44 protein-coding genes are annotated in these 51,838 nt (G+C 48.8%); 19 read left to right on the top strand and 25 right to left on the bottom strand.

The genetic code is table 11. The features are described from left to right. The coding region (locus tag AAGC78_RS01085; RefSeq protein ID WP_435782173.1) for an NAD-binding protein at positions 1 to 898 on the top strand (898 nt) is incomplete at its 5' end. A 75-nt stretch (positions 899 to 973) separates the two neighbouring features. Here AAGC78_RS01085 and motB read toward each other — a convergent pair. Beyond that, positions 974 to 1,975: a flagellar motor protein MotB gene (gene motB / locus AAGC78_RS01080; RefSeq protein ID WP_435782172.1), complete on the bottom strand. Its 1,002-nt coding sequence runs from the start codon at positions 1,973 to 1,975 to the stop codon at positions 974 to 976. A 12-nt stretch (positions 1,976 to 1,987) separates the two neighbouring features. Further along, entirely contained in the window at positions 1,988 to 2,845 is an 858-nt protein-coding gene (gene motA, locus AAGC78_RS01075; RefSeq protein WP_435782171.1) for a flagellar motor stator protein MotA, read from the bottom strand. Between the two features lie 245 nt (positions 2,846 to 3,090). Between motA and AAGC78_RS01070 the strand changes: the two genes are divergently transcribed. Continuing rightward, positions 3,091 to 3,399 (top strand): DUF1244 domain-containing protein, encoded by a 309-nt coding sequence (locus AAGC78_RS01070; RefSeq protein WP_435782170.1) that lies wholly within the window; start codon positions 3,091 to 3,093, stop codon positions 3,397 to 3,399. A 77-nt stretch (positions 3,400 to 3,476) separates the two neighbouring features. On the opposite strand, the gene AAGC78_RS01065 is transcribed toward AAGC78_RS01070, so the two are convergent. Further along, the gene (locus AAGC78_RS01065; RefSeq protein WP_435782169.1) at positions 3,477 to 4,316 is read right to left on the bottom strand and encodes a GTP-binding protein; all 840 of its coding nucleotides are present in this window, start codon (positions 4,314 to 4,316) and stop codon (positions 3,477 to 3,479) included. A gap of 294 nt (positions 4,317 to 4,610) precedes the next feature. On the opposite strand from AAGC78_RS01065, the gene AAGC78_RS01060 reads away from it, so the two are divergent. Continuing rightward, entirely contained in the window at positions 4,611 to 5,663 is a 1,053-nt protein-coding gene (locus tag AAGC78_RS01060) for a LacI family DNA-binding transcriptional regulator (RefSeq protein ID WP_435782168.1), read from the top strand. A 119-nt stretch (positions 5,664 to 5,782) separates the two neighbouring features. Here AAGC78_RS01060 and AAGC78_RS01055 read toward each other — a convergent pair whose 3' ends face one another. From AAGC78_RS01055 to AAGC78_RS01025, 7 genes are all read right to left on the bottom strand, one after another. Next, positions 5,783 to 7,990, bottom strand: coding sequence for a TonB-dependent siderophore receptor (locus tag AAGC78_RS01055; protein WP_435782167.1), 2,208 nt, complete (start codon positions 7,988 to 7,990; stop codon positions 5,783 to 5,785). Between the two features lie 278 nt (positions 7,991 to 8,268). After that, positions 8,269 to 12,486, bottom strand: coding sequence for a YhdP family phospholipid transporter (locus tag AAGC78_RS01050; protein WP_435782166.1), 4,218 nt, complete (start codon positions 12,484 to 12,486; stop codon positions 8,269 to 8,271). 40 nt (positions 12,487 to 12,526) lie between these two features. Then, positions 12,527 to 13,996 (bottom strand): ribonuclease G, encoded by a 1,470-nt coding sequence (gene rng, locus AAGC78_RS01045; RefSeq protein ID WP_435782165.1) that lies wholly within the window; start codon positions 13,994 to 13,996, stop codon positions 12,527 to 12,529. Beyond that, entirely contained in the window at positions 13,993 to 14,610 is a 618-nt protein-coding gene (locus tag AAGC78_RS01040; RefSeq protein WP_435782164.1) for a Maf family protein, read from the bottom strand. The genes rng and AAGC78_RS01040 overlap by 4 nt, the downstream gene beginning before the upstream one ends. Positions 14,611 to 14,658: 48 nt before the next feature. Further along, positions 14,659 to 15,144: a rod shape-determining protein MreD gene (gene mreD, locus AAGC78_RS01035; RefSeq protein ID WP_435782163.1), complete on the bottom strand. Its 486-nt coding sequence runs from the start codon at positions 15,142 to 15,144 to the stop codon at positions 14,659 to 14,661. After that, positions 15,145 to 16,068, bottom strand: coding sequence for a rod shape-determining protein MreC (mreC, locus tag AAGC78_RS01030; protein WP_435782175.1), 924 nt, complete (start codon positions 16,066 to 16,068; stop codon positions 15,145 to 15,147). Between the two features lie 52 nt (positions 16,069 to 16,120). After that, positions 16,121 to 17,155 carry a rod shape-determining protein gene (locus tag AAGC78_RS01025; protein ID WP_062066743.1) on the bottom strand — a complete coding sequence of 345 codons (1,035 nt, stop codon included), beginning with the start codon at positions 17,153 to 17,155 and terminating at the stop codon, positions 16,121 to 16,123. Between the two features lie 513 nt (positions 17,156 to 17,668). Here AAGC78_RS01025 and gatC point away from each other — a divergent pair. From gatC to cysZ, 7 genes are all read left to right on the top strand, one after another. Further along, positions 17,669 to 17,956 carry an Asp-tRNA(Asn)/Glu-tRNA(Gln) amidotransferase subunit GatC gene (gatC, locus tag AAGC78_RS01020; RefSeq protein WP_435782162.1) on the top strand — a complete coding sequence of 96 codons (288 nt, stop codon included), beginning with the start codon at positions 17,669 to 17,671 and terminating at the stop codon, positions 17,954 to 17,956. A 114-nt stretch (positions 17,957 to 18,070) separates the two neighbouring features. Continuing rightward, positions 18,071 to 19,525: an Asp-tRNA(Asn)/Glu-tRNA(Gln) amidotransferase subunit GatA gene (gene gatA, locus AAGC78_RS01015; protein ID WP_435782161.1), complete on the top strand. Its 1,455-nt coding sequence runs from the start codon at positions 18,071 to 18,073 to the stop codon at positions 19,523 to 19,525. Positions 19,526 to 19,537: 12 nt separating this feature from the next. After that, positions 19,538 to 20,983, top strand: a complete 1,446-nt coding sequence (gene gatB / locus AAGC78_RS01010) for an Asp-tRNA(Asn)/Glu-tRNA(Gln) amidotransferase subunit GatB (protein WP_435782160.1) — start codon at positions 19,538 to 19,540, stop codon at positions 20,981 to 20,983. Between the two features lie 12 nt (positions 20,984 to 20,995). Then, positions 20,996 to 21,292 carry a PA4642 family protein gene (locus tag AAGC78_RS01005; protein WP_435782159.1) on the top strand — a complete coding sequence of 99 codons (297 nt, stop codon included), beginning with the start codon at positions 20,996 to 20,998 and terminating at the stop codon, positions 21,290 to 21,292. A 305-nt stretch (positions 21,293 to 21,597) separates the two neighbouring features. Next, entirely contained in the window at positions 21,598 to 22,554 is a 957-nt protein-coding gene (locus AAGC78_RS01000; protein ID WP_435782158.1) for a DegV family protein, read from the top strand. Positions 22,555 to 22,695: 141 nt separating this feature from the next. Further along, positions 22,696 to 23,226 carry a rhombosortase gene (gene rrtA / locus AAGC78_RS00995; RefSeq protein WP_435782157.1) on the top strand — a complete coding sequence of 177 codons (531 nt, stop codon included), beginning with the start codon at positions 22,696 to 22,698 and terminating at the stop codon, positions 23,224 to 23,226. A 6-nt stretch (positions 23,227 to 23,232) separates the two neighbouring features. Continuing rightward, positions 23,233 to 23,967: a sulfate transporter CysZ gene (gene cysZ / locus AAGC78_RS00990; protein WP_435782156.1), complete on the top strand. Its 735-nt coding sequence runs from the start codon at positions 23,233 to 23,235 to the stop codon at positions 23,965 to 23,967. Between the two features lie 47 nt (positions 23,968 to 24,014). Here the strand turns inward: cysZ and AAGC78_RS00985 are convergent, their stop codons facing one another. The 4 genes from AAGC78_RS00985 to rhlB form a co-directional block, all read right to left on the bottom strand. Continuing rightward, a complete protein-coding gene (locus tag AAGC78_RS00985) occupies positions 24,015 to 25,277 on the bottom strand; it encodes a response regulator (RefSeq protein WP_435782155.1) in 1,263 nt (420 codons plus the stop codon). A gap of 85 nt (positions 25,278 to 25,362) precedes the next feature. Continuing rightward, positions 25,363 to 26,172 carry a DODA-type extradiol aromatic ring-opening family dioxygenase gene (locus AAGC78_RS00980; RefSeq protein WP_435782154.1) on the bottom strand — a complete coding sequence of 270 codons (810 nt, stop codon included), beginning with the start codon at positions 26,170 to 26,172 and terminating at the stop codon, positions 25,363 to 25,365. Between the two features lie 28 nt (positions 26,173 to 26,200). After that, positions 26,201 to 27,073: a DMT family transporter gene (locus tag AAGC78_RS00975; RefSeq protein ID WP_435782153.1), complete on the bottom strand. Its 873-nt coding sequence runs from the start codon at positions 27,071 to 27,073 to the stop codon at positions 26,201 to 26,203. A 78-nt stretch (positions 27,074 to 27,151) separates the two neighbouring features. Next, on the bottom strand, positions 27,152 to 28,732 hold the full coding sequence (gene rhlB, locus AAGC78_RS00970) for an ATP-dependent RNA helicase RhlB (RefSeq protein WP_435782152.1): 1,581 nt from the start codon (positions 28,730 to 28,732) through the stop codon (positions 27,152 to 27,154). A 319-nt stretch (positions 28,733 to 29,051) separates the two neighbouring features. On the opposite strand from rhlB, the gene AAGC78_RS00965 reads away from it, so the two are divergent. Then, positions 29,052 to 29,744 (top strand): type 1 glutamine amidotransferase, encoded by a 693-nt coding sequence (locus tag AAGC78_RS00965; protein WP_435782151.1) that lies wholly within the window; start codon positions 29,052 to 29,054, stop codon positions 29,742 to 29,744. Positions 29,745 to 29,790: 46 nt separating this feature from the next. Here the strand turns inward: AAGC78_RS00965 and AAGC78_RS00960 are convergent, their stop codons facing one another. Together AAGC78_RS00960 and AAGC78_RS00955 are read right to left on the bottom strand one after the other, a co-directional pair. Continuing rightward, complete coding sequence (locus tag AAGC78_RS00960; protein WP_435782150.1) at positions 29,791 to 30,480, bottom strand: VIT1/CCC1 transporter family protein; 690 nt, start codon at positions 30,478 to 30,480, stop codon at positions 29,791 to 29,793. Between the two features lie 76 nt (positions 30,481 to 30,556). Beyond that, the gene (locus AAGC78_RS00955; RefSeq protein ID WP_435782149.1) at positions 30,557 to 31,045 is read right to left on the bottom strand and encodes a DUF3465 domain-containing protein; all 489 of its coding nucleotides are present in this window, start codon (positions 31,043 to 31,045) and stop codon (positions 30,557 to 30,559) included. 411 nt (positions 31,046 to 31,456) lie between these two features. On the opposite strand from AAGC78_RS00955, the gene AAGC78_RS00950 reads away from it, so the two are divergent. Then, positions 31,457 to 32,200: a hypothetical protein gene (locus tag AAGC78_RS00950; RefSeq protein ID WP_435782148.1), complete on the top strand. Its 744-nt coding sequence runs from the start codon at positions 31,457 to 31,459 to the stop codon at positions 32,198 to 32,200. Positions 32,201 to 32,284: 84 nt separating this feature from the next. Continuing rightward, complete coding sequence (locus AAGC78_RS00945; RefSeq protein WP_435782147.1) at positions 32,285 to 32,911, top strand: TetR/AcrR family transcriptional regulator; 627 nt, start codon at positions 32,285 to 32,287, stop codon at positions 32,909 to 32,911. A 62-nt stretch (positions 32,912 to 32,973) separates the two neighbouring features. Here AAGC78_RS00945 and AAGC78_RS00940 read toward each other — a convergent pair whose 3' ends face one another. Together AAGC78_RS00940 and fmdA are read right to left on the bottom strand one after the other, a co-directional pair. Next, on the bottom strand, positions 32,974 to 33,342 hold the full coding sequence (locus AAGC78_RS00940) for an FmdB family zinc ribbon protein (RefSeq protein WP_435782146.1): 369 nt from the start codon (positions 33,340 to 33,342) through the stop codon (positions 32,974 to 32,976). Positions 33,343 to 33,519: 177 nt separating this feature from the next. Continuing rightward, on the bottom strand, positions 33,520 to 34,749 hold the full coding sequence (fmdA, locus tag AAGC78_RS00935) for a formamidase (RefSeq protein ID WP_435782145.1): 1,230 nt from the start codon (positions 34,747 to 34,749) through the stop codon (positions 33,520 to 33,522). Between the two features lie 237 nt (positions 34,750 to 34,986). Here fmdA and AAGC78_RS00930 point away from each other — a divergent pair, with 237 nt between their 5' ends. Next, the gene (locus AAGC78_RS00930) at positions 34,987 to 35,310 is read left to right on the top strand and encodes a hypothetical protein (RefSeq protein WP_435782144.1); all 324 of its coding nucleotides are present in this window, start codon (positions 34,987 to 34,989) and stop codon (positions 35,308 to 35,310) included. Between the two features lie 146 nt (positions 35,311 to 35,456). Here the strand turns inward: AAGC78_RS00930 and urtE are convergent, their stop codons facing one another. The 5 genes from urtE to urtA all read right to left on the bottom strand — a co-directional run bounded on the left by urtE (position 35,457) and on the right by urtA (position 40,553). Then, positions 35,457 to 36,146, bottom strand: coding sequence for an urea ABC transporter ATP-binding subunit UrtE (gene urtE / locus AAGC78_RS00925; protein ID WP_435782143.1), 690 nt, complete (start codon positions 36,144 to 36,146; stop codon positions 35,457 to 35,459). Positions 36,147 to 36,187: 41 nt separating this feature from the next. Further along, positions 36,188 to 36,934 carry an urea ABC transporter ATP-binding protein UrtD gene (urtD, locus tag AAGC78_RS00920; RefSeq protein WP_435782142.1) on the bottom strand — a complete coding sequence of 249 codons (747 nt, stop codon included), beginning with the start codon at positions 36,932 to 36,934 and terminating at the stop codon, positions 36,188 to 36,190. Next, complete coding sequence (gene urtC, locus AAGC78_RS00915) at positions 36,927 to 38,150, bottom strand: urea ABC transporter permease subunit UrtC (RefSeq protein ID WP_435782141.1); 1,224 nt, start codon at positions 38,148 to 38,150, stop codon at positions 36,927 to 36,929. The genes urtD and urtC overlap by 8 nt, the downstream gene beginning before the upstream one ends. A gap of 15 nt (positions 38,151 to 38,165) precedes the next feature. Continuing rightward, positions 38,166 to 39,092 (bottom strand): urea ABC transporter permease subunit UrtB, encoded by a 927-nt coding sequence (gene urtB, locus AAGC78_RS00910; RefSeq protein WP_435782140.1) that lies wholly within the window; start codon positions 39,090 to 39,092, stop codon positions 38,166 to 38,168. A gap of 210 nt (positions 39,093 to 39,302) precedes the next feature. Further along, the gene (gene urtA, locus AAGC78_RS00905; RefSeq protein WP_435782139.1) at positions 39,303 to 40,553 is read right to left on the bottom strand and encodes an urea ABC transporter substrate-binding protein; all 1,251 of its coding nucleotides are present in this window, start codon (positions 40,551 to 40,553) and stop codon (positions 39,303 to 39,305) included. Between the two features lie 459 nt (positions 40,554 to 41,012). Between urtA and AAGC78_RS00900 the strand changes: the two genes are divergently transcribed. The 4 genes from AAGC78_RS00900 to AAGC78_RS00885 all read left to right on the top strand — a co-directional run bounded on the left by AAGC78_RS00900 (position 41,013) and on the right by AAGC78_RS00885 (position 47,691). Further along, a complete protein-coding gene (locus AAGC78_RS00900; RefSeq protein ID WP_435782138.1) occupies positions 41,013 to 44,459 on the top strand; it encodes a hybrid sensor histidine kinase/response regulator in 3,447 nt (1,148 codons plus the stop codon). 64 nt (positions 44,460 to 44,523) lie between these two features. Beyond that, positions 44,524 to 45,441, top strand: a complete 918-nt coding sequence (locus tag AAGC78_RS00895; RefSeq protein WP_435782137.1) for a response regulator — start codon at positions 44,524 to 44,526, stop codon at positions 45,439 to 45,441. Between the two features lie 166 nt (positions 45,442 to 45,607). Continuing rightward, a complete protein-coding gene (locus AAGC78_RS00890) occupies positions 45,608 to 46,507 on the top strand; it encodes an aspartyl/asparaginyl beta-hydroxylase domain-containing protein (protein ID WP_435782136.1) in 900 nt (299 codons plus the stop codon). A gap of 203 nt (positions 46,508 to 46,710) precedes the next feature. Next, the gene (locus AAGC78_RS00885; protein ID WP_435782135.1) at positions 46,711 to 47,691 is read left to right on the top strand and encodes an acyltransferase family protein; all 981 of its coding nucleotides are present in this window, start codon (positions 46,711 to 46,713) and stop codon (positions 47,689 to 47,691) included. A gap of 28 nt (positions 47,692 to 47,719) precedes the next feature. Here AAGC78_RS00885 and AAGC78_RS00880 read toward each other — a convergent pair whose 3' ends face one another. Both AAGC78_RS00880 and AAGC78_RS00875 read right to left on the bottom strand, forming a co-directional pair. Next, the gene (locus tag AAGC78_RS00880; protein WP_435782134.1) at positions 47,720 to 48,265 is read right to left on the bottom strand and encodes a pyridoxamine 5'-phosphate oxidase family protein; all 546 of its coding nucleotides are present in this window, start codon (positions 48,263 to 48,265) and stop codon (positions 47,720 to 47,722) included. A 32-nt stretch (positions 48,266 to 48,297) separates the two neighbouring features. Further along, complete coding sequence (locus AAGC78_RS00875) at positions 48,298 to 48,756, bottom strand: GNAT family N-acetyltransferase (RefSeq protein WP_435782133.1); 459 nt, start codon at positions 48,754 to 48,756, stop codon at positions 48,298 to 48,300. 280 nt (positions 48,757 to 49,036) lie between these two features. On the opposite strand from AAGC78_RS00875, the gene AAGC78_RS00870 reads away from it, so the two are divergent. Then, a partial coding sequence (locus AAGC78_RS00870) for a glycosyl hydrolase (protein WP_435782132.1) occupies positions 49,037 to 51,838 on the top strand: 2,802 nt, incomplete at its 3' end.

Below are 51,838 nucleotides of genomic sequence, written 5' to 3'. Positions count from 1 at the left end.
CCCGCTGCGCGATGCGTTTTCAGTATTGTTTTTTGTATCAGTCGGCATGTTGTTTGACCCGCATATTTTGGTCAATGAACCACTCAAAGTATTGATCGTGGTGGCGATTATTATGTTCGGTAAAACCATTGCGGCAGTTGCACTGGTATTGGCATTCCGTTATCCGCTTAATACAGCACTGACTGTCGGCGCGAGCCTCGCGCAAATCGGTGAGTTCTCGTTCATTCTCGCCAGCTTGGCGATGGCATTGGGGTTGATGGATACCACCGCCCACAATTTGATTTTGGCGGGCGCACTCGCCTCCATCGCGCTTAACTCGGTCATCTTTACCAGCATCGAACCTTTGCAGCGGATAATCCGCAAACGCTCGAAGTTAGCCCGCTCACTGGAACTGCGCGACGATCCACTCGCCGTATTACCAATGAGTACCGACGATGCCTACTTAGCCGGACAAGTCGTTCTGGTCGGTTATGGCCGCGTTGGTCGTCGCATTGCGAAAATCCTCAACGAGCACAAGGTTCCGTACGTTGTTGTCGAAGCCAATCGCGATGTAGTTGAACAATTGCGCGCAAAAGATATTCCTGCTGTTTGTGGTGATGCAGCAGATCCAACCGTATTGATCCAGGCGCATATCGCACAAGCGGGTGTATTGGTTGCCGCAACATCCAACACTTTCCATGTGCGGCAAATGATTGATATCGCACGCAAACTGAATCCAAAGATTGAGACAGTGATCAGAACGCACAACGAAGAAGAAGCAGAGTTGTGGGTGAAAGAAAATGTGGGCCGTATCTTCCTCAGCGAACAACAATTAGCAGGCGGTATGGCCGACCATATTTTGCGTCGAATGGGTAAGCTTGAAGCCGAACCGGTTGCAGCAAAAGCGCATTCACACTAAAAGCAAAAGTGACCAATAAAAAACGGGCTGATTATTCAGCCCGTTTTTTTATGCCTCGATAATTACCGCTAACTATCAGCGGGCACTTTCTGCATCAATTGCATCATCCACTTCTGTTGGCGATAGGATTTTCGGTCCTGCCGGTGCTGGTGCGGTAAAAGTTTCACTGCTTTTCATCAACTGACTACTGTCGATCCCAACTCCACTGCCAAGTGCTTCAGCAACTGCTTTCTTCAGCACAATAATCGCGATACGACGGTTGATAGGTTCACCCGGTTTATCGACTAACAGCGGAGCAGCAGAACCCATACCCTGCACTGTTGCCACCTTCGCTTCCGGATAAGCCCCGTCCAGCAAAGCGCGGCGAGCAGCGTTGGCGCGATCGGCCGACAACTCCCAGTTAGTGTATTTCGCACCGGCACCATAAGGTGTTGCATCGGTATGACCGGTGATGCTGATTTTGTTTTGCACCTTGTCCAAAATCGGCGCTAACGCTTTCAATACATCCGACGACCATTTTTGTAAGTTCGCGCTGCCCACATCAAACATCGGGCGCTGGTCTTTATCTACGATCTGGATACGCAAACCCAGCGCGGTGAAATCAATCAGGATTTGATCCTTGATTTGCTGGAACACGGAATCAAGTGAATTGATTTCGGTTTCCAATTGTTTCTTCAACTCTTCCAACTGTTCTTTTTCAATACGCTCCATTTCTTTTTTCAGTTGGTCGTCAGTCATGTCTTTGATGTTATCGCTCTGATCGGGTTGATCGTTGGCGGTTTCATCATTGGGATCATCTGACTCGGTTTGTTTTTGCGGTTGATCCTGACTGATAAGCCCCAAATCCGCTCCCCCCTCGCCGACCACATATTCACTGCCCGGCTCATTAAAGTGGGCTGCAATTGCTTTTTGCTCTTCGGGAGAAGTACTGCCGAGTAACCACATCAACAAGAAGAATGCCATCATCGCCGTCATAAAGTCGGCGAGTGCTACTTTCCAGGAGCCGCCATGATGCCCATGGCCGTGCCCCTTCTTCTTTTTGATGATGATGGGTTGCTGAGTCGCGCCCTTTTCCATACAACAGGACCCTTACTTCTTGTTTGCGCGATATTGTTCTTCCAGCTCTTTAAAGCTCGGGCGAACACTGTGGAATAACACTTTACGACCGAATTCCACCGCAACTTGTGGCGGAACACCATTCATGGAAGCAACCAGAACTGCTTTGACGCACTCGTAAGAACGGGATTCGTCGCGCACTTTACCGCTGAGGTAGCTGGAGAAGGGGCCGATAAAACCGTATGCAATGAGAATCCCGAGCAGTGTACCTACCAACGCTGCTGCCACCGCAGCACCGATCTCTGCAGGTGGGCCGCCGATTTTACCCATCGTAATAATTACCCCGAGCACCGCCGCCACAATACCGAAACCGGGCAAACCATCTGCCGCATTCTGGATAGCGCCGGGAATGACGGACGCCTCTTGGTGATGCCCGTCCAACTCCTGTTCCATCAACGACTCCAACTCATGCGGTGCCATATTGCCTGCGACCATGATGCGCAGGTAATCGCAAATAAACTCCACGATATGGTGGTCTTTCAGGATCGCCGGATAATTGGTAAACAGTGGACTGCTATCAGGGTCTTCGATATCACCTTCAATCGCCATCAAGCCTTCGCGACGGGTCTTATTGAGGATGTCATATAACAATGTGAGCAGTTCAAGGTAAAACGTTTTATTGAACTTTGAGGGAGTCATCAGCGCGCCGGCAGACTTAACTACGCCGATAGTTACTGATAACGGGTTGCCGATAATCATTGCCCCCAGTGACGCACCACAAATAATCAAGATTTCGATCGGCGACATCAGCGCCATAGGATTACCGCCATGGATAGCAAAGCCACCGATGACGCAACCCAGGACGACAATAATCCCAAGAATAATATTCACGCACTTACCCCCAACGTAGAAACGGCCCCAACACAGAAACAGGTTTGAATTAAAGCGGCAAGAACGCTTAAAAAACCAACAAGATAAACACGACAACGCTGTCGACACGGTTTGAGTATAGGCAGGTTGATTTGAGGTTCAAGGCGGCAGCAAGATTTAGCAACATTTGACCTGCTATTAACGATCACCCACACTGGCGCCCGCCAGTTAATCGGCCACTTATCCAGAAGCTAAAGGTTAAAGTTATGAAAATTGATGAACTGTCTCCCGCCCATCAACAAGCATTGGAGGCCGCCGCTTTTCGCCGGCTACTTGAACACCTGGACAGCCGCAAGGATGTGCAAAATATCGACTTGATGAACCTCGCCGGCTTCTGCCGTAACTGCCTGAGCAAATGGTATGTCGCGGCCGCCAAATCAGATGATATCGAGGTGGATTATGAAGATGCGCGCACGCGCGTTTACGGTATGCCTTACGCGGACTGGAAAGAAAAATACCAGGGTGAAGCAACTAGCGCACAACTGGAAAAGCTTCAGCAAACCACACCAAAATAAGTTGCCGGGATGAACAACGAACTTCAAACCCATCGTGCCGATGTGTTTGAAGTCCTGTTGAATGCAGTCGCCAGAGGTTACTGTAATTGATAGGCGGTGACTGTATTTTTAAAGAAGTTTGGCACAAACAGCCGTTGGGTAGCAGGATCAAAACCTATATCAGCGGTATTGATTTTTTGCGCTTGCGAGTCGATCAGCAATTCAATTTTGCCGTTGGCGTAAACGTAATAAATCAGACCCGGCCAGCAGGACACAATAAATTCGCCGCGCTTGGTCATCTCTATACCATCAATCCCCTGAGCGAATCCCTTGGCGAGGATCAGTGGTTTTTTATCAGGCCCTACCAGCAACAATTCCGGTCCTGCGCCCACAATTAAATTTGAGCCAAAAGCTTTCAGACCATTGGCATTACTGATGTTCTCCAGATAAACACTCGGTGTATCGTCATCCACACGATGGACCTTGTTGGTACGAGTATCTGAAACAAACACCACACCACTGGAATTCACTGTGACATCATTTAAAAAGACCGAACCTGCAATCTGAATCTTTTTCAGTATTTTTTGATCCTCAATATCGATCACAACCAATTCGGTCAGGTCAGCCACGTACAAGCGATTCTTGTAAATTGCCATACCTTTGGGAGCATTGAGGCCGGTAATCCAGTCTTTATCAATAACTGCGCCGTCAATGGCGAGCTTTGCAACGCCGCCCTTACCATCAACAGCATCGCCCTGGCCATCAATCAGGCTCACAAACAAATAGGTGAATTTCTCTTCATTGACGACCAGAACAGATTCCGGAGTGGGTAAATTGGCGGTTTGCCAGATTTGCTGCAGCTTGTGTTGCGCCATCGCCGGAGATGCGCCCAAACCCAATAGGGAACAGGAAAGCAGGAGAGTGATTATTTTTTTCACTGGGATACCTCATTATTTTATTGTTGTGGTGCTAGTTCTCTCGCCCACAGATCCCTGTATTGGTCGAATACTCCTTAACGATAGACCATGTTGCCACTAGTGAATTCCGCCTCGCAAAATTCTTTACACAACTTGCAGTAACGTTACCCAAGCGCCCACTTGCGCGTTACCTGCCGGTGACAAATAAAAACACGCGAGCAGCGAAATCATTGCGCTTGGATAGCCTAAGCTCTACCCTAGCACCAATATGATAAATAACTGTTGATAACCACTCGCCCGAAAGCCCAATAACTTATGAAAATCAGTGCCGATAAACATGCCCCTAAGGCTAAAGCCACCATCAAAGATGTTGCCAAACTGGCCGGTGTCTCCTTCAAAACCGTCTCGCGCGTCATGAATAAAGAAGGCACTGTCGGCCAGGAACTGCAAGACAAAGTCATGCAGGCGGTCAAGGCGCTGAACTATCAGCCCAACTTGTCAGCGCGCCTGCTGCGCGGTGCGGCTTCATCGATTGGTTTTATCTACGACAACCCCAACAGCAACTACGTTATTGATATGCAGAAGGGGATTTTGGGCGAGTGCCGCCGGCAGGGTTATGAACTGGTGATTCACCCGTGCAACTCAAAGGCTGACGATATTATCGACGAAGTGTTGAATATGATTGACCGCAGCCAAGTCGGCGGTTTGGTGCTTACACCGCCTATGTCAGAAATGCCGGACGTATTGTCTGCACTCGGTAAACGCAAAATTCCCTTTGTACGCATTCTCTCTGGTGCCCAACCGCCTGATAAAAAAGGCCCCTGCATCTTTATTGATGACCGCACTGCCGCTTACAAAATCACCCAGTACTTGATTGACTTGGGGCATAAAGCCATTGCCTTCCTCGGCGGTGAAGAAGCGCATAAATCCAGTGGCGAACGTTTGGAAGGTTACAAAGCCGCACTCAAAGCCAACAAAATTGCGCTCGATAAAAAACTGATTTTACCGGGGGAATATTCGTTTGAATCCGGTGTGAAGCGCACCCGCCAATTACTGGCTTCGAATTTAAAGCCGACCGCCGTATTCGCCTGTAACGATGAAATTGCAGCAGGTACATTGTTTGCCGCGCGTATTCAGGGCGTTGATGTGCCGCAACAATTATCGATTGTCGGCTTCGAGGATAGCCCCTTCTCCCGTCAAGCTTGGCCCAACCTCACCACCGCGCAGCAGCCAAACCCGAAAATCGCCGAGCGCGCTACCAGCTTGTTAATTGATACCATTCGCAATAGCCGCGATGTAGAGAGCGAGGGATTTTATCCGCAATTAATCGTGCGCGATTCAACTTGCCCTGCGCCGTCCAAACGCTAATATCTAACAAAAAATTTGTATCATTCTCGTAGTAGCCGGCGCGCTTTGTTTACGCCAGCTTCAAAACGAGCTGGCTTTGTACGCAAGATATCTATCGCTTAATAAATTCAAGTATAGAATTAGAAGCGATATTTCATACCCACGGTCGCGCTACGAGCATCACCGAAATCGGAATAGCCCCACATAGAACGGTTGTAGACTTCGTCAAACAGGTTGTCGATGTTAAGTGATACCGAGAACGCATCGTTAAATGAATATCGAGCCATCACATCTACCAACCAATACGATGGTTGTTCCTGCCTTACAGAAATTGCTTTACCCGTTGAACTGATCGCAGCTGGGACTGTAGCAACACCGTAGGAATAGTTCTGCCAACGAGCACTTGCCCCAAGCGTTAAACCATTGGCAAAACTGTAGCTGTTAGTAATTTTGAATTGCTTGGTTGGCAGATAAGTTTGGCGGGGGTTACCTTCTTCGTCTTCCGCTTTATTATCGGTATAGCCGCCGCTGATTTCCCAACTCTCAGTCAACGCGCCTGCAATTTCAATTTCGTAACCATCGGTTTTTACACCGTCAATACTTTTATAAATCCAGTTACCATTTGGTAATTGTCCCTGATTAGCCCATTCAGCAACGTTATCTTTATTCGCGCGATAAACGGCAGCGGAAATATTCAGGGTGTTATCAAAAAATGCCATTTTGATACCCGCTTCGGTATTAGTACCCTCAGTGGGCTCAAGCAGATTTCCATCAGCTCCATAATTGCCGACTGGTTTAAAAATGCCGGTGTAGCTTGTGTATACGGAGAGAAAACTATTCACGTCGTAGACAAGACCAGTGTAAGGAATGAACACATTATTTTCAGACGTACTGACGCCAGTGTTGTCGAGCAGATCCCAGTTGTCATAACTCCAATCACTTACACGACCACCCAGCATAAATTTCAGCGAATCAGCGATATTGAAGCGCACGGTTGCGTAGGTACCTGATTGCTCCCCCTCCTCAAGCGAGTGCTGTGCATCGTATGGTGATGATGGACCAGAATAATCAGGTGCGGCCGGGTTTGGATTATTCAGGTTGTAAACCGGCATATCGGCATAATCAAACTGCAAATCAAATTCATTACTGCTGTAGCTGTAACCAAATACGATTTCGTGATCACGCCCCAAAAGCGAGAAACCACCATTAGTAACTATGTTAAAACTCTCAGTATCTGACTTACGGCCCGAAAACAACGAATATGGTGTTAATCGATCCACCAGGTCACCGGTATCTTTTTTTACAAAACCGCCATAGCTAGCGTTGCTCACATCCTGGGTTGCTTTGGCATAACGGTAAGATGCTTTTACTTTCCAACCACTTTCAAATTCGTGCTCAGCGTAGGGCATTACACTCCACTGCTCGATAAAACGATGCGCCCACTCGTGGCCGGTAGAGAAAGAGACGTCGTGATCAATCAAAGTACCGTCAGTGTAAAACGCCGGGTTGGAACTCCAGTTGTAAACACCGCGTGAATTCACTTTGGTTTTATCGATAGCAACGGATACCAGAGTGCTGTCGGTAACATCTGCTTCTACTATTCCGTAGACTACCGATTTATCGCGTGAGTAGCGGTCGATGTAGGAGTCGCCATCCATATACGAACCGATAAAACGGCCACGCACGCTGCCGGATTCACTCAATGGGCCAGCCACATCACCCTCGGTGCGGTATGTATTCCAACTCCCCAATGCCCCACTTACAGAGGCTTGGAATTCTTCTGTAGGGCGCTTACGAATCATGTTCACTGTCGCCGATGGTTCACCTTGCCCCCCCAAAATCCCCGCCGCACCTTTCAAAATTTCCACCCGTTCAGCCAGGATCGGATCGATACTCTGACTAGCATCACCTGAATAAGTAGAGTTCGCCGGAGTCGTAATCATGCCATCCACTTGCACCCCAGTATCCAATTCGAATCCGCGCACATACATGATGCTGTATTCCGATGCATCGCCCGATTTACTGACGCCGGGAACATGGTCAAGTACCTGCTCCATATCCACCAAACCTTTATCTTCGATCATTTGGCTGGTGACCAAGGTGACGGTTTGCGGAGTCTCACGCAGGGTCATATTTAGACCGGTCGCACCATTCATAGATTGGGTGGTATAGCTGCCAGTAACAATAACCTCTTCAACTTTCGCCTTTTTTGCTTTTGCCGGCTTACTGTTGCTTGATGCAGCAGTAGATTCCGCCTGTGCAGTCTCGGCAGCCATTACCGAACCTGAGATAACAACACCACAGAGCACACTGATAGCCACAGCCATCGGTTTTTTAATAAATAACATGCGGGATTTCCTTCGGGGGGTAGGTCAACGTGTGGGTCACCGGAGCTGTCATATACAGTGAGGCGACAGGTGGCGCGCATTTTATTTAAAAATAAGAATTATTATCAATATCAATTGTATAATTTGTCGTTTTACATCAAGAAATCATTATTTTTTGCACAATCTGCATTGAAGCGACAGAAATTCTTCAAAGATGGCGAGGTGCCGTTAGGGCTTCTTTACAACGGGAGGAGAGAAAATTGGGAGGAGTCAAGAATCAAAAACGGGCGCAAGATCGATTAGTTTTCGACTTCTGCTGCGCTGGCTTCCTGCGGAACAGGTGTTTCAGTCTGGCTGGATTCTTCTTCGCTTACGCTGTCACGTAAGCTTTTTTCGCTTTCAAACAGGCGATCAAAACTCATTTGTGGATCATCCCATCCACCTTTGATGGTGTAACTGATACTGGTGGCTTGATCGACCTGTTTCTTGAACAGTTTGCTGACCAGATAAACACCGGCAGCCGCTGGTAAACCGGTGGCTAACGCCGCAAAGAAAGTGAGATTACCGGCAACTGGCAAGGTGGCGACCAAGCGCCCGTTGATAGTTTCTTTACGTAAATTAATGGTACCCGCCATTTGCAAGCCGCTTGAAGGCGTACGCACTAGCAAAGGCTCTTCAAAGACCAGAATGCCTTGGTTAAAGCGGACTTTTCCGTTGATCTCGTCGTAGGCCAGACCGCTTTTGTAGAGATCAGAAAAATCGAGGCGCATACGGCGCGCGAGTGAGTCGAAATTCAATACCGACATCAGGCGCAAAATACCATCGCCTGCACTGGCATCGCGTTTGAAGCGTCCTTTCTCCAGCCAGATACTCATCTCACCATTGAGATTCACCAAACCAAAATCCTGCGGTGAACCAGCCCAATAAAGATCAGTACGGTAGCGCGCAGCATGGCTCTCAATGGTGTCGGGCTTATCCCAGGCGCGCAGCACGGCAGCCATATCACCGGTTTCAAGGTTGCCAATAAAACGGGATTGCACGCCCTCGGGACCGTCCTGCCAAATCAGCTTGGCACCTTCTGCCGAACCATCAACACCTGCAATGGTCACGCCGCGAATACTGCCGCGGATATTGTTGATCACCACCCCCAAATTATTGGGGCGTAACTGCAGCGACCAGTTGCCGTAATTGTTGCCATCCAACATCAGGGAGGCCACGGTGATATTGGCCAGCGGTAACTTGCGCGGGTCGATCACTTCCTTTGGTGCAACAGGCTCCGATACTTGGGTCGGTGCAGCTGACTCGGCAGTTTCACCGGTTCCTAATGCTACAGACGCTGTATCAGGAGTTTCAGCCAAGCCAAGGATTTCTTTGGTCAATGACAACCGGGCAAGATCAACCTGCAGCGGCTTGAAGCGGCTATCGGGGATAAGGAGCCGACCTTCAACGATGGTATTTTTCAGGTCCAACTGCCAGCCGATACGTACCGGTACAGCTGCGACATTGAGGTTTTCGAGCTTCAAAGACCCTAATTCATATTGCCCCAACTGCAATTCTGCACGGAATGGCAAGCCGGCAATCTGACCTTCTACCTCGGGGTTTGCAAGCAGCGCGGGTACGGCAGACTGCTGTGCATTCACACCTTGCGCAACAACCGGAGCCAGTCGTTCGGTATAGGTTTTATAGCGCGCCTGCACTTCTTTCCAGGCATCAAGGTCGATACCTGGCAGATAACCGGAAACCAGGAATTGTGGCTGGGTACTAAATGTAGCTTCACTTCCCAACGCGATATTAGCATTCAGCAAGCGGTTTTCATTCGCACGATCAGTGCGGAACAGAGCTTGTATATCAGCGTTGTATTGCACATCAATCTGCGCCTGATTTTCATGCAGTAAAACTTTCACCTCTAACGGGCGCTGCTCAGCGGCAGGCTTGCCATAGGGCGCGGGCAAATCAACTGCTACATCGGTCAGATCACTGTTAATCGTGACTGCTGCAAACGCACTCTGCGCAAACTCTGTCGCCGACAGCTGGGGATCAATCACTTCTTCAGGGCTTAATTCAACCAGGCTTTTTTCAGCACGCGGGCGATGGTTTAACTCAACCAATGTTTTGTAGGGCAGATTACCTTTGAGGAACATCAACTCCGGGCGCTTGCTCCAATAAGCGAGCTGCTGCACATCCACTTCACCACTGATATCGATCAAGGTCTGGCTGGAATCATCGAGTTTACGAGTGCCGAGCGTGACTTCGACTGGCTGGTCAAAAAATCGGGCATGCAGGGTATCGCTGCTAATACCCGTGTCACTGTTGTAATTGATATGCCCGGTTAACTCATGGGCGACGAGATTGAGGTTCTGCAATTCAAACTGCGGCACCTGCAAATCCACGCTGACTTGTTGATGTGCACCCGCCGGTTTTTCCTCGCCAGTGCCGATAGGAATATCCAGATCGAGCCGCGCTTGCATCTCGCCCTGCATACTCCAGGAATCCATACTGCTACCGAGATACTGACGCAACATGCCCTCGCGCAATACGCGGATACCATCGCTGGCAGCGCCGGTGATCTCACTGTCAACCTTGAGCAAGGAACCCTTACCTTTCGCACGCGGATTAACCCGCACTTCGGCGTGTTTGACACGGCTGGTGTAGATACCGGCGTCGGTCACGCTGGCAGCAATATTCATATCGCCTACCAGCAATAGACCATCAAGCTGGGTGAGTGCGGGCCAACCCGGGTGGTAATTCAGCTCCGCATCTTCAATATCCAGATACAACTGATAAGTCCGCGCCATGGTATTTTTGGTGTTGAGCGTACCGCGATAGACAAAACCGGCTTCGGTAGCAATGCCGGGGTTTTCTGCCCCAACGCTTTGCTCCAACCAATCAAGCAGGGTTTCAGGCACAACAGCGGGAGTGTATTTCTGATAGAGGCTGGCGTTGAGTTGTTTGGCGCCGATCTGCAGGTAGAGGTCGATATCGCCGGTATTGCGCTGCCAGGGCAAAGATAGCCACATATAACCGCGCGCCAACTCATCACCTTTCTGAAATTCCAATTGGCCGCTGTTGACGTAAATCTGGTTCTTTTCCGGTTGCAGATGCCACGCCACCTGCCCTTTGGCGCGGTCGTATTCCATTGGCGCTTTATAGGTGGGCGAGTAGTGCATGGAAAAAGATTGGCGCGAATCTATATCGACAAAACCGCCTTTTTGCCCCGCCTGCACATAACCATCAACCCCCGCCAGCGCCGGAACACCTTGCCAGGCATTAGTGGCAACCTGTTCAAGATTAGCGCGCAATTGCCATTCTTTAGGCTGGTGCACAGGCAAGATAAGCTGCAGATTATGAAGTTGGCCGCGCGGATCAAGCGCCTTTAATACTTCCTGCAAACGCCCTTCGCCCAGCGCACCTACACTGCCGACCATGTCATGCACACGGGCGAGATCGAGGTTATCCAAACTAATTTTCAGCGGTTTATTAAATCCAGCCGCCGCAACCGCGAGATTCACATCAGCAATTTTCTGCTCGCCGATACCGGCCTTGACTTGCTGTAACCCCAGCTGCCACTGTCCGCCCGGCAGCCAATAACCGCTCAGCTCGGTAGAAAAATTATCCAGCGATATGCGGCGCTCACCCAAGGGGAGCGACAAGCGCTGCAAGCCAAGACGACCAGTTAAATCGTAGCCTTTGCCGCCCGCGCGGGTCTCAAACCAGATATTGGCATCCACCATGCCTTCACTCTGGATGCTGGATGCATCAGCGCCACTCAGCAGGAACGCGTTGGCGGCGGCAATAGGTTCACTGGTAGGAAATCGATTCAGCTGCAAATAACCGCGACTGCGGAAATCATCGGTATCGCGTGGATCACCCTCACCTTCCATCACCAGATAAACACTGCGCGATTGCTCATCCACATCCACTTGCAACGAGAGACGATGGAAATCTCCCGAGTTTTCAAACAATAAATAAGGCGAGTCCAGCACTACCTCTTTACCCGAAACAAAACGGAAACTGAGGTGGCTGCTCTGGAATTCAATTTTGGTGGACAGCAATAACATGTCGACCAAGGCATCCAGATGCACTTCCGGCTGGTCAGCATCGGCGCGCTTGGGCAACCCGGGAATCTGCCAGAAACCATCGGCAGTTTGCGCAAAGGTCATATCCACCTGGCTGAGCGAGAGATTGCTCCACACCAGACGGAAGTTGAGCAGGGATTCAACAATATCGAAACGCAAACGCGCCTGTTTAAAGGCAACGATCGGCTGATTGGAGTGACTTTTGATACTGAAATTCTGGATGACGACACCGGGCTTCAATCCGCCCCAGTCGGCCTCGATACTGCCAATCGTTACCTGCGCATTCAGCTTTGAGGATAAATAAGAAGCAATGTTCTGGTCATAGTCGCCCAACAAATGGGAAAAGCTCCGCCCGGATTGCACCAACACCGCTAATAAAATCAGGGCGATAGCAATCACGAAGTAAAACCATTTCACCAACTTGCCAAAAGCGCGTGTCATTCGTTACTTGTTCCAGGGCACAGGATGGCTGTGCAGAAAATCAGACCAATACAATATCGTACTGCTCTTGTTGAAAGAGCGCCTCAACCCTGAACTCGATAGTGCGACTAATAAAGGCTTCAAGGTCGGCCACATAAGCCGCCTCTTCATCCAACAAACGATCAACCACCAATTGCGACGCCAGCACCAAAAACTTCGCGTTGTCGTAAGTGCGCGCCATGCGCAAAATTTCGCGGAAAATTTCGTAACATACAGTTTCCGCCGATTTAACCTGACCGCGCCCCTGACATACCGGGCAGGGCTCGCACAACATTTGCCCGAGGGATTCACGCGTGCGCTTGCGCGCCATTTCCACCAGACCCAACTCGGATACGCCGGTAATGCGGGTTTTGGCGTGATCTTTTTCCAGCGCTTTTTCCAAGGTGCGCAATACCTGCCGCTGATGCTCCGGGTCTTTCATATCGATAAAATCGAGGATGATAATGCCACCCAGATTACGCAAGCGCAGTTGCCGCGCAATCGACGATGCCGCCTCCAGATTGGTTTTGAAAATCGTCTCTTCCAGATTGCGATGGCCAACAAACGCGCCGGTGTTTACATCCACCGTGGTCATGGCTTCGGTCTGTTCGATAATCAGATAACCATTGGACTTCAACGGCACCCGTGGTTCCAATGCGCGGTGAATTTCCTCTTCCACACCGTACAGTTCCAGCAGCGGACGATCGCCGCTGTACAGCTCGATCAACTCCACCAACTGCGGCGCATACTTGGCCGCGAACTCTTGCATTTGCTGCCAAGTCAGGCGCGAATCCACCCGCACCCGGTCAATTGGGGCACGTGCCATATCACGCAGGGCGCGCAGATAGAGCGGCATATCGCGATGAAGTTCCGCAGGAACTCCCAAGCTCGGCAATTTCGCGCTCAAATCGTCCCAAAGTTGGCGTAAAAACGGGATATCGGCGGTGATCGCCTCTATCTCGGCGCTTTCGGCCACGGTGCGGACGATAAATCCGCCCCTGATGTTTTGCTCAGCGACTTCAGCCTCAACCGCTTGACGCAAGCGCTCGCGCTCTTGCTCATCCTCAATGCGGGTAGAAACACCGATATGGCTGGAGTTGGGCATGTACACCAGATAGCGGGACGAAAGCGTCAGGTGCGTCGTCAAGCGTGCGCCTTTGGTGCTGATCGGATCTTTCGCCACTTGCACCAGCAATGTCTGACCTTCGCGCACCAGGGTGCGGATATCCGGCACTTCGGCGCGGCGCACTTCGCCTTCGGGCGGTTCGGGCATCATATCGGCCGCATGGATAAATCCGGTGCGCTCAAGGCCGATATCTACAAATGCCGCCTGCATGCCGGGCAATACACGCACAACTTTACCTTTATAGATATTGCCGACGTAGCTCTCGCCATGACTGCGCTCGATGTAAAACTCTTGCACCACCCCGTTTTCAACCAGAGCGACACGGGTCTCTACCGGAGAGACGTTAATCAGGATTTCTTCGCTCATGGGCTAACTCCCGCTGACCACCAAGGCACAGCAAATTCACGTAATAGCTCACAAGTGGCTTCAATAGGTAATCCCACTACGCAGGAATAACTGCCGCGGATCTCTTTCACAAACACACCGCCCAAGCCCTGGATACCGTAGCTGCCGGCTTTATCCTGCGGTTCACCGGTATGCCAGTAAGCGGTAATTTCGGCATCGCTGAGTTCGCGGAAGGTCACATCGGTGATCGACAGACGCAGCGCCTGCTTCGCCGATGAGTGCAGTGCAACGGCAGTGATGACTTGATGGGTACGACCCGAAAGCTGGCGCAACATCTGTTCGGCGTGGGCTTGGTCGCGCGGCTTTTCGAGGATATCGCCATCCAATAAGCCGAGCGTATCCGCACCTAATACCGGCGCGAGTGGTAAATTTTTCTGGAGGAGTTGCGCGTAGCCAGCGGCAGCTTTTTCACCCGCGAGGCGCTGGACATAATCGATTGCGGATTCACCAACTGCAGGCTGCTCAGGCACTGAGGCGCTGATAACATCATGGCGTACGCCAATCTGACGCAACAACTCGCGCCGACGGGGAGATTGGGATGCAAGATACAGATCTGGAACAACATCGAAAACCACTGTGCTCACCCTCAATACTGCAAAAATAATTATTGTGCCGGGCTGCCATTAGTGATGGTAGCGATGAGTCATACCGTTAAGCCACCAATTCAACGCTGGCCACAGCAGCGCACTGGTAATCGCCGGATACAAAAACTGGACGCCTGACAGCGGTCTGCCCGCCATGCCCTGCACCCAGTTATCGGTCAATTGCGCGATGCCTACCAACACGAAAATCCAGCCCGCCTGACGCCAAATCGAAAAGTTGCGCACGCGCTGGTAAGACAGAATACAAATATAGGCAACGATCACCAGCCCGAGACTGTGTTGCCCAAAGGGCACGCCCTCCAGTAAATCCTGAAACAAACCAAGTGCGCACAAAAGCGTGAAGCTGACGGTGAGCGGCATAAAGAAAATCCAGTAAATCGCCACCACCAATACAAATTCGGGGCGCCACCAACGCATATCCATTGGCAGCGGGTAGACCGACAAAATCAGCGCGATAAAAAAACTCATCGCCATGATGAGATAAAGATTAACGGGCTGGCTGGGCATTTAATTAGTCCCGCCTGCCGAGCTGGCAGCAGAGGATTGTGCAGCAGAAGAAGGGGCATCATCGTCGTCAGACAAATCCAAAGCTCCTGGAACGCTGGCTTGGTCGCGATGCTCAAACACCAATAACAAATGCCGGCTGCGATCCAAACGTGCCATAGGTTTTGCGGTTACGGTCAGGAAGGCTTTGCCCGGATCGCGTACTACCTGCAACACTTCGGCGACTGGATAGCCAACAGGAAAGCGCTCGCCCATGCCCGAGCTAACTAATAAATCGCCGGCACGGATATCGGTATTGGCAGAAACGTGACGCAGATTCAGGCTATTCAAATCGCCCGAACCTTCGGCAATTGCACGCACGCCATTGCGGTTTACTTGTACCGGAATCGCGTGGGTGGAATCGGAAATCAGCAATACGGTGCTCGATGTCTCACCGACTTCAATCACCTGCCCCATCAATCCAAATGCATCGAGTACTGGCTGGCCTTTAAAAGCGCCATCTTTGGTACCGCGATTGATAATAACTTTATGGCTCAGCGGATTAGGGGAAACACCGATCAGCTCGGCAATCAACACTGTGTCTTGCAGCATTTGGCTGGCATTGAGCAATTGCCGTAAGCGCACGTTTTCTGCTGCCAAAGAAGCGAGTTGTTGCAGCTTGCGTTGATGGATCAGCAACTCGGTTTTGAGGGCGTCGTTTTCAAGCTTCAGGTCAGCTTGCGAAACAAAGGTGTCTTTACGCCAGTCGTTCACGCGGCTGGGTACGTCGGTAATCTGGTAAAAAGGAGCGACCACCTGCGCAAGTTTTTCGCGCAAGGGTTCGAGGCGATCGGTGTAAAGGCCAACGACCACCAGCGCCATCGCAATCAGGATGAACAGAAAGGCGCGACTGGTGGCGGATGAGCCTCGGGCGAAGAGCGGTTTAATGGTGAGTTCTCCCGTGGAGTTGAAGCCCGCTTAGCACGGGCTGCAAAACATATCAGGACGACAGCAGGTCAATATTGCGCTTGTCATTCATCTCCAGCGCAATACCACCACCACGAGCCACACAGGTCAGCGGGTCTTCAGCAACAATAAAAGGAAGACCGGTTTCGTTAGACAACAAGCGGTCGATATCGCGCAACAACGCGCCGCCGCCAGTCAGGACAACACCGCTTTCGGCGATGTCAGAAGCCAATTCCGGTGGCGATTGTTCCAGCGCGCTTTTAACCGCCTGGACGATACCAGCCAATGGATCTTGCAATGCTTCAAGGATTTCATCGCTGCTCAGGGTAAAGCTGCGCGGTACACCTTCCGCCAGATTACGGCCGCGTACGTCGATTTCGCGGATTTCGCTGCCGGCAAATGCACAGCCAATTTCTTGTTTGATACGCTCAGCGGTCGCATCACCAATCACGCTGCCGTAGTTGCGACGTACATAGTTAACGATAGCTTCGTCGAAACGGTCGCCACCGATACGCACAGAATCTGAATACACCACACCGTTCAGGGAGATAACCGCGATCTCGGTAGTACCACCACCGATATCCACAACCATCGAACCGTTTGCTTCAGATACCTTCAGGCCAGCACCAATCGCTGCCGCCATAGGCTCTTCGATCAAACGCACTTCGCGCGCGCCCGCGCCCAATGCTGATTCGCGGATCGCACGTTTTTCAACTTCGGTGGAGAGGCAGGGAACGCTGATCAGAACGCGGGGAGATGGGCTAAACCAGGAATTTTCGTGAACTTTGCGGATAAAGTGTTGCAGCATTTTTTCGGTAACCTGGAAGTCGGCAATAACACCGTCTTTCAGCGGGCGGATAGCAGTAATGTTGCCCGGTGTACGGCCCAGCATACGCTTGGCCTCTACGCCTACCGCTTCCACAATCTTGGTGCCGTTGTGATGACGAATCGCAACCACTGATGGCTCATTGAGCACTATGCCGCGACCGCGCACATAAATCAGGGTATTTGCGGTACCAAGGTCGATTGAGAGATCGTTGGAAAATGCTCCACGTAAAAGTTTCATCATGACGGGACGGGGCCTTAAATTAGAATATGTTGAAATAGAATTCGTGTCGTTATCGACGTTTGTGCCCACTCTTGCGACGGCGCGCTCATGGCATCAGGATTCAATTCTGCAAACGCAGCTCCCTGAACAATTTCTTCGCAGTGCGCGAAGAATCCCTGCAAATTTTTAAGAAGCGCGCAGTATAAGTGAATTTTCGCTTTTTATCCGACCTAAATTAACCGTAAAGTTCAAATTAATCGCCAATTTCGCCGACGTTTGTTTGATGACACCTGCGGTTATTTTTTGTGCAGCAGCACCTTCACCAAACACATTTCAGGGGAATCGTTAAAACGCAGTGCGCGCTTTTGTTCACAGAGATGCCCGTTCTGGCAAAATCGGCCGCACTCTATCAACCGCAGGGATTCAGGGCAAGGCGCAAATGTGGTACCTTGGGCGCCCATTTTTGGCGGGTTGCTGCCAGTTCGCCGCAACTTAACCGCACTATTGATTTTTATCTGCTGGAGCTAAACCACCATGGCTGTAGACCGTTCCGATATCGCCAAACTGGCCACGCTGGCGCGTATCCAGATTAGCGACGAAGCTGCCGATGAAGCGGCAAAAAGTATTTCCGATGTGCTGGCACTGGTTGACCAACTGCAAGCCGTGAATACCGATGGCGTATTACCTATGGCGCACCCACTCGACGCCGTGCAACGTTTGCGTGCCGATGTGGTGAGCGAAGCTAACCAGCGCGAAATGTTCCAGTCGATTGCACCCGCAGTGCAAGACGGCCTGTATCTGGTTCCGCAAGTAATCGAATAACAAAAAAGTAGGGGCGCCGCTTGCTGCGCCCGACTGTTTGTATTGACGGAAAATGGGCGCAGCAAGCAGCGCCCCTACGCAAAAAACACGGTAAAAAAATTTAGGAATTTTTGAATGCATCAATTCACCATTGCCGAACTGGTAAAAGGTCTGCGCAACAAAGACTTTTCCAGTGCCGAAGTGACCCAGCATTACCTTGAGCGCATTGCGCGGCTCGATAAAACCTACAACAGTTACATTACTGTCACACCTGAACTGGCGTTGGCTCAAGCAAAAGCGGCCGATAAACGTCTCGCAGAAGGTAATCAACCTGCATTGTGTGGCGTACCTATCGCACACAAAGATATTTTTTGCACCACCGGTGTTCGCACCAGCTGTGCATCAAAAATGCTCGACAATTTTATTGCACCTTACAACGCAACTATCGTCGACAATTATTTAGATTCCGGTGTGGTGATGTTGGGTAAAACCAACATGGATGAATTCGCGATGGGTTCATCAAATGAAACAAGTTATTACGGTCCAGTAAAAAATCCTTGGGCAACTGATTGTGTTCCCGGTGGATCTTCCGGCGGTTCCGCCGCAGCTGTTGCAGCACATTTAGCACCAGCGGCCACTGCATCTGATACCGGCGGTTCAATTCGTCAACCGGCTGCATTGTGTGGATTAACCGGCATTAAGCCTACTTATGGCCGCGTATCGCGTTGGGGCATGATTGCGTTTGCATCGAGTCTGGATCAAGCGGGAATTTTATCGCGCACTGCAGAAGACGCAGCGATTTTGTTAAACGATATGGCGAGCTACGACGCAAAAGATTCAACCTGCGTTGAATGCGATGTGCCCGACTACACCGCCGATTTAAACAAACCATTAAACGGTTTGCGCATCGGTGTACCGAAAGAATATTTCGGCGAAGGTTTAAACCCGGCGACAGGTGCATTGGTTGAAGCAGCAATTAAAGTGTACGAAAGTCTCGGCGCAACTATTCACAGCGTCAGCTTGCCACACACCCATCTTGCAGTGCCTGCGTATTATGTAATTGCGCCAGCAGAATGTTCGGCAAACTTGTCGCGCTTTGACGGTGTGCGTTACGGCCATCGCTGCGAAAACCCAAAAGATTTAAATGATCTTTATATGCGTTCACGCAGTGAAGGTTTCGGTGCAGAAGTGAAACGCCGCATTCTTGTCGGTGCCTACGCACTCTCTGCTGGCTACTACGATGCCTATTACGCAAAAGCACAAAAAGTGCGCCGCTTGATCAAGCAAGATTTTGTCGATGTATTCCAAAATGTTGATGTCATTATTGGCCCAACATCACCATCACCCGCGTTCCAATTTGGTTCAAAAACCAAAGACCCGGTTGCGATGTATCTGGAAGATATTTACACCATCGCCACTAACTTGGCGGGCTTACCCGGTTTATCCATCCCCTGTGGATTGGTGGACAACAAACCAGTTGGCTTGCAATTGATTGGTAATTTCTTTGCGGAATCACAACTGCTAAATGCAGCGCACCAATTCCAGCAAGCAACCAACTTCCACCAACAAACTGCCCCCGGCATTGAGTAAGGAGCCCTGTCTATGCAATGGGAAACAGTAATCGGGTTGGAAGTTCACGTACAACTCGCCACCAAAACTAAAATTTTCTCCGGTGCCAGCATTGCGTTTGGTGCTGAACCAAACACCCAGGCTTGCGCAATTGATTTGGCATTGCCCGGCACACTGCCAGTCGCCAACGAAGAAGCATTTCGTTTTGCCACCATGTTTGGCTTGGCAGTAAATGCAGAAATCGGCAAGCGCTCAGTGTTTGAACGTAAAAATTATTTTTATCCCGACTTACCGAAAGGTTATCAAACCACACAGCTCGCCGAACCAATTGTCGGCGCAGGATTTGTGGATTTGGAATTGAGTGAAGGTCGCACCAAACGCGTTCGTATTCACCACGCGCATCTGGAAGAAGATGCAGGCAAATCCTTGCACGAAGATTTTGCTGGCATGAGCGGAATCGATTTAAACCGCGCAGGCACTCCGCTGATCGAAGTGGTAACTGAGCCAGATATGCGCAGCGCTGAGGAAGCTGTTGCCTTCGCGAAAAAATTGCACTCGATTGTGACCTCACTGGAAATTTGTGACGGCGAAATGTCGCAAGGCTCAATGCGTTTTGACGTGAATATTTCTGTGCGCCCAAAAGGTCAGGAAAAACTCGGCACCCGCACTGAAACCAAAAACCTGAACTCATTCAAGTTTATGGAAGAGGCAATTGAGCTGGAAGTTGAACGTCAAATTGATGTGCTCGAAGACGGCGGAAAAATTCGCCAGGAAACCCGCCTATACAACGGCGACACCAAAAAAGCCCGCTCCATGCGCAGCAAAGAAGACAGCAATGATTATCGCTACTTCCCCTGCCCTGATTTGCTGCCGGTGATCCTGGATGATGATTACATCGACGCTGTACGCAAACAAATGCCCGAATTGCCGGAAGCAAAACGTGCACGTTTTGTTGAGCAATATGGTTTGAGCAGCTACGACGCTGGCCAAATCACTATGGATAAATTCACCGCAGCGTTCTTTGAAGCATCCACCAAAGTTTCTGGTGAAGCAAAGCTCACCGCCAACTGGATCATGGCTGATTTGGGTGCTTACCTGAACCGCACCGAACAGCGCATCGATAACTCGCCCGTAACGCCAGAATTGCTAGCAGGCCTGGTAGTGCGCGTAAAAGACGGCACTCTTTCCAGCAAAATCGCCAAACAAGTTTTTGAAGCGATTAGCAATGGCGAAGGTGATGCCGACACCATTATCGAAACCAAAGGTTTGAAGCAGGTTTCTGATACTGGCGCACTGGAAAAAATTATCGACGACATACTCGCGGCTAATACCGCACAAGTAGAAGGCTATCGCGCCGCTGCCGAAGATAAACGCGCAAAAATGCTCGGATTCTTTGTCGGCCAAGCGATGAAAGCATCGAAAGGCCAAGCGAATCCGCAAGCCTTGAACGAATTGTTGATTAAGAAACTAAATGGTTAAGAGATTATTAACATGAGCTTACGTAAAGACAAAGAAAAAGTCCTCGGCGAAACCTTTGATGACGCGCGCATCGCGACATTTTTGGATTACCCTGCACCTGCAGGTGTGAATGCTGACTACCATTTGCTGGAAAAAGCCTACCGCGGCATGCTTGGCGGAAACTTTGCCACCTTCGTAAAACAATTTATCGAAGCGGGTAAAGACATCAATGCCGTCGGCCCGGAAGGTAAAACTTTCCTGCAAGTCGTAAAGGATCATCGTAACGGTGAAGAATATGCTCTTGCGTTAGCAGCAGCTGGCGCGAAGTAATTTCGCAAGCAAAACTGTTACTCAAACAAAAAGCGGGGTTATTGCGATAAATATCGCTGTAACTTCGCTTTTTTGCTTTCTCCCGCCCCCGCCTCACTTGCTGCGCTTACTTCCGCATTCCGCTCTCTTTTTGTCGACTCTGGCACCTTAGAATTTTTTGTATTTTGCGTTAAATTTAATAGCTCTATTCTGGCGCATTTTGTTATGCTCGCCCCAGGTTAAGCTTCTTATGAAGCGCCGCAAAGCGTATATTTGCGGCAACTTGTCTGGAAAAATCTGATAAAAAATAATATTTGGGAGGATACATGAGTACGGTGTTAGTAGTTGATGCAGCTTGCGATCTCCCTAAAAGTTTTCTTGATGAGCGTGGAATCTGGCTCTTGCCGACATCCATTAGAGTTGACAAAACAATTTATACCGACGATAAAGATCCGACCAAACTCCTGAACTTTTATAACAAAGGCTTGCTGACACGCGAGCATGATGCGGAATCACTCGCCTACACTTCCGAGCAAATCACCGAGCTTTTCCTCGCCAAAATTGTTAACAAATTTGACTTCGCCCTGGTGCAAACCGTCAGCAGAAAACGCAGCCTTATTTACGACAACGCACTGCAATCATCATTTAGTATTTTGCGTGAATATCGCGGGGTACGTGCATCCTCTAATGCCGCACGCCAAGGTTCATTTGCAATGCGCGTATTCAATACCGGCACGCTATTTTGCGGACAGGGCATCCTTGCAGCTTATACATCTGATTTGATTGCACAGGGAAAACCCAAAAACGAAATCCTGAAATTATCGACCGACATGCGTGAAAAAATTCATGCATTTATTGTCCCGCCGAGCGTACATTATGTGCGCGATCGCGCGCGTAAAAAAGGCGAAGACAGCATCAGTGCCTTCAGCGCGTTTATTGCAAAATCGCTCGACATAGTTCCGATTATTCAAGGACGCAATGACAAAACTGAACCTGCCGCAAAAGTTCGCGGCTTTGAAAATGCGGTCGATAAATTATTCAACCATGCGATTAAATACATCAACGCCGGCCTGTTGTCGCCTTATGTGATTGTGAGTGTTGCCGGCGACTTAAGTGTGCTGGATCAATTTTCCGCGTACAAAGAATTACTCAAAGTGGCGCAACAAAAAAACATCCGCGTATTACCCTGCGTTATGGGCTTAACCAGCGGTTTGAACGTTGGCCCGGGATCAATCGGTTTGGGCTTTCTCGCGGAAGATGGCAGTTTTAGTTTAAGCGATTAAATTTCTGCCAAAGGTTTCTGGCCGAGGCGCACTTCACATTGCAAACATTGGCGATTACTATGATCGTCCAATAAACATTGATGATGATTAATGCCAAAAGTCACCCCCACATTTATCTTTTGTATTGCATTGAGCTTGCTGATGCTTTTGCTCACAGCGCTCGATATCTATCTATTCCCGTTCCTCAACCTTGAAGCAGACAAAGTAATCACTGGTGAATACTGGCGCATACTCACTGCTAATCTCGTACATTTCGGTTGGCCACACACCTTGATGAATATTGCTGCATTTTTATTGTGTAGCTTTGTTTTTTTTAATGACCTCTCACTGAAAAAATATAGCCTGCTATTGCTGTGGTGCTGCCTCGGTGTCGGTGTCGGCGTATTTTTCTTTAGCCCTGAATACTCGCCTTATGCTGGTTTGTCGGGCGCGATCCATGGGTTGATTGTGGCCGGGTTGATACAAACCCGCGCTTACCCTATGTGGATTAAAATCGGCGGATTAATCCTGATCGCCGGTAAATTAATTCAGGAAAATTTACCAGGTTACCAAGCGACAGACCTGCAGGAATTAATCCCGGTAGCGATTGCCGTTGAATCACATGTTTACGGGGCGATCGCCGGTGCGCTGTTTGCGGGTGGCGATTGGCTACTCACCCGCTTAAAAAGGTAACCACCAATGCAAGGTTCTCCCGGCAAGGCCATCGATTATTTTTTTGAGGGCGCGCGACTCATTGTAAAGCCGGGGTTTCGGCGGTTTATTTTGATTCCGCTACTGATCAATCTGGTTATCTTTGTTGTAGTAACCATCGCCCTCTTTCATGCCTTTGGCGATTTTTTTACGCAAATTCAAGCTTGGTCACCCACATGGTTAAATTGGTTGACCTGGCTACTGTGGCCATTAGTTGGCTTTGTGTTTTTAGTTGTCTACGGTTATAGCTTCAACATCATCACCAATTTTCTCGCCGCGCCTTTTTTTGGTTTGCTCGCAGAAAAAATTGAAACCGAGTTAACTGGCACCGCACCACCAGATGAACCTTGGGGGCAATTGATTCCGCGCACTTTGCAGCGCGAGGCGGTAAAACTTTGGTACTTTGTTAGCCGTGGATTGTTGATCTTTGCTCTCTTTGTGGTGTTATTTTTTATTCCCGGCGCAAATCTGTTAGGTGTGTTGATTGGAGTAATTTGGAGTTGCTGGTGTATGGCGGTGCAATATTCCGATTACCCAGCCGACAACCATCAATTAAGTTTTCGCGAGTTGCGCCGCAAGCTGAACAAGCAACAACTGACCAGTTATTCCTACGGCGGAATTATTTTATTAGGCAGCATGGTGCCAGTACTTAATATTTTTGTAACGCCCATCGCAGTTGCGGGAGCGACACTTTATTGGGTAAGGGAAGTGAAACAGCTGTAAAAATAGTTAGCTAAAAAAAGGGCGCGATAAATAGCGCCCTTACAGATTTATTCTTCGGTATCGCCGTCATCTACCACCATATTCCCACCTGCTTCTTTTGCATGGCGCAAATAGGTATTCGCTTGGGCAATTTGCTGATCCAGGCTTTGATGCAATTGACCCGTCACACCCGCACTAAAATAGAAGCGCAATGACTCACCATTAATCACACAATCTTCAGCGGCAAGCAATTGCTTCACTTTACTCAGTAACGCCGCCGCTTTTTCGTGATCAAGCCCCGGCATCAACACATAAAAATCATCGCTGTCAGCACGTGCCAATAAGAATCGGCCGAGCATATTATTCAGATTGGACGCAATGTGCTTGAGCGCTGCATCGCCCCACGCATTGCCATGCCGTTGGTTAATCTCACTAAAACTATCGATATTGATTACTGCCATTGATAATGGCGATGATTTTTCCTGCGCATGCTTATACAGCTCGCGCGCTGCGTTAAAAAAGTAGGAGCGGTGATATAAACCCGTTAAATGATCGCGCTGGGCGTTGTTGGTGATCTGTTCAACCAGCTCAAGATATTCAATGTTGTGAATAATGCGGCAATAGAACTCTTCCGGGTGGAAGGGTTTACGCAGAAAGTCGTTGGCGCCGTGTTTGATAAATTTAGCCGAGAGCGCCTCGCTGCTTTCACCGGAAACGCCGATCATAATCAAATCGGTTTTGTCGTATTTGTAGCGCAGGTTGCGCACCAATTCAAAGCCGTCCATTTTGGGCATATTGTAATCGGTGATTAATAATTTAATGTCCGGATTTTCCAGCAAGACTTTAATCGCATCTACGCCGTCAACTGCTTCTAGTACTTGGAATAAATGGCGACGAAATAAATTCGCCATGTGCTTGCGCGACATATCCGAATCGTCCACCACCAACACTTTTATTTGCTGGTTTTTTTCCAGACGATTAATCATGGCAATCGCTTTGCTGTAGGCATAGCGACCTTCTTTGGTAACGTAGTCCACTATACCTTTGTTAAATAATTGCTCGCGGCGTTTTTCATCGTAACTGCCGGTAAGTACGATGGTGGGAATTTTTTTACTGAGGACAAAATCAACCACTTCGCCGTTGGGTGCATCGGGCAAATTTAAATCGACCAAGGCGGCGAAAAAATCCTGCGGATATTGTTCGTAGAGCGCTGTGGCTTGCGCGAGGGTTGTGGCATAAACGGCTTCGTAAGCGAGGGACGAACTTTGCACCAGGTGACGCAAAATCTTCATCACCATTTCGCTGTCTTCAACTACCAGAATTTTTTTCATGACTAACACTCAAGGGTTTTGCAGATATCCATTGAGTGTAGTCAAGTTTTTGAAAAATGCGCCAAGTTGCTGATTAAACTGCGCTTTAACGCCAGATGTAACCGGAGATGGCAGTGTTAAAAAGCAGTCCATTGAAGTTTTGCTGCGCTACCGGCGAGCCTTGACTGGCCGCACCCCAGCATACGTGCAGAGGGAGTAAATGCTCTTCACGTGGATGGCAAAAACGGCCTTCGGGTGCAAGGGCCCAATTGCGCAAACGCTCGGCGCGCTCGGGATTCGTCAAGTGCGGTGCAGTCAGTGTTTCGTCCAACCAATTATCGAAGGTTTCACTGCGACCTTTGATGGAGGGATCATTTGAAAAGAACGCACGCATATTGTGAAACGACATTCCCGAACCAACGATCAATACCCCTTGCTCACGCAGTGGTGCGAGCGCCCGTCCAATCGCAACGTGCGCAACCGGGTCAAGCGATGCGAGCAGCGATAATTGCACCACCGGAATATCGGCGGCGGGATACATCAACATCAACGGCACAAAGGTACCGTGATCGTAAGCGCGATGATTATCCAAGCGCGCGGGAATATTTTGATCCTGCAATAGCTGTTGGATTTGTTTCGCGAGGGGTTGATCGCCCGGCGCAGGATATTTGAATTCGTAGCTTTCCGGCGGAAAGCCGTAGTAGTCGTACATCATGTCCGGCGCGGGCGAATAAGTGATGCTCGCCACTTCTTCTTCCCAATGGGCGGTAATAACAACTATCGCTTTCGGGCGCTGTAAGTCGGCCGCAATAGTGCGCATGAATTGCGTTAGTTCACGATGATTGGGATCACCCAACAAGGGCATGGGGCCACCACCGTGGGGAACAAATACAACCGGCATTAATGAGTGAGCCATAAATCCCCCGAAAGATTATGCGTGCAAGTCACAACAAGGCATTGGCTTTATTGTGCTCGCGCACCGATTCATAAATCGCCGCCGCCATAATAATACTGCCACCAATAAGTGTGCCCCAATCAGGATAAGTGTGGAGCACCGCGATCTCATAAATAACAGCATAGACCGGCTGCAAGCAGGCAACCAAACCAACGGTCTTGGCTTTTAAATAGCGCAGCGAGAATCCCAATAATGTATGGGTGATTGCGGTAAACACAATGCCGAGGCAGATTAATAACCACCAATCGTGGTTACTTGGTTGATGGGGTGAGAGCAGCAAAACGGGGGTCATCAACAATGCGACTATCAATACCTGATAGCTCATTGAACGCGCCGCAGTCTGATCGCTAAACCAATAACTCAGCAACAAGTTGCGCACCGCAAAGGTAAGCGCAGATATCACGCCCCAAATCACCCCTTGGGTCATGTTATTGCTGATATCAAACTCGGGTACGAGGCAATAAATCCCCACCAAAACCAGGCAGCCACTGACCACATCACGCCAATCGAGTTTGGTGCGTTTTATCCAGGGCTCAAGAAAAACCGTCACCACCGGATAGGCATAGAGCGAGATCATACCCACGGCGATATTGGCGACTTGCATCGAATAAAAAAACGTTACCCAATGCAGTGCGAGCAGAACGCCAAGAATCAGCATGCGCCCGTAGTCGCGCGGGGATTTAAGGCCGAGGTTGCGCTCGCGCCAATACACCCATACAAACAACACCACTGCCGCAATCCAGGTGCGGTAGCCGGTGATGTCCCATGCGGGTAATTCGATGATTTTGGAGAAGAGCCCTGTCGCCCCCATCAGGAACGCGCCCAAATGCAGGGTTAACAAGGCGGATTTGGCAGACGACATAACCATTCCCGGGGATGGCGTGCCCGGTGCAGCACCGGGCGAAATCAAAACTCAGCGTTTACCGATAGCAGAAATGGATCAGTGACGTGGCCGACGGCTGCGGTTACCGCCCGGACGATTACCAACGGAGCGATTACTAAAGCGCTCATTGGTACGCGAACGCGCAGGTGCCGGGAGACTTTCGGGCGGGTTTAACAATAGTTCTTCCGGTGGTTGCTCACACTTGATCGGCTTGCCGAGCAAACGCTCAATCGGCTCCAGCAAGAGCGCATCATCTTCACATGCAAAACTGATAGAGGTACCGGTTTTGCCCGCACGACCAGTACGGCCGATGCGATGCACATAATCTTCCGGCTCTTCCGGCAGGGTGAAATTCACCACATGGCTGATGCCACTGATATGGATTCCACGGCCAGCAACATCGGTTGCCACCAGCACTTTAATCTCGCCGGACTTGAATGCATCAAGAGTCGCAACGCGCTTGTTCTGCGCGATCTCACCGGACAGCAATCCAGCCTTAATACCGTGGCGCTGCAGCTTTTCTTGCAGATCGCGGCACTCATCGCGACGGTTGGCGAACACGATCATGCTTTCGGCATGTTCCTGTTGGATCAGGTTATACAGCAGCGTGTATTTCTCTTCGGTCGATACCAGATACACATGCTGGTCAACGCGCTCGTTGGCAACTGATTCGGGTTCGATATCCACAGTGACTGGTTTGTAGGTCCACTGATCTACCAGATTGCGCACATCGTCGGTAAAGGTGGCGGAGAAAAACAGCGTTTGGCGATCCTCACGCTTCGGTGTTTGACGAACAATTTGGCGTACTTGCGGAATAAAGCCCATATCGAGCATGCGGTCAGCTTCGTCGATTACCAACACTTCCAGCTGATCGAGATACACATCTTTGTTGCCGCAAAAATCGAGCAGACGACCGGGAGTCGCCACCAGAATATCCACCAAATCTTCATGCAGATGACGCTGTTGTTTGGTGTAATCCATACCGCCAACCAGTGTATGAATTTTCAGATCCGTGTATTTGCACAGATTCTTGGCATCTTCCGCAATCTGGATAACCAGCTCGCGTGTCGGCGCAATTACCAGTGCACGCGCTTCACCAGCATAGCGTTTTTCAGTGATGGGGTTTTTCAACAGGTCATCAATAATCGCCGTTAAAAACGCGGCAGTTTTACCGGTGCCAGTTTGCGCCTTGCCGACAACATCTTTGCCTTGCAATGCATAGGGCAGCGATTGCGCTTGAATCGGCGAGCAATATTTAAAGCCGAGATTCGCAATACCGCGCATCAATTGCGGCGCAAGATCAAAATCGTGGAAGCGGGATTTGCCCTCAACTTCCTCCACCGGGAACTCAGAAATATCCCAAGGGCCGTGATCAATTTTGACGGCCTTTTTCGGGCGTGAATCCTGCTGCCGAGGCTTAGGGTGATTTTCGCGCGGCGCAGCACCTGCTGCCTGCTCGGATTTTTGACCCTGACGCTGATTACGGTTGCCACGATTATTTTGGTTATTGCGATCGCGTGGATGTTTTTTTGCGGCTGGTTTATCACTGGCGGGCTTGGAGTTTGCCTCGTTCTTTTCAGGTTTTTCCGCACCTGAACCTATCAATTTTTTAAAGAAATTTCCGATCAATCTATTCACCAAAAGTTATTGCAAGCCTGGAGTGTAATGGTCCAGACCTGAAGGCAAGTCGCGCAGACTCGCCTGTAGTAAACGCTCTTTCACAATATGCATGGGGTTTAACCTGGCACCAGGGTTTGAAGCCTGCGGGTGAAACAGCGGAAGGAGTGCGCAAAGAGTATGTTAATTGCACGCACGAACTGTGCCCGAGTATACACCAAACATCAGACAATCAGCGGCTTTGGCGCCAGTTGTATGGAATTAATACACCCTAAATGGCGAGATTTCTGCATAATCATTCCCATTCGCGCCTAGAGCTGACTTAACCCAAGGATCATCCATGAGAATACACAGTCTGCAACACGTCCCTTTTGAAGATATTGGCAGCATGGCCGATGACTTTCGCAACCGTCATTACAGCCTGACGACCACCCATTGGTATCGCGGGGATCACGCACCGGAATTGGGCAGCTTTGATGCACTGATCGTAATGGGCGGCCCCATGGGAATTTATGACGAAGCCATTCACCCCTGGTTGGCCGATGAAAAAATCCTGATAAAAAATGCGATAGCAGCCGGAAAAATTGTGCTGGGAATCTGTTTGGGCGCACAGTTAATTGCCGATGTACTGGGCGCAAAAGTGACACGCAATGCACACAAGGAAATTGGTTGGCTGCCGATTGCAATTAATCCCGATGCTGCCGACCACCCTATCGCACAGGTTTTTGCGCGCAATCCAAATGTATTTCATTGGCATGGCGATACCTTTGCTTTACCACCCGGCGCTACGCATCTGGCTAGCAGTGAAGGCTGTGCAAACCAGGCTTATGTTTACAACAATCAGGTGTTCGGTTTTCAATTTCATTTGGAAACGACACCCGCATCGGCGCAAGCATTAATTGAACATTGCGCAGAAGATATCGATGGCTCGCGCTACACACAGAGCGCAACAGAAATTCTCGCCAGCCGCGAAAAGTTTGCGCAAATCAATCGCGCGATGAGCGATGTGATCAGAATTATTTTCGACAAATAACACTGAGCAACTGCATCAACTCAAGCTGAAATAGTGCTGTACCCGATCAGAGCACAACACCAAATAAATGACCGGCCGCTGCGGTTAATGCCATCGCAGCTGCGCCCCAAAAACCAACGCGCGCTGCGCCTAACCACATATTCGCTCCACCCACTTTCGCTGCAAGACCTCCCAATAAAACCAGCGCAAGCAGCGAGACAGATACAATCGCAAAGGATAAATATTCCACCGGGTGCAGCAATACAACAAGCAGCGGAATAAATGCGCCGGTCGCAAAAGTAGCGGCCGAGGTTAATGCTGCTTGCAGTGGGCGCGCACTGTTTATATCGGTGATACCCAATTCATCGCGCGCGTGTGCGCCCAGTGCATCATGTTCCATTAATTGCTTCGCTACTTCATGTGCAAGATTTCGCTCCAGCCCACGCGCAACATAAATCTCTTCCAACTCGCGATGCTCGCCAGCAACATCATTTTCCAATTCATGGATTTCGCGCGCGAGATCAGCTGCTTCAGTATCCGCCTGCGAACGCACAGACACATACTCGCCTGCTGCCATACTCATTGCACCCGCCACCAAACCGGCGACACCGGTAAGCACAATCGCAGAAGGCTCTGCCTTCGCAGCCACTATGCCCATCATCAAACTGGCGGTAGAAATAATACCGTCGTTCGCACCCAATACCGCTGCGCGCAACCAACCGGAATGATGCAATCTGTGTCTTTCGCGATGCCGCATAAATTAAAAACTCGTCAGTAATCCAGTGAGAATGAACAATAAAAATCAACAGGCCTATTCTAGTCGCACTTGCGCACTATTGATAAACGCGGCCCTGATATTTCAACCAACCACCGGCATGCTTACCGCTGGGATCATGGTGCGTCCAATGGATCACACCACCCTTTTCATTCCACTCATATTCGCCGTAAAACTCCAACAACTCACCCTCGCGCAAATTATCCACGCGCGGAGCCAGATCAATATTGTGCGCGATCAACAGCGAATGCCCGGACTCCAGCTCCAACAAAAATCGCTGATGGCGGCTACCTTCGTTATCATCAGACAAGATGCGCGCAACCCTACCCTCGGCTCCTACTTGTACATTGGAGCGCCCGCTGCGAAATGCCTCGGCGATCAATACATCGCCAGCGGCAATGCTCTTGCCATCACCAACAAGTGCAATTTGCTCTTGGGCATCGGCCGAGTCCAACAGCTGTTGCTTATTAACGCCATTCAACAAAGCCATCGCCAGGGCGAAAATCAGCAGGGCAAACAAGGGCCTCAATTTGCTGCGCGGTTTCATGAAATTCTCTCTAATAACGCCTAAAGCGTCCCAAAAGTGTGCAGGATACCCCAGCATGCCCGGACTGTTAACGAATGAACCTAGGTAGTTCTACCCATAGAACCCACGTCCGGCGGGCACTTGCCGCCACATATTTTGACAAAAGTTGAATTGACAGACCAGTTGGTCTGTTATCTAATAGCAACCGACCAAATGGTCTGTTGCTCTACTATGGTGCTGTCAAACCATACCAAGGCGACCAATGGCGCAATGCCATTAAAATAATGGAGAAAAAGGAACTTCAAACCAGATTGTGTGAGCTGCTGATTTCAGTGTGGATTCAGTTTATGGGCACCAATCTAGCTTTGGGTTGCAGGTACCTAACCGCGGCCTTAAGAACCAAAAAAAGATCGCTCAAGGAGCACACCGTTAATGAAAAATTTTCTCAAATCATCACTTGCACAGTTGCCACTATTACAAAGCTTCCCACGTTTGGAATTACGCACCCCTTATCATTTATCCGATCTTCAGCCTTTTTCGCTGGAATTGATGAGCTATAACAATCGCGTCAGATCAATAGCACTGACGTTCCTGATTATTGGCTTGCTGGCAATCGCCACCACCCTGAGTTTTGAACTCTGGCAAATTAATCCTTTGGTCACTGCGGAAAATGCAGGACTGGAGTTAGGCCAAGGCGCCTTTTTGGTGCTGGCCGCAATCATTCAAGGTGTACGCGCCTTCACTTCACATGAGTCGGGATTAAAACGCGATATTCGCGTAGGTCTCGCGCTATTCGCTTTTGCACTTTTTCTGCGTGAAGTTGATATCGATAAACTCGGCGCAAGCGCGGCTTGGGATGTATTGGAAAAAGTATTGCGTGTGATCGCCCTGGTGATGATTCTGGGATTTGCCCTGCATATGTCGCGCCGCATCAAATTGGTTCTGCGCAACTTCAGTAAAATCCTGCTCGCACCAACCATCCTTATCAGCATACTAGCCTGTGTGTTTTATGCTTGTGGCTGGCCATTTGACAAGGAACTATTCAGCATCGACAAGAGTCTATCGCTGTGGTTTGAGGAGACATTTGAGCTTAATGCCTGCCTGCTGTTCTTCGCTGCAGGTTTAGCGAGCAATATCAAAACGGATGAAGTAAAAATCCAGGCGCCGTCGTTTTAACGGCGCTACATTTCTTTAAACTGTTCACTGGGATGTCATGAAAAAGTGATAACAAAAAAATGAATACATACCCAAGAGACAACTATGGCTACTGAACGCAACGCCGAGCAAACTCGTACCCGCATACTTGAAGCGGCACGCGAGGAAATCTTCCAAAATGGGTATCAAGGGATGCGCATCGACGCCATCCTGCAGAAAACCAAATTGGCTAAGGGCGCTCTCTACCACTACTTTCCCAACAAATTAGCGCTGGGTTATGCGGTTGTTGATGAAGTATTAATGGGCCATTTCCAAACTGCATGGGCTGAGTTTTTTCAGCAGCACAATGATCCATTGACCACACTGCAACAGATGTTTGTTTTCAAAGCAGAGTCATTCCAGAACGCAGCATCTTTTAATGGCTGCCCGATGAACAACCTCAATCAGGAAATGGCCGCTATTGATGATGGATTTCACCAACGCTTGGAACAAGTCTTTGAAAATGCTCACATGACTATTGTGAGCGCACTGGAAGATGGCCAAGCCAATGGCATCGTAAGAAAAGATATAGATCCAGTAAAAATTTCGATGTTCATTTTTAGTAGCTATCAAGGGATCATGGGCGCTGCAAAATGTATGCAGGCACCCGAGCTACTGGTCGATCTATTCGGCACACTCAATGACTACATCGACACCTTACGTACACCGAAAAATATTCGCACAAAACATTGATTCCTAATCGCTACAAATCAAAAAGGGCTTCCATTGAAGCCCTTTTTTATATGGGCAACATTTTAATGGCTAATCATCCAGGGGCGCATTGATGGAAACATCTTATTCCCCCCTGCGGTGTACATTAAATTCGATTTGCGGATTGGCTTATCGCCGCAGCCACAACCTTTCCCGTGTTTGTGCTCACGGCGCGCCTGTTGTTCCGCACGATAATCCGGTGTTGAAAATATGGGCGCATTCATCGCCGCCTCATTGCGTGCATGGGCTGCGCGGTTTTCTTTTTTCATATCCAAAAATTCAGGTGCAACCATAATGACCCGCGCACTTAATTGCGCGCAAGTTGGGCATGCAGCCGGTTTGCTTGAATCATCCACAGAAGCCAACTCATAAAACAAACCGTGGTCTGCGCATTTGTAATCGTAAACAGGCATAAGTTACTCCACTTTTTCACTGAAACATTTTAACTCCACCGGAACAAACCCCTCCCCAACCCTCCCCTTAAAAAAGGGAGGGAGCGAAAAAACCTAGCCTCCCAGCTACGCAACTCCACTTGTGGAAAGAGGGAGTAAAAGCCCCTCCCCTTTTTTAAGGGGGAGGCTGGGAGGGGGTTATTTATCTTTCGACAAAGGCACATCCATTCCCGGCGACACTTTTTTGGTCGGGCCTTCAGCAGATGGATTCACATCGAAATCAAAGATGTCCGTCGGTAACCACAAGGTGGCGCAAGCATTCGGAATATCCACCACACCGGAGATATGCCCTTGCACCGGTGCACAACCTAGAATCGAATAGGCTTGTGCTTTTGAATAGCCAAACTTGGTCAAATAATTAATTGCATTCAAACAGGCTTGGCGATAAGCGACGTGCACATCGAGATAATGTTGTTCACCATATTCATCAACAGAAATACCTTCAAAGATCAGGTAGTCATCGTATTTCGGCGCAATCGGGCTGGGTTTGAAAATTGGATTCTTGATCGCGTATTTCGCCATGCCGTCTTTAATTAAATTCACGCGCAGATGAATCCAGCCCGCCATTTCAATCGCGCCGCAGAAAGTAATTTCACCGTCGCCCTGGCTGAAGTGCAAATCGCCAACAGAGAGGCCACCGCCTTTGACGTAAACCGGGAAATAAATTTTTGAGCCGCGCGATAAATCTTTAATGTCGCAGTTACCACCGTGCTCGCGCGGTGGAACTGTGCGCGCTCCTTCGGCAGCTGCCACTTTTGCAGCATCGGGAGCCATCTTGCCCATATGGGCAGTGTCAGCGTAGGGAAGCGTTGCCAGCGCAGGAACGCGCTCGGGTTCGGTATCGTAAAGTTCTTTTTCGCGTTTATTCCACTCCAACAACATTTCTTTTGATGGCAAGCAACCAATCAAACCCGGGTGCACCAAACCGGCAAACTCCACGTTGGGAATGTGGCGGGATTTGGTAAACATACCGTTGATATCCCAAATCGATTTTTGCGCTTCAGGAAAATGTTCTGTTAAAAATCCACCGCCGTTTTTCTTGGAGAAAAATCCGTTAAAGCCCCACAGGCTTTCCTGGAATGCACCAATATCAAGAATATCCACTACCAGCAAATCACCCGGTTCAGCACCTTCGACACCCACAGGACCGGAAAGGAAATGCACTTGGGTTAAGTCCACATCGCGCACATCATCCGCGCTGTCATTATTCTCGATCTGGCCACCAGTCCAGTCGTAGCATTCAATAATAAAATCATCGCCAGGCTTCACGGTTTTAACCATGGGAATATCCGGATGCCAGCGGTTATGGATCATTTCATTTTCGTAAGGTGATTTATTTAAATCGATTTTGATAATCGTTTCAGCCATGGTACTGACTCCTGGTGTGGGTTGGACAAAGCGTCGCGGAACAGGGTCAGTATCTGGCTCGGGAGCAGTGCCCACAATACGACAAATAGCGCGCGCACCTACGCCATTTGACGTATAGACACCCGCACAGATCCTAATTGTGCAAAGACTGTGACAGATAACCTGTGGGTAGAACCAATACTCCTATTACTTATCTCATGAATAACTTTAGTAATTGCTCTCAACAATGAGGTAACCATGAGATCCATCCAATTATTTAAAATCGCAGGCATTGCCGGTATTTTTTTAAATGTTTTTTTGCAACCGGTATACGCCGCTGAAAACCAGCGCCCCGAACGGGATGGCAAGCATTTCGGCCCACCAGAAGAGGCAATTGTTGCGTGTAAAGGATTGACGGAAAATGATGTGTGCAGTTTCGCGGGCCGCAATGATGAATTAATTCGCGGCATCTGTAGCTTGCCGCCACGGGCTGGTGAAAGCAGCACCCTCGCCTGCAAACCTGACAATATGCCTGAACCGCCGGATGGTGGACACGAGCCACCACCAGACAGAAATGATTAATCAAAATTTAAATAGTAAGTAATAAATGAGAGGAGAGAAAAGAAAAAAGCCAGCGATCACCCGAGACGTAGCGAAAGCTGGCTGAAGCTGAAGTGCTCTATAAAACCAATGGAACATTGACATCCAAAAACAGTTAACCGAAAAAATCACACCGACAAATACGAAGCCACTTTGGCTTCGTTAACTGTCTCGCGCAATTCTTCATGTACTATCTGGCCCTTTTCGATTACCAGAATACGGTCAGCGATATCCAACGCAAAACTTAATACTTGCTCCGACACAACAATTGACAGCCCGCGTTGATCGCGAATATCTTTTAGTGTGCGGCCCATTTCGCGAATAATCGATGGCTGAATACCTTCGGTAGGTTCATCAAGAAATAACATTTTGGGATCACTTGCCAATGCACGCGCAATTGCTAATTGCTGCTGTTGCCCACCCGATAAATTCCCACCGCGACGATTACGCATTTCCAATAACACGGGGAACATGTCGTAAAGTTCTTTCGGCACCGAGCGTCGTTTAGTGGTAGTCAGGCCGGTTTCAATATTTTCTTTTACCGTCATACTGGAAAAAATCATCCGCCCCTGTGGTACAAAACCAAAACCATTGGCAACCCGCTGGAAACTTTTTAGCTGGCTCACTTCTTTGCCATCCAGTTTTACGCTGCCGCCAGAGCTGGGAATAACACCCATCAATGATTTCATTAACGTGGTTTTACCCATGCCGTTGCGCCCCATAACAGCCACAATTTCGCGCGGTTTCACTTCAAAATTTAATCCGTGCAACACTTCACTCTGGCCATAACTTACGCGGTAGTCGGATACAGATAACATAATCAATTCCTCTCAATGGCGGGATCAATGCCCGCTGTCGATTAATGACCCAAATAGACTTCAATCACTTTGGGATCACTCTTCACTTTATCGACTGAACCTTCAGCGAGAATTTTTCCCTGGTGCAACACCGTCACTTTGTCGGCGATCTGCGCAACAAATTGCATATCGTGCTCAATCACAATGACCGAGCGGTCTTTGATAATACTGCGCAGTAACTCAGCCGTTTGCTGACGTTCGCCAACCGACATACCGGCAACAGGTTCATCCAGCATTAACAGGTCCGGGTCTTGCATCAGCAACATGCCGATTTCCAACCATTGTTTTTGACCGTGGCTGAGGAGTTCAGCCTGGCGATCCAATTGATCGCCAAGGAAAATCATATTGGCAACCTCGTGAACTTTGCTGATAACTTCTTCATCACGCTTGAATGCCAAAGCACCAAATACTGAGCGACCACGCGGAAATGAAATTTCCAAATTTTCAAATACCGAGAGATCACCATAAATAGACGGGTTCTGGAATTTTCTCCCCACACCCGCTTTTACAATTTCATGTTCACGCAGTTTGGTTAATTCACGATTGCGGAATTTTATTGAGCCTTCGGTCGCTTTGGTGCGGCCGCAGATTAAATCCAACACGGTCGTTTTACCTGCGCCGTTCGGTCCGATAATTACGCGAATTTCATTTTCATCGACGTAAAACGTCAGGTCATTTACCGCTTTAAACCCATCAAACGAAACAGTCAGGCCTTCAACGGCAAGTACAAAGTCTGTATTGCTACTCATGGATGGCTCCTTGTGGAATTACCGGAGTTTCAGATTTACTTGCAGTAGTTTTCGCCGGCGGCACTGCAGGAGGCGGTGGAGGTGCAGCAGGTGTTGATGTTTTTTTGCTGAAGATTTTGTCAATCAAGGCATCTACTTTCGGTGCAGCATAGGTGTTGTACAAACCGGCCAAGCCATTAGGAAACGCCATTACCACCGCGATAAACAATCCACCCATTGCAAACAACCAGAGTTCAGGAAAACTTTCCGAGAAGGAGGTTTTGGCGAAGTTCACAATCAGCGCGCCGTAAACCGCACCGACAATTGACAAGCGCCCACCGACCGCACAGAAAATTACCATTTCAATTGATGGCACTATGCCCACCAAGGTTGGTGACATAAAACCAACTTGCAGAGTGAACATAGCGCCGCCGATTGCCGCGAATACGCCACCGATGCAGAACACAAAGATTTTAAAGTTGGCAACATCGTAACCAGAGAAACGTACACGGTCTTCTTTATCGCGCATGGCAACCAGCAGGCGCCCCAGTTTACTTTTGCGAATAAACTGCGCGATAAACAAACAGATAAACAACATCACCACGCAGACAAAATAAAAGAAATATTTTGCGCTGTCGGTGCGGATGTCGTAACCATGCAAAGTACGCAAGTCAGTCATGCCGTTAACACCGCCGGTGTAACCCTGTTGCCCGATAATTAAAATCGTCAGGATTGCCGCGAGTGCTTGGGTGATAATCGCAAAGTACACACCGCCTACACGGCGTTTGAACATGGCGACACCCACGATGTAACCAAAAATGCAGGGCAATAAAATAATCGCTGCCAGGGTAAAACCGAAACTATGGAAGGGTTCCCAAAACAGGGGCAGCTCGGTGAGCTGGTTCCAATCCATAAAATCAGGAATGCCAGGAGTCGATTGAATTTTTGTGCTTTCCGGGTCAGAGGCTTCCAGCTTTAAAAACATCGCCATGGCATAGCCGCCTAAGCCGAAAAATACGCCCTGCCCCAAACTTAAAATTCCGCCGTATCCCCAACACAACACCAAACCAACAGCGACGAATGCATAGGTTAAATATTTACCAATCAGGTTGAGACGGAAAATATCCAGCGACAGCGGCAACACAATAAACAATATGAGTGCGAGCACAACAAATCCCAGAATTTCCTTTTTGGGAAAGAGTGAAGCGAAACCTGATGTTGATAAAACATGGGACATAATCAGCTACTCCTCTTAACGACGCACTTTCAAGGTGAACAAACCTTGCGGACGCAACATGAGAATGAACACTACGAACAAGAGCGTAAGCACTTTGGACATAGATCCACTCATAAAGAATTCCATGGTTGATTGCGCCTGCGAAATGGTGAATGCAGAGGCGATAGTGCCGAGCAAACTGGATGCACCACCGAATACCACCACAAGGAAAGTATCGACAATATAAAGTTGCCCCGAGGTTGGCCCAGTTGAACCGATCATGGTAAATGCGCTGCCCGCAACACCGGCGATACCACAACCAAGCGCGAAGGTAATGCGGTCAACTTTCGCAGTATTAATTCCGACTGCACCGGCCATAGGGCGGTTTTGTACTACTGCACGAACCTGCGTTCCCCAGCGCGAGCGATACATTAAAATCGCTACAGCAGCTGAAATTCCGATGGCGAGACACATAACGAATAATCCATTAATAGGTAATTCGATTGTCTCTGTCAGTTGATATGAACCCATTAACCAATCCGGCAAAGTCACACCGACTTCACGTGCGCCGAATACGGTGCGATAGAGTTGTTGCAGAATTAAACTTAAGCCCCAGGTTGCCAACAATGTGTCCAGTGGCCGGTGATATAAATGTCGGATCATCGCCCATTCGACTAATGCCCCCAGCGCTCCGGCGGCAATAAACGCGAGTATCATGGCGAGAATAAAATACATGCTGAAAAAATCGGGCAGGTAGGTTGAGAATACATGTGAGGTTAAATAGGTTACGTAAGCGCCGAGGATCATAAATTCCCCGTGCGCCATATTGATTACACCCATTTGGCCGAAAATAATTGCTAACCCCAAGGCCATAAGTACAAACACTGAAAATAAAATCAATCCTGCTACGCCTTGCATGGCAAAGATCGATAACAACTCCGAGGTACTGTATTCAGCAAACATGGCTGTATCCTCATCTCGATTCAAAAAAAATTACTGGTTTTTCACTTCGATGCGAGGACGATAGTTCACTTTAAAACACGCCGTGAATACGTCCTTGTAGGCTCAAATCGGCATCCATGCCTCATATGGTTTTAAAGCAAACTATCCTCCTCTCTTCCAGCATTGTGGTTTTTAACTAACAACCAGCCTTTCGGCTGGTTGTCATTTTTATTATTGATAACCTTTCGGGAATGGATCCGGCTCGATCAGGTCTTTGGTTTCGAATACCACATCGTATTGACCATCACTACGTGCGTGACCTACGCGGGTTTTTGACCAGAGGTGATGGTTCGGGTGAACTTTCACGTAACCTTCCGGTGCAGTTGTCAACTCAAGGCCAGGTGATGCGGCGCGTACTTTATCGATATCAAATGAACCCGCTTTTTCCACTGCAGCTTTCCACAACCATGGGCCGAGATAAGCAGCTTGTGTTACATCACCGATTACAATGTCTTTACCGTATTTAGCTTTAAAGTCAGCAACGAATTTTTTGTTGTTGTCGTTCGGCAAGCTTTGGAAATATTTCATCGCTGCATAAGCACCCACCATGTTCTCACCACCGATACCGAGGATTTCGTCTTCAGTTACAGAGATGGTCAATACAAGTGGTTTCTCTTTGGTCATATCGATACCGGCGGCTTTCAATTGTTTGTAGAAGGCCACGTTGGAACCACCCACTACAATTGCGTAAATCACATCCGGTTTTTTCAATTTGATTTTGTTGATCACCGAGTTAAATTGGGTGTGGCCAAGTGGATAATATTCTTCACCCACCACACTCAAGCCCAGCTTCTCAATATGCTTACGCGCAATTTTGTTAGAAGTGCGCGGCCAAATGTAATCTGAACCGAGCAGGTAGAATGATTTGGCACCTTTGGTTTTGGTTACCCAATCAATACCCGCAATAATTTGTTGGGTTGCTTCCTGACCGGTGTAAATAACGTTCGGGGATTGCTCAAGACCTTCATAAAAGGTTGGGTAATACAACATGCCGTTGTATTGTTCAAAGATTGGCAACACTGCTTTGCGCGATGCAGAAGTCCAGCAACCAAACACCGCCGCGACTTTATCGTTCACCAATAATTTTTTGGATTTCTCTGCGAAAGTCGGCCAATCACTCGCACCATCTTCCTGGATGTATTCAATTTTACGACCGAGTACACCGCCCATTGCGTTGATCTGATCAATCGCCAATTTCTCTGCTTGCACAGAACCGGTTTCACTGATCGCCATGGTGCCAGTCACCGAGTGAAGGATGCCGACTTTTACGGTTTTATCAGTCACTGCAAGGCCAGTGGTATTCACATCAGCAGCATGTGCAGTGCCGAATGCCAGAGTAGCGGCAAGTGTTAACAAACATTTTTTCCAGGTTTTCACTCCCGTACGGCTTTGGTGGAGGGGAGATAGCATGGTTTTGTTCATGGTCGTTCCTCAGGTAATTAAGAGTTGTTTATATCGATCACAAGCTGTAATAGGGATTTGCAGGCTGTTACCACTGAGTTTGTTTTACTTACCCTTGTTCTTACTGTTTAAGTCACCGAGAGAGCTTTGAAGCGGAAGCTGTCTCTACGTTTCACAATCTAGGCGTGCGCCCTGTTTGAAACCATTCGATAAATGACACAGACCACTACGTCATTTGACGCATGGTGGGGAGATGAAAGTTGGTACAGCAATTGAGTAGTGATTAGTCGTCAGCATTTAAACGCCAGCATTAACGGCGCTGTGTTGTTTAGTAGAAATAAAAAATGCACCAAAAAAGAATCGAGATGCGCCCAAAACGCACGCAAAAGATGCGCAACAAAAATAGTGCGCACACTGACTCACTCTATTAACTTTTTAACGAGACGTTCCCGGACGAACAGATTGTTTATCGGGTAAGCAATGACAACCAAGCAGCACATATTTCGCGTGAGGCGTAATTACAACCAGTGGGTGGCAAACCAAACACTGGAAGATTACGCATTGCGCTTCACTGCCAAAAGCGCACGGCGTTGGTCAGCAGCGCGCGTAGCAACAACAGCGCTGGGAGCAATTTCATTTCTCGCACTGGAAGCCATCGGTGGTGCCATTACCCTGCACTACGGTTTTAATAATGCCGTGGCCGCAATCATGGCGGTCAGCCTGATCATTTTCCTCACCGCCATTCCTATCAGTTACTACGCCGCGAAATACGGTGTCGATATCGATTTGCTCACCCGCGGTGCCGGTTTTGGTTACATAGGCTCAACCATTACCTCGCTCATCTACGCTTCTTTCACGTTTATTTTTTTCGCGCTGGAAGCAGCGATCATGGCGATGGCTCTGGATTTATTATTCGGAATTCCATTGGCCTGGGGTTATCTGATCAGTTCGCTGGCGATAATTCCGCTCGTCACCCACGGCATCACTTTTATTAGCCGCTTCCAGTTATGGACGCAGCCACTGTGGATCATTCTGCAACTCTTGCCATTTGTTTTTATTATTTATGCCGACGCCAGTGCAGTAGAAAGTTGGACGGCATTTTCCGGCAGTATCCAGACCGAGGAACAAGCGGGCGCAGGCGTTAATATTTTATTGTTTGGCGCAGCTTCCGCAGTCATTTTTTCACTGATCGCGCAAATCGGTGAGCAGGTGGATTTTTTACGTTTTCTGCCACCCCCAAAACCCGGCAAGCGCTTACGCTGGTGGGGTGCATTGATTGCAGGTGGCCCGGGCTGGATTGTGATCGGCACCATTAAAATTTTGGCTGGATCATTTCTCGCTGTACTTGCGCTCAATCACGGCATTGGTATTGCGGAAGCCGCTGACCCAACACGCATGTATATGGTGGCGTTCAGTTACATCGCCAGTTCACCCGAGGTTGCGCTTTCGGTCGCGGGTATTTTTGTGATCCTGAGCCAACTCAAAATTAATGTTACTAATGCGTATGCCGGCTCTATCGCTTGGTCAAATTTTTTCTCGCGCTTGACTCACAGCCATCCGGGACGCGTGGTCTGGTTAGTATTTAACGTAGCCATTGCGTTGTTATTGATGGAGCTGGGAGTTTATCGCGCGCTAGAACAAACGCTCGGCTTCTACGGCATAGTCGCTGTCGCATGGTTGGGTTCATTGGTTGCAGATCTGGTGATCAACAAACCACTTGGCCTTAGCCCAAAACATATCGAATTTAAACGCGCACACCTGTACGACATTAATCCGGTCGGTTTCGGCTCAATGTTGATTGCGTCAATCGTCGGCATTGTTTGTCATTCCGGTATCCTGGGAGAGATAGCACAAGCGCTGTCCCATTTTATTGCGCTGGGTGTTGCTCTGATCTCAGCGCCGTCAATTGCGTTTGCCACCGGAGGGCGCTATTACCTCTCACGTCCCGTGGTAGAACTCGCTACCGGGGCTGAGCACTCTGACGGTGCTCACGCTACTATTTCCTGCTGTATTTGCGAACACAAATTTGAAACCGAAGACATGACTTACTGCCCTGCCTATGCCGGGCATATCTGTTCACTGTGCTGCTCACTTGATGCGCGCTGCCATGATTACTGCAAACCCGGCGCCAGCTATGCAACCCAGGTCGGCGACTTTATCAAAGCATTTTTACCCAAGAGTATCAGCGAGAATATCAACTCACGCCTCGGCCACTTTATTATTTTGGTCATGGTAATTAATGGCCTCTCTGCGATTTTATTGTCGCTGATTTATTTCCAAACGCCTATCCATGCACCGGAAACGGCTGCATTACTTGAAGCGACTTTGTGGAAAGTATTTTTCTTATTAGTGATCATCACGGGTGTAGTGAGTTGGTTATTTGTATTAGCACACGAAAGCCGCGTAGTTGCGCAAGAAGAATCCCAACGGCAAACACGTTTGCTAATGGAAGAAATTGAAGCGCATGAACGCACTGACCGCGCATTACAAAGTGCAAAAGAAGAAGCAGAGGCGGCCAACCAAGCCAAGAGCCGATACCTCACCGGTATCAGCCATGAGTTGCGCTCGCCGTTGAATGCAGTCTTGGGTTACGCACAACTATTGGAAAAAGATCCCAGCATGCCGGAGCATCGCAAAGATGCGCTGGGAGTAATTCGTCGCAGCGGTGAACACCTTGCCGATTTAATTGAAGGCTTATTGGATATTTCCAAAATCGAAGCGGGCCGTTTGGATTTGCATCAGGATCAAGTGCGCATTGCGGTATTAGTAGAGCAACTGGTTCATATGTTCCGCTTACAGGCAGAAGCGAAAGGCCTGACATTTATTTATGAATGCAAAGACCGCCTGCCCGAATTAGTACGCACCGATGAAAAACGTCTGCGTCAAATCCTGATTAATTTATTATCCAACGCGATTAAATACACTGACAAAGGCAGCGTGATTTTTAAATTGCGTTATCGCAGCCAGGTGGCGGAATTCACCATTACCGATACCGGCGAAGGTATTGCAGCGGAAAATATCGAGCGCATTTTTCGCCCGTTTGAGCGCGTACGCCGCGCAGGCTCAACAGCAACCGGCACAGGTTTGGGCTTAACTATCACTCGCTTACTCAGCGAAATTATGGGTGGCGATATCGCAGTCACCAGTGAACCCGGCAAAGGCAGCACCTTTAAAGCCAGTTTAATGTTGGCAAGTATTAGCAAACCACAAACCGAATTTATTACTGCGCCGGTGCAAACTATTTATGGTTACGAAGGTGCTACCCGCACATTAATGTTGGTCGATGATGAAGCATCCCATCGCCAACTGACGCGCGCCATGTTAGAGCCAATCGGATTTTCTATTATCGAATTGGATAATCCCCTACTCGCCCTTGATCGACTCGCACAAGAGATTGATCACGGCAATTGTCCGGATTTAATCATGCTGGATGTTTCCATGCCCGGACTCAATGGCTGGCAGCTGGCAAAACAATTGCGCGAAGCAGGTTTTAACTCGCCCATTATTATGGTTTCTGCCGATGCAAGCGAAGGCAAAGATTTACCCCTGCACGACAATACTGAAATTACTCCGCTACACGATGCCTATGTGATTAAACCTGTGCGCATTAATTTATTATTGGATCACATTGGCCGCCTGCTTAATTTGGTGTGGCGCTATGAAAAGCAGGAGTTGATCCCGACTGAAATTAATTTGATTGAAGCCTATGAATTACCAGCAGAAAACCATTTGGATGATATCGCCCACCTCGCAGCTATCGGGCACAAAAAAGGATTGCAGACCAAAATTCAGGAGCTGGAAAAAACAGGCGCAGCGCATCCTGCTTTTATCCACGAACTAAAAAGTCTCACCAGTAATTTCCAATTTGAAAAAATACTGGCATTAGTTGATGCTGAATTAGACACAGAAACCCTTCAAGACCAATAGGCAACAATCAGCAAACACAAGTTCTCAAAAAAATTAGCAACAACAATTACAGTGAGCAATGACAATGAACACTAAAGCCCAGTCGCAAGTAGTATTAGTGGTAGATGATGCTATCGATAGTATTCATATGCTTAACGATGTACTGGAAGAATCCAACTTCACCGTACTGGTTGCGCTGGAAGGTGCGCAAGCACTGACGATTACCCGAAACATTCGCCCGGATATTATTTTGCTCGATGCCATAATGCCGAATATGGATGGTTTTGAAACTTGCCGACAATTAAAACTCAATCCACAACTTGCCGATGTGCCGATTATTTTTATGACCGGCCTGAGTGATACCGAACACGTGGTCATGGGGTTGAGTGCAGGCGGCGTAGATTATGTGACCAAGCCGATTAATCCCGATGAATTAATTGCGCGCATGCGTGTACATCTCGCCAACGCCCGCATCACCCAAAGCGCACGTGCCGCACTGGATACCGCCGGACAATATCTCTTCACCGTCGACCTACATGGCCAATTGGTGTGGGCGACACCACAGGTTTATCAGTTACTCGACGGCGCAGGGGCAACGGCAGACTCAATCGCACTTACCTCAGCCACTGAACAACAATTGCGCGAATGGATCAGCCATAAACCGGAGGCGGGTCGACAGCTGGTATTGCAGCAGCTCACCCAGGGATTGAAAGTGGAGATGCTAAATCTGATTGACGGCAAGGAATATTTATTGCGCCTTACCAACCCACACAAACCGGCAGATGATACGCATTCTCTCAAACAGCAATTTTCCGTCACCGGCCGTGAAGCCGATGTGCTGTTATGGATCGCCAATGGTAAAACCAATCGCGAAATTGGCCAGATTCTGGAAATGAGTCCGCGCACAGTTAACAAGCATCTGGAACAAATTTTCAAAAAACTTGGCGTTGAAAATAGAACCTCCGCTGCGGCTGTTGCCATCAAATGTCTGAGCAAAGCGTGATCTTTTGCTGCACAAAATAATTAATGATTTCGTCATACCTCTGAAATAATTATAACGGGGCTGACTAATGTCATTAGTTACAAAAAATAACTGGTCGGAATGTTGAATTTACTCATGGCTATCATTATCGTACGCGCGGTTACTACGATGTTCAGGAGTCTCGCCTATGGGATTATTTATTCTGGGAGTTTTCATCATCGCGGCCATCTATGTACAAAATAGAGGCGCCGTACAGCATGATCGATTTACCCGCAAATTAACCGACCACTCTAACTTCCTCGCTCCTGTCAATTGCCTGTTTTATTTCTTCTCCAAAAACACCCAATCTGTTTATATCGATGTAAAACAGTTCCCGGAATTGAAAATATTTCAGGACAATTGGGAAATCATTCGCGATGAAGCTATCAATCTGGACAATGCCGCCCAGATTAAAGCCTCGAATGATTTGGATGACCTTGGATTTAATTCTTTTTTCCGCACTGGCTGGAAACGTTTTTACCTGAAATGGTATGGCGCCAATCTGAAGTCAGCTGAGCAACTCTGCCCAAAAACACTGGAGCTGATTAACCAGGTGCCGAATGTAAAAGGGGCAATGTTTACCATGCTGCCGCCCGGTGCGCGTCTGACCAAACACCGTGACCCCTATGCTGGCTCACTACGCTATCACCTTGGGTTAATTACCCCCAACTCAGATGATTGTTACATTTCTGTTGATGGCCAAAAATATTCCTGGCGCGACGGCGAAGCGGTTATGTTTGATGAAACATTCATCCATTACGCTGAAAATAAAACGGATCAAAACCGGATTATTTTTTTCCTGGACATTAAACGCCCCGTCGATTTTGTGATAGTTGACTGGTTCAATGAACTATTTTCCCGCTTGGTGGTAGCTGGCTCGGCCACAAAAAATATCGAAGGCGATAAGGTGGGATTTTTAAACCGCGCGTTTGGCTATCTGTATCAGGTACGCATACTGGGGAAAAAAATTAAGGCATTTAACAAGACGCTCTACTACGTATTGCAGTACGGCCTATATCTCGCCCTGATTTATTGGATATTCTTCTAGTCATTTTGCACAATAGAAAAAAGCAGCTCCAATGAGCTGCTTTTTTTATGCCCGTAAAAAACAAACCGGCATCACCATTATGAAATAGTGTCACCAAAAACACCCTGCAACTCATGGCACCTAAAATCCCTCAGGTAAACTAGCGGCATTTACAGTCACAATCTTTTATTCATTGGCATAAAAAATGCGAACACGAATGAGAGATGCAGTACATCAGCAATGTGGAGGGAACTTCCTTGGACAGAAATGTCGCACTTGATATTTTGAAGTTATCAATGGCTTTTATGGTAGTGGGAATACATGCCGAATTTTTACGCGACATCAGTGTAGATTGGTCTTACTTTACGGCTTATGGAATATTCAGAATTGCAGTGCCAGTGTTCTTATTAATCAGCGGTTTTTATTTTTACCAAACACTGGAGAGTAATAAAACCGTGCTTTGGTTTAAGCGCTGCCTATTGCTCTACGGTTTCTGGATGCTCGTCTACTCAATATTCTGGTTTAAACCGGCTGAGTTAACGCTCAAGATGTTTTTCATCCAACTTATTGTTGGCTACTACCATCTTTGGTACGTTGCCGGAATGATTGGTGCTGCGGTTATCCTGCTTTTTATGCGACGATTCAACTCACCTGCGCTGATATTCATTAGCCTTGCCATATATGCAATGGGTGTGATTATTCAATATGCGGGGAACTATCACCTTGTTGGCAATCCGCGACTGGACAACATTATCAACATCAACTTTGTCCATCGCAACGCGCTGTTCTTTTCGTTGCCATTCTTCTGCATAGGCTATCTGATCCGCAAACATAACCTGCATCAATCGATCTCTATCACCACCGCACAAGTGTGGACTCTTATTGGCACGATATTACTCTCAGCCGAAATTTATTTTAATTATGTAGCACCGGGTCGCGATGGTGGTTTCGATAATTTCTTTTCGCTGATCATTCTCTGCCCTGCCCTGTTTATTTTATTTATGCAGATCAACTTATTTAGCAACACTAAAAATATCGCGCTCTATGCAACGGCCATTTATTTTGTGCATCCGCTGTTTTTACTTCCATTGACAGGTTTACTGGCTTCGCAGGCAACCTTGTTTACGCTGGTGGTAATTGGATTGTCGGCCATTGCTGCTTATTTCCTTATCGCCATTAATAAAAAGGCCAAGTTCATCCTCTGAACCTGGCCTTTTTATGGGTTACCGATTTTTAATTTGCGGGTGTTTCTATAGGTACCCCATCCAAGCTCAACTTATTTTTTTCCTGCCAGTAGGCTTTAATCCCCGCTTCACCTTTATTGGTTGCCCAGTTGTTTAACTGTTCACGCTCTTCGTTGTAATCAAAAAACGGGACTGCCATACCGCAGGAGGTTTGCACCAGTTCAACCTGCAGATCAAAAATCTGGCGCGCACCGGGATTGGCTGGAAACTGGCGATACAACTCATTCCAGTCGGCATCACCGTGATTGATGGTTCGCGCATCACCGTAGAGGCGCAGAATCATAGGCGCGCCCTCAAAGGCAGCGAACATAATGGTCATACGCGGATGGGTTTGCAGGTGGGCGGCGGTTTCGTTGCCACTGCCGGTGACGTTGAGCCAGATCACACGATTGCTGTCGAGTACGCGCAGCGAGTCCATCCCCTTGGGTGAGATATTGACCCGGCTGTCATCAGTGGCGGTGCCGACAAAGAATATTTTTTGCCGTGCGATAAAATCTTTGAGGGTTTCCGATATCTCGTCAAAACGCTTTCCCATTGTTCAGCTCCTTGTTGGTCTTGCAGTACGGATCAGATTTCAATCTTCATCAAAGTGGCATTGCTGCCGCGGTAGGGCTCGTGCGCGATAAATTGCCAGCCCAGATCCCGATAGAATTTTTCGCGGTCCGGCGTAAAGAGATAGAGCGGACTATGCCCAAGCGCTTTGGCTTCGCTGACAATACGCTTGACCAGCGCGGCACCCACGCCGCGATTGCGGTAATCCGGATTCACATAAACGCTCGCCAGCCAGGGCGATAACTCCGGGTGGCTGTCCATATCGCTCTCCACCAGGGCAGCAGTGCCTACTACTTGCTTACCATCCACACAAATGTACATCGCGGGTATTGCAGCACCTTTTAAATAGCGCTGCATTTTTTCGATGCGGGTTTCCAGGGTTCCACCCGGGTTCAGATAACCCCATTGTGCGTGGTGCCAAGCGGCGATGGTGGGAATATGTTCGGGCGCTTGCGCGAGGTTGATGATCTTCATGCGGGTTTTATCCTGATGATCCAGAGGGCGGCATTATCTACCTATCATCCCGCTTAAAGAAGTCTTGAGCGGGAAAGCATAAGCAGAAATTTTCTCAGGCTTATTTCTTAGATAAAGGAGTTTCACTCTTTATATTCCATAAAGTGAACCCTCCCACATTGGCTTTATTTTTAACTTGGGACGATTTCGCCGACACCCTGATTTAGTGTGGCGCGTCGGCCAAAGCTCACTTTGCCAACCGCACGTACCACCCTATCTAACAATAACACTGGGACTCATCATGAAAATGCTAAAGAATGCCTTACTCGTATGGGGGGCAGTCGCACTCGCACCTGTCTGCTCCGCAACGATTACCCACTATGGAGCGGGAAACATCACCGATGCCGCCAACCCTGCTGGCTATAAATGTGCCGTCGACCACGGCAACTGGATCTACAACGCGGGCATCGTCAAACCCGGCGTAAGTAGCTGCAACCCGATTGGTGCACCGACTCCGCTTTATCCACAAAAAGTAGCACCGGCTACCGGCAAGCACACCATGACCCACCGCTGGTGGGGTTCGATCTCCTTTATGGGCGAGATGAAAGTGGGTGACCCTAATGGCGCAGGCTACATCACCCCCGATCCAATGACCGCGCGCATTACCGAGCGCGGTGTGCGTATTTTGGGAATTCCCGGTGGCCTGCGCACCAGCCCGACTGCAACCCAATATTCTATTCCCGATCCATTCAATGAAGTGTTTGATGGCATCGCGGTAGGCAATACCGAGTACAACAACCTCGAAGCCTATCTCAAAGATTACAGCGATGGTTCGGTCACCGTGCAATGGAACAGCGGCAGCACGCCGGTGATGGAAGCGACCTTTGTGCATGGATCGCCCTATGCCTACTTCACTGCATTAAAAGGCAACCTGCAACTGCGCACCAAAGCTGCGGATGGCGGTGAGAAAGGTGTGTTTTATCAAAACGGCAATACCATCGGTGTGTGGACCAATGTTGCGGGCAACCACAACAACTTCCTGATCACCGGTCACGATGCAACCACCTTTAGCGGCATCAACAGCACCACCATCGGCGTAAACAACACCAGCAAACGCATGACGGTAACCTTGCTGCCGCAAGTGTCCGGTGTTCCATCGACTGCGATGATCCAGGATTTTGCGCAGTACGCAGCGCAGCGCGTGGATAAAGTGAACATCACTTACACCGTTAACCGCAGCACCAGCAAAGTGACAGTAACGCACAAATATCAATTCAATAATGCTGCCGTCACCACTATGGCCGGCATGTTGCCAATGGCCTGGAAAAACTCCACGCAAGCAGTCAGCAATTACAAAGTGCGCAGCGCGCGCGGTGTAACCAAATTTGCGGCAACCAATGGTTTTAGTTACACCATTCCATTTGTGGGTGTACTGCCCTACTTGCCAGAAAATATTGGCGACTACGATTCAAACCAATTAAAAGCGTTTGTGACCGAATTTGTCAGCCAAGGTCCAGCAGCATGGAACGATAAAATCGATACCTATTGGGCCGGTAAAAATTACGGCAAGGTTGCAGAGCTCGCTGCAATCGCTCGCTCTATCGGCATGACTGCTGAAGCAGATCAATTAATCAATTGGTTGAAAGGTGAATTGCAAGATTGGTTCCGCGCAAATACCAACGGCACTGTCGATACCACCAAATATTTTTCTTACGACAGCAACTGGAATACTTTACTTGGTTACGATGAATCCTTCGGTGCGCAACAACAATTAAATGATCACCATTTCCACTACGGTTATTTTGTTCGCGCCGCTGCAGAAATTTGCCGCGTCGATGCCAGCTGGTGTAGCGCTACCAATTACGGCCCGATGGTGGAATTGTTAATTCGCGATTACGCCGCGCCGCGCGACGATGCAATGTTCCCTTACCTGCGCAACTTTGATCCGGCTTACGGTTTCTCTTGGGCATCAGGTCACGCCAACTTTGTATTGGGCAACAATAACGAATCCACTTCTGAAGCCGCTAACGCTTACGGTGCAATGGTGTTGTACGGCCAAATCACCAACAATCGCGCGCTTACTGAACGCGGCATTTATTTGCACGCATCATCGACAGCAGCTTATTGGGAATACTGGAACAACCTGGATCGCTTCCGTGGTTTAAGCGGCGATTACGATAACTTCGATGCAGCCTATCCCAAAATGACCACATCAATTATTTGGGGCAACGGCCATGTATTCTCCACCTGGTTTAGCGGTGCTTACGCACACATTTTAGGTATTCAAGGTTTGCCACTGAGCCCGTTGGTGTTCCATATCGGCCAACACGCTGACTATTTGGATAAATATGTTGACCTCGGCATGGCCGAATCAAGCAACGGCAAACCATCCGGTTTGATTAACGATCAATGGCGCGATGTGTGGTGGAATATTTGGGCGATGACCGACGGCCAGGCTGCTGTGGAAGATATGAATGCCTACGGATTTAATTACATTCCAGAAGCAGGCGAAACCAAAGCGCACACTTATCACTGGGTGCATACGCTCAAACAATTAGGCCATCTTGCAACAGGCACAGGGTCATTGACAGCAACCAGTCCAACTGCAGTAGCATTTAATAAAAACGGCAGCTTGACGTACATCGCTTACAACTTTGGTTGCAGCCCTCAATATGTTGTCTTCTCTGATGGTATGACCTTGAATGTGCCTGCGAGAAGCTTCCGTATAAAACGCACCGGTGAAGTACCTGATGGCATTCCGTCATCAACCAGCTGCACACCAACCAGCGGTTCATCTGTCAGCAGTGCGAATAGCTCAATCACCAACAGCGTTACTCCACTTAAATCAAGCAGCTCAATTGCGCTGAGCAGTTCATCTGTTAAATCAAGCTCTTCTATTAGCTCAAGCCCGTCGTTAAGTTCAAGCAGTGCAGTCACCACCAGTAACTCGCAAGCGTCCAGCTCATCGGCAGCCAATGGAAATTATGGTCACGTGATTGTTACTGCAAATAGCGTGAAGTTTTTTGCTAACAATGCAGCCTGGGCAGATATTCATTTCATCGTGAATGGCGGTGGTCAACAAAATATTCGCATGGCACATAAC

It is taken from the genome of Cellvibrio sp., from assembly GCF_039207905.1.
Lineage (GTDB): Bacteria > Pseudomonadota > Gammaproteobacteria > Pseudomonadales > Cellvibrionaceae > Cellvibrio.
The sequence above is the reverse complement of the archived record's forward strand: the minus strand, read 5'-3'. Positions and strand labels throughout refer to the sequence as shown.

Bases quoted from the DNA above. Each gene is read 5' to 3' on its own strand.
- motB (WP_435782172.1), bottom strand. From the start codon at position 1,975: ATGGAAAAGGGCGCGACTCAGCAACCCATCATCATCAAAAAGAAGAAG.
- AAGC78_RS01070 (WP_435782170.1), top strand. From the start codon at position 3,091: ATGAAAATTGATGAACTGTCTCCCGCCCATCAACAAGCATTGGAGGCC.
- AAGC78_RS01060 (WP_435782168.1), top strand. From the start codon at position 4,611: ATGAAAATCAGTGCCGATAAACATGCCCCTAAGGCTAAAGCCACCATC.
- AAGC78_RS01055 (WP_435782167.1), bottom strand. From the start codon at position 7,990: ATGTTATTTATTAAAAAACCGATGGCTGTGGCTATCAGTGTGCTCTGT.
- AAGC78_RS01050 (WP_435782166.1), bottom strand. From the start codon at position 12,486: ATGACACGCGCTTTTGGCAAGTTGGTGAAATGGTTTTACTTCGTGATT.
- rng (WP_435782165.1), bottom strand. From the start codon at position 13,996: ATGAGCGAAGAAATCCTGATTAACGTCTCTCCGGTAGAGACCCGTGTC.
- mreD (WP_435782163.1), bottom strand. From the start codon at position 15,144: ATGCCCAGCCAGCCCGTTAATCTTTATCTCATCATGGCGATGAGTTTT.
- AAGC78_RS01025 (WP_062066743.1), bottom strand. From the start codon at position 17,155: ATGATGAAACTTTTACGTGGAGCATTTTCCAACGATCTCTCAATCGAC.
- gatC (WP_435782162.1), top strand. From the start codon at position 17,669: ATGGCTGTAGACCGTTCCGATATCGCCAAACTGGCCACGCTGGCGCGT.
- gatA (WP_435782161.1), top strand. From the start codon at position 18,071: ATGCATCAATTCACCATTGCCGAACTGGTAAAAGGTCTGCGCAACAAA.
- gatB (WP_435782160.1), top strand. From the start codon at position 19,538: ATGCAATGGGAAACAGTAATCGGGTTGGAAGTTCACGTACAACTCGCC.
- AAGC78_RS01005 (WP_435782159.1), top strand. From the start codon at position 20,996: ATGAGCTTACGTAAAGACAAAGAAAAAGTCCTCGGCGAAACCTTTGAT.
- AAGC78_RS01000 (WP_435782158.1), top strand. From the start codon at position 21,598: ATGAGTACGGTGTTAGTAGTTGATGCAGCTTGCGATCTCCCTAAAAGT.
- rrtA (WP_435782157.1), top strand. From the start codon at position 22,696: ATGCTTTTGCTCACAGCGCTCGATATCTATCTATTCCCGTTCCTCAAC.
- cysZ (WP_435782156.1), top strand. From the start codon at position 23,233: ATGCAAGGTTCTCCCGGCAAGGCCATCGATTATTTTTTTGAGGGCGCG.
- AAGC78_RS00985 (WP_435782155.1), bottom strand. From the start codon at position 25,277: ATGAAAAAAATTCTGGTAGTTGAAGACAGCGAAATGGTGATGAAGATT.
- AAGC78_RS00980 (WP_435782154.1), bottom strand. From the start codon at position 26,172: ATGGCTCACTCATTAATGCCGGTTGTATTTGTTCCCCACGGTGGTGGC.
- AAGC78_RS00975 (WP_435782153.1), bottom strand. From the start codon at position 27,073: ATGTCGTCTGCCAAATCCGCCTTGTTAACCCTGCATTTGGGCGCGTTC.
- AAGC78_RS00965 (WP_435782151.1), top strand. From the start codon at position 29,052: ATGAGAATACACAGTCTGCAACACGTCCCTTTTGAAGATATTGGCAGC.
- AAGC78_RS00960 (WP_435782150.1), bottom strand. From the start codon at position 30,480: ATGCGGCATCGCGAAAGACACAGATTGCATCATTCCGGTTGGTTGCGC.
- AAGC78_RS00955 (WP_435782149.1), bottom strand. From the start codon at position 31,045: ATGAAACCGCGCAGCAAATTGAGGCCCTTGTTTGCCCTGCTGATTTTC.
- AAGC78_RS00950 (WP_435782148.1), top strand. From the start codon at position 31,457: ATGAAAAATTTTCTCAAATCATCACTTGCACAGTTGCCACTATTACAA.
- AAGC78_RS00945 (WP_435782147.1), top strand. From the start codon at position 32,285: ATGGCTACTGAACGCAACGCCGAGCAAACTCGTACCCGCATACTTGAA.
- AAGC78_RS00940 (WP_435782146.1), bottom strand. From the start codon at position 33,342: ATGCCTGTTTACGATTACAAATGCGCAGACCACGGTTTGTTTTATGAG.
- fmdA (WP_435782145.1), bottom strand. From the start codon at position 34,749: ATGGCTGAAACGATTATCAAAATCGATTTAAATAAATCACCTTACGAA.
- AAGC78_RS00930 (WP_435782144.1), top strand. From the start codon at position 34,987: ATGAGATCCATCCAATTATTTAAAATCGCAGGCATTGCCGGTATTTTT.
- urtE (WP_435782143.1), bottom strand. From the start codon at position 36,146: ATGTTATCTGTATCCGACTACCGCGTAAGTTATGGCCAGAGTGAAGTG.
- urtD (WP_435782142.1), bottom strand. From the start codon at position 36,934: ATGAGTAGCAATACAGACTTTGTACTTGCCGTTGAAGGCCTGACTGTT.
- urtC (WP_435782141.1), bottom strand. From the start codon at position 38,150: ATGTCCCATGTTTTATCAACATCAGGTTTCGCTTCACTCTTTCCCAAA.
- urtB (WP_435782140.1), bottom strand. From the start codon at position 39,092: ATGTTTGCTGAATACAGTACCTCGGAGTTGTTATCGATCTTTGCCATG.
- urtA (WP_435782139.1), bottom strand. From the start codon at position 40,553: ATGAACAAAACCATGCTATCTCCCCTCCACCAAAGCCGTACGGGAGTG.
- AAGC78_RS00900 (WP_435782138.1), top strand. From the start codon at position 41,013: ATGACAACCAAGCAGCACATATTTCGCGTGAGGCGTAATTACAACCAG.
- AAGC78_RS00895 (WP_435782137.1), top strand. From the start codon at position 44,524: ATGAACACTAAAGCCCAGTCGCAAGTAGTATTAGTGGTAGATGATGCT.
- AAGC78_RS00890 (WP_435782136.1), top strand. From the start codon at position 45,608: ATGGGATTATTTATTCTGGGAGTTTTCATCATCGCGGCCATCTATGTA.
- AAGC78_RS00885 (WP_435782135.1), top strand. From the start codon at position 46,711: ATGCAGTACATCAGCAATGTGGAGGGAACTTCCTTGGACAGAAATGTC.
- AAGC78_RS00880 (WP_435782134.1), bottom strand. From the start codon at position 48,265: ATGGGAAAGCGTTTTGACGAGATATCGGAAACCCTCAAAGATTTTATC.
- AAGC78_RS00875 (WP_435782133.1), bottom strand. From the start codon at position 48,756: ATGAAGATCATCAACCTCGCGCAAGCGCCCGAACATATTCCCACCATC.